Raw genomic sequence first — 57671 nt, 5'->3', positions numbered from 1 at the left:
TTTTACTAAAATTTTTAGATTTTTTAACAGTGATTTTGTTAAAGGTTATCAACTGTGTAGGCTAAGGAGAGAAAGCAAGGTATAGTAATAATTCGTAATCAGAACAATTGAGCCTCCCCTTCGGAACTCACTTGTCAAGAAGGGATAAGGACGGAAACGGTATGAACTCGATCGCGTCCTTGCTGTTTGGCTACATAAAGTGCCTTGTCTGCTGCATTAATCAAGTCTGGCGGCGAAATTTCAGCATTTGGCACAATGCTCACAACACCTAGACTAACGGTAACACGATCGCACACGCGAGACTGAGCATGGGGAATGGCTAAGTCGCGCACTGCTTGTCGAATAGTTTGAGCTACATAGATTGCTCCTTGAATCTCTGTATTAGGCAAAATGATAGCAAATTCTTCTCCACCGTAACGAGCGACTAAATCGGCTGGACGCTTAACAATATTTTTGAGGGCACTTGCTAATTGTCGCAAACAATCATCCCCTCCTAAATGACCATAAGTGTCATTGTAGAGTTTAAAAAAATCGACATCTAACAAAATTAAAGACAGTGAAAGTTGCTCGCGTTTGAGTCGTTGCCACTCAGATTCCAGATATTGATCGAATCGGCGGCGATTGGCTATTTGAGTCAAACCATCTAAAGTAGCTAATCTTTGTAATTCTTCATTGGCAGCTTGCACTTGCTGGTAAAGTACTGATTGATGAATAGCGATCGCTACTTGACTAGCCAATTGCTGCAACAAATTTACTTCAAACGCTTGCCAATAACGAGGTGCGATACACTGGTGAACAATGAGTAAACCCCACAGATGCTCTTCATTTAAAATCGGCACTATTATAGCCGCTTTAACTTGATAGAGTTGTAATAACTCAAAAACCTCGGCTGAAAAATTAGATTCCTGAATGTTATGGAAAACTTTAGGTAATCCTTGGTAATAGTCGCTAAAATCTTGTTTGAGGGAAAATGGATGCATTGTCAGTTCTAATCTCTGAGGATAGTCATCACCCACTGATTTTGCTGCAAAATTCCCACTTCCGTCAGATTGTAACTGATAGATAGCTACGGAATCTGAACCTAAACACTGGCGAATACTATTTACTGTTGTATTCAGAACCTCCTCCAAATTCAGTGATTGCCGAATCTGTTGAGTGACTTCAGTAATTAACCGTTCTCCCTCTGCTTGCTGTCGCAACATCACTTCAGCTTCTTTACGAGTGCTGATGTCTTCTACCGAGCCAAGAATCTGCGTTGGAGTGCCGTTAGCATCTCTGGCAAATACGACTTCTCGTGTATTTAGCCAACGCCACTCTCCATTTTTGTGTCGGAATCGGTATTCAGTGGAAAGTACTTCATTGTCGTTCAGGTTGACAAAGCGATTCGGTATGTCATAGCAGAGGTATCGATCGTCTGGATGAAAGCAATTTATTAGCCACTGCGGATCTGCGTTACAAAATTCCTCTGGAGAGTAGCCTAAAATAGCCACACTTTTCTGATTAAGATAAATACTTGTTCCTTGTAAGAGGTCAAACAAATACAAAATATGCGGTATAGTATTAGCAACCTTTTGCAGAAAGTCTTGACTGGAGCGCAATGCCTCTTCAGCTTTGTGGCGTTCCTGAAGCGCGACTTTATATTCAGTAATATCTCGTCCTTCTGAGAGCAGTAGGGTAATATGCCCGGTTCGATCGAGTATAGGACGCAGTGAGAAATCAATCGCGATCGCTTGACGATCTCGACCTAAAATCTCAACTTCATAACGGATAGATTCACCCTTAGCAGCAGCGGCGATCGCAGTTTTTAATTGCTCTTGAGTATTTAGAGAAATTGTCCACCACTTTGCTTCCCAAAAAGGCTTGCCAACTACTTCTTCTCGATTAATCCCAGCAAAGTCTAGTGCTGTTTGGTTGGCTTCTAATACAATTCCATTCGGCTGAAGCAATCCGATAAACTGAATGGTTTGATTGAAAATCGCCCGGAATTTTTGTTCATTTTCACTTAAAGCTTGTTCTACCAGTTTGCGATCGGTAATATCTCGTCCAACAGATTGAAGTTCTACAATCGCACCTTGGTCATCAAATATCCCTCGAACAATCCACTGCGTCCACCGCACTCCTTGGCAAGCTACAACGCGATTTTCAATTGTGATAACGGGATTTTCTAAGCTAATGGAATTTACCAGACTAAAAACACGTTCTTGGTCTTCCTCAAACACAACAGGTTTGTAGTGCTGACCGATAATTTTGTCTCGCTCTAGTCCAAAAAATCGACAGTAAGCTTCATTGATAAAGGTAAAAGTGCCATCTGGTAAGCCTCTAGCAATCAATTCTGTTTGGTCTTCGAGGATGGTACGATAAAGTTCTTCGCTCTCTTGTGCTTGTTTGCGTAAACAAAGTTCGTCATAGACATCGCTAATATCCAATACTAAACCCTGAAGTAGCTGAGTTTGTCCATCGGCACAAAAAACGAGATTGGCTTGGTTTCGTACCCAAATTGTTCTGCCATCGCGCCTAATCATCCGATACTCAATCCTCAAAGGCTCTCCGGTAGCGATTGTAGTGTTTACAGCTTGCCAAAGGCGATCGCGATCGTTTGGATGAGTGTAATCTAACCAACTATTGAATAAACCAGGATTCCAATCTTCGGGAGCAATGCCCAATAATTGTTGCAGTTGCGGACTAATATAAGCTTCATTTGCAGTGGTATTAATGGGTGAGATATATACAACGCCCGGAATTTGTTCTACGAGAGTGCGATATTTTCGCTCTGCCTCAGAGAGTTTTTCTTGGGCTTGCTTGCGACTCATGATATTTTGGGTAGTGGTATAAAAGTAGTGATTTTTATTTTCTCAGTCCTTATATAGCAAGGGTTTCAGTTTCTGCTATCACTATATATTTACCACTACCTTAGAAAATATACCAACAGCAAGTTACCACTATTTCTGAAAAGATGCTGGAATTTTTCACTTTCCTTGTGGTCTGGGGAATGGGTTTGCGGGTAAAGGATGTATTCAAAACCTTTCCCCTTTACCCTTTCCCCTTTAACCGAAGCGTATTGAGGGTATTTTTCTCCTGAATTCTGCTGTATGTTTTTTCCGGTTGAGATGTAGGCGCAAGTAGCCAATTGTTTTTGGATAAACACTCTTAAATTAGCTTTGATCCAAGCGCAGTACTGCCATAAAGGCTTCCTGGGGTACATCTACAGTACCTACAGATTTCATCCGCTTTTTACCTTTTGCTTGCTTCTGCAAAAGTTTTTTCTTGCGACTGATGTCACCACCGTAGCATTTGGCTAACACATCTTTACGCAAAGCAGGGATGTGTTCGCTGGCAATAACTTTACTGCCAATAGATGCCTGAATTGGCACTTTGAATTGATGGCGGGGAATTAGTTCCTTGAGTTTTTCGGCCATTGCCCGCCCGACGTTGTAAGCTTTATCTCGATGCACAATCATCGCCAAGGAATCGACGGGATCGCCGTTAATCATGATATCCAACTTCACCAGAGGATTTTCACGGTAGCCAATAATGTGATATTCCATACTAGCGTAACCGCGCGATCGCGATTTCATCTGGTCAAAAAAGTCAGTTACAACTTCCGCTAAGGGTAGTTCGTAAGTGAGTGTGGTTCGTCCTTGGGCAAGATATTTCATATCTTTGAAGATGCCCCGGCGATTTTGTGACAACTCCATCAAGGTGCCAACATAAGTTTCCGGGGTAATCATCTCTACTTGGACGTAGGGTTCTTCAATTCTTTCGCGATCGTTGGGAGAAGGTAAACGGCTAGGATTATCGATGTACAGTTCCTCACCCTTGATGGTAATCACCTTATAAACCACCGAGGGGGCTGTAATGATTAAATCCAGGTTATACTCCCGCTCTAGACGTTCTTGGACAATTTCCATGTGCAGCAAACCCAAGAACCCGCAACGGAAACCAAACCCCATCGCGCTCGAAGTTTCTGGTTCGTAATGCAGCGCTGCATCGTTGAGTTCCAGCTTTTCCAAGGCTTCCCGCAAATCTTCAAATTGATCGGCATCAATGGGGAACATCCCACAAAAAACCATCGGGTTCGCTTCTGCGTAACCTGGTAAGGGTGCTTCCGCTTTCGCTTTACTGAGGGTAATTGTGTCTCCTACCCGTGCATCAGCTACAGCTTTAATTGCCGCTCCCAAATAGCCTACTTCCCCAGCGTGCAGTTCATCAACTTGCTTTTGAGTCGGAGAAAGGACACCTAACTCATCAATTTCAAATTCTTTACCCGATGCCATTAAATGGATGCGATCGCCTTTTTTCACGGTGCCATCCATCACCCGGAAATACACAATTACTCCCCGGTAACTGTCATAATAGCTATCAAATATTAACGCTCGTAAGCGTTCATTTATCGTATTTGGCGGTGGCGGTATCCGCTCGACAACTGCTTCTAAAATCTCATCAATCCCAATTCCTTCTTTAGCAGAAGCTAGAATTGCCCCACTGCAATCTAAACCGATAATTTCTTCAATTTCGCCAATTACCCGTTCTGGTTCAGCCCCCGGCAAATCAATTTTATTCAAAACCGGGATAATTTCCAGGTTATTCTCTAACGCTAAATATACATTAGCCAAAGTTTGCGCCTCCACACCTTGGGACGCATCTACTACCAATAGCGCTCCTTCGCAAGCAACAAGAGAGCGGGAGACTTCATAAGAGAAATCCACGTGTCCCGGAGTGTCAATTAAGTTCAGCACATACTGCTGACCATCTTTAGCTGTGTAGTTCATTCGGGCAGCTTGCAGCTTAATCGTAATGCCGCGCTCCCGTTCCAAATCCATATTGTCGAGAAACTGTTCTTTCATCTGTCGGTCTTCAACAGTGCCAGTAGCTTGTAGCAAGCGATCGGCGAGGGTTGATTTCCCGTGGTCGATGTGAGCAATAATACAAAAATTGCGAATGCGAACTGCGGGAACGTCAGTCATATACTATCTTTGCCTTAGCAGCAACCAAAGTTAAAAGGGCAATTTACTTAATGTATTTTAATGCTTTCTTTGCCAAGACGCTGCTTTTACTGGGGACTGGGGACTGGGGACTGGGTATTGGGTATTGGGTATTGGGTTTTGGGTATTGAGTTTTGGGTTTTGGGGACTGGGGATTAGATAGTAGAAAAATTATTTCCCAGTTCCCAGTCCCCAGTTCCCAGTCCCCAATCCCCAGTCCCCTCTTCACCCCATCTTGAACTTTCGATCTAAATAGGTGGACATTTAAGAATATTATGAAGGTCTATTTGTCGCTGCTAGTATTCAACAGTTAGGAGCGTACAATAAATGTAAATAAGTACATCTAGGGATCGTGTCGGGAGCGTGGGCAATTGCGACTGCTAATTGCCCGTAATCGCCGATCGATCGGCAAAATTTCTAGAGCCATTGTCTAGTCAGTTATATGAAAAATGCGATTTAAAACTTAAAGCTGTTACTTTGGTGCTATTTCAGGGAATTATTGAACTGTGCCCTTGAAAATTTTTCAGCGAATTAGCCCAAATAATGAATATAACTACTTTACAAAGCTTTAGACAAAACCAATTCAAAGAATTCAGAGTATATAAACCTATGAATATGAGAGAGAAAACTACCAAAGCGGAAAATACACCAGCCGATAAGGTAGAAATTGCTGTCCGCCTAGACTCCGAGTTACTAGAGCAAATTCAGCATCTCACCAATGACCCAAGTAAAGTAATTGAGGTGGCGATTCGCCAGTGGTTACGGGGTGAACTCCTCAGAGATGACGAACTAACGCGCACGCCTGTGCGTACTCCTGTTCCTCCTCGCGGTGAATGGAACGATTAACGCCATTGCCATTATTTAACTGTCAATGCAAGTTAAAAAAAGTAAAGTTTGCCAATCTGGTTTTCAGAACAATAAAAAATACCCCATCAAACACAAAAAAGCTGTAAAAATTTATGTATAAATTTCAGCGGCTTTAGTAAAATTACGGTCGGATACCCTTTGTCTATCCAACTCAATTAATGACTATTACTGCCAATTCCCAATTGTCAAATGTATTTTCCCAAAATCTGGAATCTATTACCAGTAAGACTGATGGCTCATTACCCACTCTAGGAGCCGAGTTAGTTTATACACAAGATGGGGCAGGGCGCTATCTGACCTTTTGTTGGCAGTACAGCGAACTCCTGGGGTTAAATACTGAAAAAATAGTTGACGAGCTGAACCAGACTCAAACCTTTGCCCCAGTGGATAAGGTTAGTTATTTGGAACGATTGCACCGAATTTTGACAAGTTTGGTGCCAGAAAGGTTTCAATGTTGGTTTAGCTATCAGAAAGAATTATTTGAGTTGGACTTAGCGATCAGTCCGATTATGCCGAGTTTGGGAACCACTGCCACTACCGTTTTAGTGATGGGACGCTTAATACAAGCGACACTCAACAAAAAACAAGCGCGCGTGGCATCAAAAACGCCCACACAAATAGAGTTGGCTTTGCGATCGCAGCAACACCAAAAATTGGTAAATCGCATTACCAGAAATATTCGCCGGACATTAGATTTAGATATTATTTGGCAGCAAACAGTTGACAGTTTGGGGAAAGCACTGCGGCTAGAACGCTGCATTATTTGTCCTTATCAGCCCTCAAGCTCAAAAGTGCAGGTGAAGGCTGAATATCGCCAGCCAGAACTCAAATCAATGCTTGGCTTGGACATAGATATAGCTTCTGAGCCTGCCTTTGCTCAAGCCTTGGCAACCCTAGAACCAGTTACGATGGAAGTGCCTGGATACAAAGAGTCTGGGCGGCAGAAAACTTTAGTAGTTGCGACTTGCTATCAAGACCAAGCCAATGGATTGGTTGCCTTGAATTGGCAGGATGAATGCTATACATTAACAGAATCGGAATTAGAACTGGCAAAAGAAGCAGCAGATCAATTGGGAACTGCGATCGCTCATGCTACTTTATATGAAGAATTAGAAATAGCGCGTCAAAAAGCCGAAGAAGCTTCCCGCCTCAAAAGTGAGTTTCTAGCTAATGTATCCCATGAAATTCGTACCCCCCTTAACGGTATGATTGGCTTTTTGAAGCTGATTTTAGAAGGGATGGCAGACGATCCAGAAGAACAAAATCAGTTTTTAGCAGAAGCTCACCACTTATCGATACATCTGCTGAATATCATCAACGATATTTTGGACATTGCCAAAATCGAAGCTGGTAAAATGGAGCTAGCTTACGCTCCAGTCAAGCTAGATGAGCTATTCAGTCATGTAGAAGGTTTCATGCGTCCCCAAGCAGAAATGAGAAACCTCAGCTTTCAGATGCAAATGCCTGCTACCTCTGATGAAATCATTGTCCAAAGCAACTACCAACGGTTGCTACAAGTGATGCTCAATTTGGTAGGTAATGCCATTAAATTTACTCATGAGGGTGGCGTCACTGTCAGCGCTGATTTAGTACTCAAAAAGGCGAATTTTCAGGTGAACTTTCAAGAGCAGCAATTTCCTGGCATGGTGAGAGTACGTGTGGCAGACACTGGTATTGGTGTTTCTTTAGATAAACAAGATAAATTGTTTCAATTATTCTCTCAGGTGGATGGCTCCCGGACTCGCCAGTACGGCGGCACCGGTTTGGGACTGGCAATATCCCAAAAGCTAGTGGAGGCTATGGGCGGTGAAGTACATTTTTATAGTTTGGGCGAAGGACTTGGTTCAACAGTCACATTCACCGTGCCACTATATCAACAACCAGTCATGGTTTCGTCTAATGATAGCGACTCAACAAGTAGTGCTGAATGTTAGTCATTAGTCATTAGTCATTGGTCATTGGTCATTTGGAAGATTACCAGTACTGGGTTTTGAGTTTTAAACTTGAAAGTTTTTTAGTAATTATTATTTAATAACCATATTGGGCATGGGGATTGGGAAAAAACCTTCCTTATCCGTCACCTCCTGGCGTTCTCTTCAGGACTTTAACCGCTAAAGTAGAGTAGGAGGGCTTGCACGACAAATTGTTCAGCTAATCTAATATCAAGTTGCTAAAATCAGCAGTGGTTTAGTCAAAAGTTATTAAAAACTGACACCTGACAATCTAGCGGCAATTAGATTTAGGATCGATTTAACAAAGCTGAAAAATAAAATTTTGGATAATGGTTAATGAGTAACCGCGCATCTGGCACAGAGATCATTAATGCCCCATGCCCCATGCCCAATCCCCCATCCCCAATGTCCATCATTAACTTAGCAGGTCTAAACTATGGAACTCACAATTGACAACGTTGAAACAGTCTTAGATGAAATGCGCCCTTATCTCATGTCTGATGGCGGCAATGTGGAACTAGTAGAACTCGATGGGCCTGTTGTAAAACTGCGCCTGCAAGGTGCGTGTGGTTCTTGCCCCAGTTCTGCAATGACCCTGAGAATGGGTATTGAGCGCCGCCTCAAGGAAATGATTCCGGAAATTGCAGAAATTGAGCAAGTGGTGTAAAAGTTAGGAGTTAGAAGTTAGGAGTTATGAGTTTGAATCAACTCCTAACTCCTTATTCTTAACTCCTAACTATTTCTATGTCCCATCCTCTCTACATCGCTTTTATCTGGCATCAACATCAGCCGCTGTACAAATCTCCTGGCAGCGGCGTTTCGCTATCTTCGAGTCAGCAGTACCGTCTTCCCTGGGTACGTTTGCATGGAACTAAAGATTATCTGGATTTAGTATTGCTTTTAGAGCGGTATCCTAAGTTACACCAAACGGTAAATTTAGTTCCATCGCTGATATTGCAACTCGAAGATTATATTGCTGGTACTGCTTTTGACCCTTATCTCACAGCCAGTTTGACACCGGATGAGCAACTTACCCAGCAACAGCGCGAATTTATTATCCAACACTTTTTTGATGCTAATCACCATACCCTGATCGATCCGCATCCCCGCTATGCCGAGTTGTACCAGCAAAGGCAGGATAAGGGGCAAGCTTGGTGTTTAGCAAATTGGGAATTGCCAGATTATGGTGATTTGCTAGCTTGGCACAATTTGGCTTGGATCGATCCGCTGTTTTGGGATGACCCGGAAATTGCTGCTTGGTTAAAACAGGGACGGAATTTTACTTTAAGCGATCGCCAGCGCATTTATTCCAAACAGCGAGAAATCTTGAGCCGGATTATCCCCCAACATCGGAAAATGCAGGAAGCGGGGCAGCTAGAAGTTACCACCACGCCTTATACTCACCCGATTTTACCGTTGCTAGCTGATACTAACTCCGGTCGGGTAGCTGTGCCCAATATGACACTACCGAAGCAACGCTTTCAATGGGCAGAAGATATCCCCCGCCACTTGCGGAAAGCTTGGGACTTATATAAAGACCGCTTTGGGCAGATACCTCGTGGTTTGTGGCCTTCAGAACAATCAGTAAGTCCAGCAATACTTCCAGATATTATTAACCAAGGATATAAGTGGATATGCTCAGATGAAGCCGTCTTAGGGTGGACGCTGAAACACCTTTTTCATCGAGATGGGGCGGGGAATGTGGAGCAACCAGAATTGTTGTATCGACCCTATCGCCTGCAAACCGCCGAGGGTGACTTGTCAATTGTGTTTCGCGACCACAGATTATCAGACTTGATTGGTTTTACTTATGGTGCAATGCCAGCAAAAAAGGCAGCAGCCGATTTAGTAGGACATTTGCAAGCGATCGCTAAAAAGCAAAGAGATAGTCATAGCGAACAACCTTGGCTAGTTACCATCGCCTTAGATGGAGAAAATTGCTGGGAATTTTATTCCCAAGATGGCAAACCCTTCTTAGAAGCTTTATATCAAAGTTTGAGCGATGAACCCCACCTCAAACTCGTCACTGTCTCCGAATTTCTAGAAGAATTTCCAGCCACAGCCATCATCCCCGGAGGGCAATTACATAGCGGTTCTTGGGTAGATGGCAGTTTCACCACCTGGATCGGCGATCCCGCCAAAAATCGTGCTTGGGATTACTTGACAGAAGCAAGGAAAATGCTTGCAAGTCATCCCGAAGCGACGGAAGAAAACAATCCCGAAGCATGGGAAGCATTGTATGCCGCAGAGGGTTCCGACTGGTTTTGGTGGTTTGGTGCAGGACACTCCTCAAATCAGGATGCCATTTTTGATCGGTTGTTTCGAGAACATCTGTTTGGCATTTACAAGGCATTAAATGAACCTATACCGCCCTATCTCAAGCAACCAGTGGAAATCCATGCAGCACAAGCAAACCACACCCCACAAGGGTTTATTCACCCCGTCATTGATGGTAAGGGTGACGAACAAGATTGGGACAAAGCTGGACGCATAGAAATCGGCGGGGCGCGGGGGACGATGCATAACAGCAGTGTTATCCAGCGACTTTGGTATGGGGTAGATCACTTAAATTTCTATTTGCGGCTAGACTTTAAAAGTGGCGCTGCACCAGGACGGGATTTGCCAACAGAATTGAATTTGTTGTGGTTCTATCCAGAAAAAACAATGGTTAACAGCCCAATTCCGTTGGCAGATGTACCAGATGCAGCCCCACTTAATTACCATTTCCACCATCTTTTAGAAGTTAACTTGCTGACGCAATCGATTCAGTTTCGGGAAGCGGGAGACAATCATCAATGGCATCCCCGTTTCAGTCGCGCTCAAGTAGCAATAAATAGTTGTTTAGAGTTGGCAGTACCGTGGGCAGATTTGCAAGTTCCACCAGATTATCCTCTGCGTCTGATTTTGGTGCTTGCAGATGAAGGGCGTTTTTCCAACTATTTGCCAGAAAATGCTTTGATTCCCATTGAGGTGCCTTAACATTTAATATTTTTGGTGTTATACCATTTCACGAAATACCTATTAGGGGCGTACATCTGTATGCCTCTACAGATAATTCATTGATGTTGCAAAGATTTTTGCAAATCATATTTAATTTTTTTAGTTTTAAATATATTTGGCTATATTCAAACTATATATTTAGACTAAGCTTTGAGAACGGAGAGGGGGGGATTCGAACCCCCGTTAAGTTTCCCTAAACAGACTTTCCAGGTCTGCGCCTTAAACCGCTCGGCCACCTCTCCAGGTGTCACAAGTTACGATCATACTATAAAATCCCAGAAAATGCAAAGATAAGAAAGATATTCTAGATTGAATCTGATAGTCCTAATCCCAAAACGCAAATCCAGATGTCCCGTACATACACAATTAAAGTTCGCGATCGCGCCACTGGCAAAACACACACCCTACAAGTGCCAGAAGACCGCTACATCCTGCACACTGGCGAAAAACAAGGGGTAGAACTACCGTTTTCCTGTCGCAACGGGGCTTGCACTGCTTGTGCTGTGAGAGTGTTATCAGGAGAAATTTACCAACCAGAAGCGATCGGCTTGTCGCCAGATTTACGTCAGCAAGGTTATGCCTTGTTGTGTGTGAGTTACCCCCGTTCTGACTTGGAAGTGGAGACGCAAGATGAAGATGAAGTCTACGAACTTCAGTTTGGACGCTATTTTGCTAGGGGAAGAGTTAAAGCGGGTTTACCCTTAGATGAGGAATAAACAATTGAATAAGGCAGGGGGCAGGAGGCAGGGGGAAAGAGGTTCTGCTCGGTATATGCAGCGACCATAGGAGAATTTTTGATGGTTGTGCGTCTTGGTAAGTGGGTGCAAAAAATAGCTATTTTGGCTTGTTTATTGCTCTTGGTGAGTTGCCAAGGCAAGAACCAGCTGCCAAACAATGAAGCCCAAGTGAAAGTAGCGCGGGTAGTTAGTGGGCAAAGTTTGGAAGTTTTGGGCATGGCTGAACAACCAAATTTGATTTCCCAAGTGCGGTTAGTAGGAGTTGATGCACCAGATTTGCGACAGCGCCCTTGGGGGGAAGCAGCAAAAGAACAGTTAGAGAATCTAATTGGTGGTGTAGAAGAATCGGTAACGCTGGAGTTTGATTTAGAAGCAAAAGACAAAATCGGGCGAACTCTAGCTTATGTGTGGAAAAATAAGGTGTTATTGAATGAAGAATTAGTCAAACAAGGGAATGCAATGTTTGTAGGGCGATCGCCTAACCACAAATATGACCTGCGTTTAGAACGTGCCCAACAATGGGCTAGACTCATGGGGCAAGGAATCTGGAACCCAGAAAAACCCATGCGCCTCACTCCCGCCGAGTTTCGCCGCCAAAATCTTTGAGGACTGGGGACTGGGGACTAGGAACTAGGAACTAGAGGGAAATAAACCAATGCCCCATGCCCAATGACAAACGACCAATGACAAACGACCAATGACAAATGACAAATTTACAAATTTTTCTAGATATTGCTACAGAAGCGGCCTTGGCTGCTGGTGCTATTTTGCAAGGTTACTTGGGTAAGTTAGAAGATGCAATTATTGAAAAAGGACGCCCTGGTGATTTGGTCACGGCTGCTGATAAAGCTTCAGAAGAGTTGATTTTAGAAATTTTGCGTGGCCACTTTCCCCAGCACTCGATCCTCGCTGAAGAATCAGGAAAATTAGGTAATCAACAGAATGAGTACCTCTGGGCAATAGATCCTCTTGATGGCACAACCAACTACGCTCATCAATACCCATTCTTCGCCGTTTCCATCGGGCTGTTAATTAATGGCGTTCCCCAAGTTGGTGTAATTTATGACCCATTTCACAATGAGCTATTCCGGGCTGCTGCTGGCTTAGGGGCAACGCGTAACCGTCAGCCGATCGAGGTTTCAGTAACATCTGAACTGAATAAAAGCCTACTAGTAACAGGATTTGCCTACGATCGCCGCGAAACCTCTGATAACAACTACGCAGAATTTACTCATCTTACCCATCTTACCCAAGGAGTTAGACGTAGCGGTTCGGCATCGCTAGATTTGGCGTATGTTGCCTGTGGACGTGTCGATGGTTACTGGGAACGGGGACTTTCTCCTTGGGATATTGCTGCTGGGATAATTTTGGTACAAGAAGCCGGAGGCAAAATCACCGCCTACGATGGCACTACTGTCAAAATTGAGTCTGGTAGAATTCTTGCTACAAATAGTTATATTCACGACTCTCTCAGTAACGAACTTTTACGGGTTCCACCACTGTCAGCTTGGGTGTAGCAGATGGGGGCTTTCTCTACGACTTTGGGTACACTAAAAGCAATCTAACTGCTCCCTTAGTGCAAAAACTCTATATGTCTTTCAAAATAGATCGTGGACTATTTAAATATGATTTCATAGATCATCACGCAGTGCTGTGCGTTCCAGTTGATGCCGATGTCAAAGAGATTCGCAAACGCTATCTCCAAGTCGCCCGCCGTTTGCACCCAGACAGTAGTCTTACTGAAACTGCTGCTCAAAAACATCTCGGTAATGAATTGTTATCAAAGCTGGTTAATCCAGCTTATGAAAAACTCTCTGGCGATCGCACTCGCACTGAATATATTCTAATTTTGTCGCAAATTGGCAAGCGTCTGGTACAAGAGTCGACTTCGGTAACTCTAAATACCGACTTGGCTAAACAGTTAGTTGAGGCAGCTAATATCGATCATTTTTATAAAACTGCGATCGCAAAACTAGCCCAAACTCAATATGATTCTTTAGAACAAGCACTGCAAGTCATTGCCCAAGCTAGTGAGTTGAATTTAGTGTATTTAATGCGGAGTGCGGGTAAAGCATCCGCCGCGCCGCTACCTGCTCAACCCAAAGTCCAATCAAGTACACCTCAGCCAAACACACCAAAAAATACACCAGCAGCAGCAGCACCAGCGCCACCAAAAGAAGACTTGATTGTAGAACAGTATATTCGTCGCGCTCAATCTTTGATTGACAAAAACCAATTTGCCCCAGCCAAAGTAGAGTTGCAAGAGGCCCTGAAGCTAGAACCAAAGAATAGTCGCTGTCATAGCTTAATTGCAATGGTGTATTTGAAGCAAAATCAGCTAAAAATGGCCAAAATCCACTTTGACAACGCTCTAAAATTAGATCCCAGTGACGAAACGGCTCTGCAATGGAAACCTAAAATAGATAAGGCTTTAGGACAACAACCTAGCGATCAGAAGGTGACTTCATCCCCCAATAATGGAGATAAGCAACCAGATAAATCTGGTAGTGGTTTGTTCGGTGGTTTGTTTGGTGGGAAGAAAAAATAATGGTGTATCAACCAGCAGCGGGAGCCAGGGATTTATTGCCCTTGGATGTGGAGAAAAAACGCTGGATTGAAGATCGGTTACAGCAGGTGTTTCATCGCTGGGGATATCACAGGATTATCACCTCGACTTTGGAGCGGATGGATACCCTGATGGCGGGGGAAGCAATCCAGCGTCAAATGGTGATTCAACTACAACAAAACGGCGAAGATGATGAATTGGGGCTACGCCCAGAATTAACAGCATCTATTGCTCGTACTGTTGTGACTCGAATGGCTGGTGTGACTTATCCCCAACGGTTGTATTACAACGCCAATGTGTTTCGTCGCACTTGGGAAAGTAGGCATAATCGCCAGCAAGAGTTTTATCAAGCTGGGGTGGAGTTGTTAGGTACTGGTGGATTGCTGGCGAATGCGGAAGTGCTGCTGTTAGTCGCAGATTGTTTGGCAGCATTGGGTTTGCAGGGATGGCATTTAATTTTGGGTGAAGCGGGAATTACCCGATCGCTCCTGAGTGCCTTTCCTGCTAATTTACAGGATCGAGTTCGCAGTGCGATCGCTCATCTTGACCGCATCACCATAGATAATTTACCCCTAAGTGACAAACTGCGCGATCGCGCCCAAATCATCATGGATTTGCGCGGCCCAAGTGCAGACGTGTTGCAAAAAGTTAGTAGTCTGGATTTAGATGAAGAACAGCGAGAGGCAGTGAATAACCTCAAATCCCTAGTAGAATTACTAGAATCAGAGAAAAAATTTCCCTTAATCCTCGACCTCAGCCTGATCCAAACCATAGATTACTATACTGGTATCGTCTTTGAAGTTGTCAACGATACTGAATCCCAAACCAGAGTTTTAGGGCGTGGTGGTCGCTATGACCAGCTTTTGGGGCTATATCATCCTCAAGGAGAAAACATTCCCGGAATTGGTTTTGGACTAAGTATCGAAGATTTATACCAAGTTCTGTTGTCTACCCAGCAATTACCACAAGAAACTCCAGCGACTGACTGGTTGGTAGCACCAGAGACAGCTAGTGCTAACGCTGCCGCCTTTGTCTACGCACAAAAACTCCGAGATTCTACTGATTTGGTGCGAGTAGAAATTGACTTAGGGGGAAGAGATGCAGAGGCAATTCGCCAATATGCAAGCGATCGCCGCATTGCCCAAATTGCCTGGATCAAAGCTGATGGTTCACCAAAAATAGAACCATTGCATTAAGTGAGTGGGGGATTGGGCATGGGGCATTAGGAGTGCTGAGTGCTGAGTGCTGAGTGCTGAGTGCTGAGTGCTGAGTTAGGAGTTAGGAGTTAGGAGTTAGGAGTTAAAGAGTTAAGAGTTAGGAGTTAGGAGTTTTGTTTATCCCCTTGTCTCCTTGTCTCCTTGTCTCCCCTGCCCCCCTGCCCCCCTGCCCTCCCCTCCCCTGCTAGGCTAGAAATAGCCGATACAGAAAAGAGGGAATCGAGAACATGCCGCATACAATTGTTACAGAAGTCTGTGAAGGCGTAGCTGACTGCGTAGATGCTTGTCCAGTAGCTTGTATTCATGATGGCCCAGGCAAAAACACCAAGGGAACTGATTGGTACTGGATTGACTTTGCCACTTGCATCGACTGTGGCATCTGTCTCCAAGTTTGCCCTGTAGAAGGGGCGATTCTTCCAGAAGAACGACCAGAGTTGCAAAAAACCCCACAATAGTCCATAGTCAACAGTCAATAGTCAATAGTTATGTTTGACTTGACTGTTGACCAATGACCAATGACAAATGACCAATGACTAATGACTATTTATTAGAAGTTCAAAATGTTCGCGCCGGATACATCAAAGATGTAGATATCCTGCAAGGTGTGAATTTTCAGGTTGCACCAGGAGAATTGGTGACAGTGATTGGCCCCAACGGTGCAGGTAAATCTACTTTGGCAAAAGCAATTTTTGGGCTTTTGATCCCCCACACAGGCACAATTACTTTCAAAGGTGAAAATATCGTGGGGCTAAAGTCCAATCAAATTGTCCAACGAGGAATGTGCTACGTACCGCAAATCGCCAATGTTTTCCCTTCTCTAAGTGTTGAAGAGAATTTGGAGATGGGTGCTTTTGTGCTTAACACTCCCCTGAAACCAATTAAAGATAAAATATTTACTATGTTTCCGAGATTAAGCGATCGCCGTCGTCAACGCGCTGGTACTCTCTCTGGAGGAGAACGCCAGATGCTAGCGATGGGCAAAGCTTTGATGTTGGAACCTGGTTTGCTGATTTTAGATGAGCCATCTGCTGCTTTGTCGCCGATTTTGGTGACACAAGTGTTCGAGCAGATTAAACAAATTAATCAGGCAGGTACTGCAATCGTATTAGTTGAACAAAATGCCCGTAAAGCTTTAGAGATGGCTAATCGTGGATATGTATTAGAATCGGGACGTGATGCGATCTCCGGCCCTGGTGAAGAATTGTTGAATGACCCGAAAGTGGGTGAGCTATATCTGGGAGCAGGTAAGAGACATTAACCCTTTTTTATCACTCTTGCCCCATTCAACATAACACCAGCTTAATATCGGAGCTTCACCAGTCTATAGCGATGACTAGGTTGGGCTGCGCCGACGCTATCTATAACTAATACAAAAGCCATAACATTACCTGCCACTGCCGCGACCGTCGTTTTCGATGCTCAAAGAATTCTCCCTAATAATCCGTTTCTGATCACATCTACAGCTAGTCGAGAGGCAAAACAGGACATTCATTCAGGAAAAACTGACTAAAATCTAAATTACCCGGATTTACCAAAATCCCATTCGCAATGACGCTCTCTACGAGACGCTAAAAGCGTAGCTTGCAACTCTTACAGAGTACGCAGACTCGCTAACGCAATTCTGAATTATGTCATGGATGGGTATTTAGACCTCAACCATAAATTAACGTGAGTTCGATGAACCTCTCCCCAACCCCTCTCCGAGGCACAGAGGGGCAGAAATATTTTTAGTTGACAACGAAAAAATTAGGGTTTCAAAGCCTCTCTCCCTGTGGGGGAGAGGAATGGAAGTGGGGTTTTTAGAGCCGTCGAACTCACGTTATAGCACAAGCCTTCGTGGTTAGGACATTAACAGATGATAAAACTTAGACACAACAAGACTTTTCACCCAATCCCCAGTCACCAGTCCCCAGTCCCTTGCTATAAATTAAATGTATAGGTCTCCAAAAATATATCGGTGGAATTAAAGAATCTGGACGGACTATTCGCCGTCATAGCAGTTTTTATATTCGATTATATGGATAGATATAAAAGATTCCTACGAATTAGTTGCCTAATTATTTACACTAAGTCCTAACAAGCACCAGTACTACCTACAAGGACAAAGGGCGATGAGGCTTCTTTTATCTTGCATCCTAGCCCAAGTTGTAGCCCCGTAAGCTTGCACAGAGACGTAAAGGACAGAAAATAAACTTTCTAGATTCTCAGCGTCTCTGGGATTATTGTTATCTTGGGCGTCCCAATGTAGTGATATATAGAACAGCTTCATCAGCAGGAATGCCTAAAACTTCATTTACTTGGTCGTCAAAGAATCCACCGATACCACTGACGCCGACATTCAGGTGCATTGCTGCTAAATTCAGGCGTTGTCCCAAATGACCGGCATCCATGTGTAAGTAACGGTAAACGCGATCGCCATATTGTGCGATCGCAGCTTTCAAATCGGCTGTGTGAAATAATACCGCTGCCGCATCCCGTCCTAATTCTTGTCCCAAACAGAGAAAATGTAACTCTCGCCGAAAGTTTTTAAACCGGATTTGGCGTAATTCTTGGGCTTTGGGCGCGTAATAGTAACAACCCGCCTCCAGTCCTTTGACTCCGCAAACAGCAATGAATGTTTCGATTAAATTTAAATCGAAGTAGTCTGGAGAAATATCTAAGCTTTGGTCGATGTAATTTTGCGGTTGGTAAGTGAAATCGAGTAAACTTTTCAATTCATCGAAGCTTAAATCATCACCATTGTAAGCGCGGGTAGAGCGTCGCTTATACATAGTGGTTTCCAGTTCTGATAGTTTTTGTCCCCAGTTTATAGGTGCAGTGGTGGTGGGAATTTTTAAACAGAAAGGAAAATTGTATTTATCCTCTAAAGATTTTTCTTGTTTAATAGTTGGTAGATTAAGATTACCAGTTACACCTGATTGAATCTGGGTATGTTGATGGAAATATGTTAGTAGTTCGCCATCAGGGATTTGAGGATAACTGGTTTCAGTAGCCGAAGGTAAAGCAGTACATCCCAATGGTAAATTTTGATTAATATCTAATAAGTCTGCCAGAGGTAAGACAGCGATCGCACCTTCTTGTTGCGGATCGATATAAAGCAGATCGTTAACCGATTCATCGACAAAGCCGCCGATTAAATGGGGGCGATAATCAGTAACCGCACCAGCTAACTCGATATTACCCAACAGATGTCCCGTATCCAGAAAAATCCGACGGTAAGCCCGATCTTCATAGCGCCACGCAGAACGATAGAATACCGCGGTCACAATAATTGCCAATTGGGTATTTTCTAAAGAAGGATGCCAGAAACAAGCTGCTTGCAAAGTTTGCCAAACATCACTTTCCCAATAATGCATGAGAGAATGAGTTCGACACTGGTAGTTATATAGACCAGGCGGCAATAACGATGTACCACGCGAAACCACATACACCTCGGCAGGGTATAGTCCGCCTGCACTGGGAGCAGCGCGTAAATACACTGCACTACCCATAGAAGGCATTCTTGCTGTCAATCCATAACTACGAAACAATAGCCGTGAAAGTCTTTGCCACCACTGAGTATCTGGGTTATTAGCAAATGCCTCTGTTTTTTCTTGGATATAGGGTTTGAGATCAAAAGTAGAGCCAATTTTGTACTCTTTAAAGGGTACTGGCTGTTTAGTCCAGTCTAATCGCTGGTTTTTAGAGGCGAGAGTATCAGGGTTGTATTTAGTTCGTTCGTGATAATGCTGGGCAATTGATTGGTGTAATTCTGGCATAGTACTTTTAATATCCTTGGGGCATCCTTTTATTGATCTTGGCATTCATTAGCCTCATTATTTCGTGTCAATTGGTACAATCCTCAGAGTCATAAAGTGGTAAATGATAACAATTGAATTGGGCATTGGGTATTGGGCATTGGGCATTGGGCATTGGGCATGGGGCATGGGGCATGGGGCATGGGGAAGAGACAAGGTAGACAAGAAAAAAGGAAAAGACTTGTTCAATAATTCCCCCTTGTCCCCTTGTCCCCTTGTCTCCCCTGCTCCCCTGCTCCTCGGTCACTGAGCGTAGCCGAAGTGCTGCTCCCCATCTTTCGCAGTACCATATAAACGCAAAACTATCTAAGCCTGGATGTGCAATGATGGCTGTACGTCAAACTTTATCAAAGCCTGATATCCAACTTTCTTATTTAGAATGGAATCAAGGTCAAGAACCTTTACTGCTGTTACATGGCTTAGGCGATCATGCTCTGGTGTGGTCTAGTTTAGGAGATTACTTGGCGGCGGATTACCACATAGTTGCGCTAGATATGCGGGGACATGGCCAAAGTAGTAAACCAGAGATAGATTATAGCTTTGAGAGTGCGATCGCAGACCTTGAAGCACTCATGGATAGTCTTGGATGGACTTTTGCCCATATTGTAAGTCACTCGTGGACAGGTAAATTAGCCGTCATCTGGGCAAGACAAAACCCAAAGCGTGTACGGAGTATAATTCTCGTCGATCCGATTTTTATCTGGAAAATGCCCAGTTTTTTCAGGGTAACTTTCCCAATGTTATATCGCTTCTTGCCTTTTCTTAAAAGTATGGGGCCTTTTCCCAGCCACGAAGAAGCCGAACAACAAGCACGGCAATTAAAGCAATATCAAGGATGGAGTTCCTTACAACAGCAAGTCTTCCAAGCAGGAATAGAACAAAAACCCGATGGAAGTTGGGGCAGCAAATTTACCATAGCCGCCCGCGACGGAATTTTTGAGGCAGTCATGCAAGTGCCCGGTTTTACAATTCCCCTTAACATTCCTGCTTTATTCATCCAGCCACAACAAGGACTGAACCGCCAAAATTGGCAAATTCAACCTTACAAAACTTATCTTCAAAACTTACGTATCTGCCAAGTTCCCGGCAATCATTGGCCGTTTTTGACACAACCAGAAGCATTTAACCAAACTGTGGCAGCTTTCTTGGCTGAACACAAATAAAAAATCTCATGATTATTAGACGGGATTAGTCATACAGCAACAGAAGAATTAATAGGAGCGATGTTTAGGAGGATTGGGCATGGGGAATTGGGCATTGGGCATAAGAGGCAGAGGTGCAAAGGGGTGAAAAAACTTACTGCAATTTCTCCCCTGCTCCCCACTCCCCTGCCCCCCTGCCCCCCTGCTCCCCTGCTCCCCTGCTCCTCCACTCCCCACTCTCCTGTCATGAGCCTTTGTATCAATCCCGTTTGCCCTAAACCAAATCACCCGAATAATCATCAAAATCGCTTTTGTCAAAGTTGTGGTTCCCATCTAGAATTGCTAGGGCGTTATCGGGTGACGTGCCTGTTGAGTGACAAAACAGGTTTTAGTAAAGTTTATGAGGCATACGAGCAAGATACCCCCAAAATTATCAAAATACTTAAAGAGGATTTATCAGGCGACGCCAAAGCAGTAGAACTATTTCAGCAAGAAGTAACGGTGTTGGGACAATTCAAGCATCCCGGAATTCCCAAAGAAGATAGTTACTTTCAGTATCAAACCCGAAATGGTTTAGTGTTGCATTGCATTGCAATGGAAAAAATCAATGGCTACAACTTAGAACAGTGGCTACAGCAAAATAGCCCCATATCTCAAGAACAAGCCACAGACTGGTTAAGAGAGTTGATAGAAATTTTAGATGTAGTACATAGCAAACAGTACCTACATCGAGATATTAAGCCATCTAACATTATGATTAGATCCCCCCTTGAGGAGGGTTGGGGGAATCTAGTACTGATTGATTTTGGTACCGCCAATGAAATTAATAAAACCTACCAAGACCAACTAAGCAATGGCGACAAGATGACAGCACTTATGTCATCTGGCTACAGCGCCCCAGAACAAATGAATGGTCAAGCAGTACCGCAGTCAGATTTCTTTGCTTTGGGACGCACTTTTGTATTTTTGCTGACAGGATATCATCCTTTGGAGATGTATGATGTCCAGCAAAATTTGTTGCACTGGCAAAATCATGCGACCCATATTTCATCCTTACTATTGAATTTAATTGATTGGCTAACAGCATCAGATATAGAAAAACGTCCTGCCAGTACTCAAGAAATTTTGCATTCCTTAGAAGAAATAGAAACTCAATTAACAGACACGACTCTGACAAATAATAATATCTTAAAATCTTCTAAAATTGAGCATTTGACTGTAGATATTAATAGCAATTCATTACCTCAAAATCAGCAGTCGCAAAAAGTGCCGCTATTGACATTTTTTGCAGTTTTATTAGTAATATTAGGATTACTCAGTATAGTAACTTTAGCCACACGCAAATCAAATTTACCTGACACATCTTATTACAGACAATATCCAGAAAAAAAAGGTAATATCGATTACTTTTCTTATCAAGAAGGTAGGGATAGTCAGGGAAGGATAGCTGAATTTAATATAGCGGTTTTATCACTCAAATATAAATGGCTTTTAGGTAGCAACTTTCAAATTAAATCTAATGATGAAATTATTAGCGTTGACCTTTTAAAGTTGAATTTAGAACAAGAAGGTATAGAGAATATAATGGAAGCTCCCAATGAAATTATCTCTGTCGGCACGGCTTCTTGTAAAGGTGATAGATTAATTCAAGAACGTGTGGCTTTAGAACGTTCTAAACAAATACAACTTTTGGTTCAAAAATTATTTATTAATACACCAAGTGTGAAAATTTATCGCTTATTGAATTTGGGTCAATTCCAACGAAGTGATTGTCAGGCAAATCGGGATTTAACGACATATCAAACAAGTGTGATAATTATTGGTGTTAAAAGAGAATCATCAGGTGTCATTCTTGACGAGGCTCTACGGAATAGGTTAGAAAAGAAGCCTTTTGCTGATTTTAAATTAGAAGATTATTCCTTGGGATCTGCACAGAAGTTTAAGACTATACCGAGCAATTTATAAAATCTTTAATAAAGTAAAATCAGTATATAGGCATATCTCTTATGGCTAGAGCAGCAGATATCAGCACCAAATACTGTATTTGTCTTTGTTGACAGATTACTAGTAGCATCTTCCCAACTAACTAGGACGGTTATTCGCACCGTGAATTTTTAGAATAATTTGTCAAAATAAATGATAACTGGAGGTTCAAAATATGAAATTTTCAATCCAATCACTTTATACCTGGTATCGCAGCGTACTTCGTAACCCCAAATATCGTTGGTGGGTAATTTTAGGAACGTTGGTTTATTTGGTCAGCCCATTTGATGTTCTCCCAGATTTTATACCAGTTGCGGGACAGATTGATGATGTTTTCCTCTTGACTCTGCTAGTTGGTGAGGTGTCTGGGCTAGTAATTGAAGGCTGGAAAGCTCGTAAGGGTGAGGTGGGTACTGAAGTACCTAATACTCCAGAGGGTTCTACCTCTAGCTCTAGTGGAAGCACCATTGATGTTGATGCTGTTTCTGTTAAGTAGTTTTAACAACAAAATAAAGTTGAATAAACCCCTGCTTTCTCTGCTTTTGGCGTCTTAGGTAGGGGATATTTTTTTAACGCAAAGGAACGCGAAGGGAAGCGCAGAGGAACGCAAAGAGGGGGAGTTAGAGGTTGTTAGCTACGCGTTTAATACCTTCTTTGAGGTGGAGGACGTTAAAGTTGAGGAGAAGACCTAGTTTGCAGTTTGCTAGTTTGAGATAGGTTAGGAGTTGAACGGAGTGAATTGGGTGGAAGGATTCTACAGATTTAATCTCTACAATTACTTGGTTTTCGACAATCAAATCTAATCGATAAACACATTCCAATTGCACATCTTGATAAACTAAGGGCAATGGAATTTGCTTACCAACATTCAATCCGGCTTTTTTCAACTCATAATCCAAGCACTCCTCATAAGCCGACTCCAATAAACCAGGCCCCAAAGCAGTATGCACCCTCATCGCACACCCAATAATCACCCCACTCAACTCATTCTCTCTCATCCTCTGCGTACCTCTGCGCTTCCCTTTGCGATCCTTTGCGTTTAAAAATCTTTCACAAATTCCGTTAAGAAACGGAAAGCCTTCAAAATATAACTAGCGCAATCTCTAGGAGAGGTATTGTAAAACGATCGCCACGCACTCGCCTTATCCTCATCATAGCGATCGCTACGTTGACTATGATTCTCTAACCACGCTAACCGCACTGCATGGCCAATTAACACATCCAACACGATATATTCTTCAATTTGCAGCTTAGGATTATTGGCAGCGATCGCTCCTAATTCAATTAATGCTTCAATATTAACTTGGCGATATTCTGGGGCTTCGATTTTATTCAGCAAATGCTCAACCAAGAGAGCAAAATTTCTTTCCCCGGCTGTCATTTCCGACAACATTATCTCACTATCTAAACGATTGCGCCGCTCTAGTTTATCGCCAATTACTAGACCCTTGCAATGTTGCATTAATAGCCAAACTTGTTTAAAAAATTCTTTTGGTACGCGCCCCGTCGCACCCTCGGCTTGGCGAAACCGCCGCCAACCACCTGGCGGAACTTCTATCCCTTCGGCGATTCCTGGTAATACCACCCAAGCAATATCACTTTCTTTTTGTTTGACGTGCAGCGATTCTTGCTGGCGCAACAGGTTACTCATACCAGTATATCCAGTTAATACCTGACGCAAGCGTACTTTAACTTCAAAGGGTGAAAGTTGCATTAAGCAATCGTAAGCTTCATCTTGAGTGACATGCAATTCCCGCGCTAGTTCGCTGGTGATTAATAAGATCAGATAGCCGACTCTCAGCGTTAGTAGTCCCTGAAATAGTTCGGGTTCTGAGCGAATTAAAATGCCAACATAGATTAAAATCTCTTGAGTAAGGACGCGATCGCGGATATCCTCACGACAAAAATGATTAATTTTATCGGCAATTTCATCGTGAGACATGGGTACGCTAATCAAGGACGCTTCACTGTAAGCTTTACCCACAGCAATTTGCTTACCCCGCACCAAAATACTCGTGACTGCATCTGATAGGCTGATATCAACCATTTGGCGCAACCCCGCAGCCCGACGCACCACTGCCCAAATGCCTAAATCTCCAGCTTTGGTGTAAACTTCATCTAGTAAATCGCCTACGGTGACAGGATATCCTGGCCCGCCATACCCTGTATCAAATTTCATTCCCTGCAAGCGAGTTAATGTTTGCAATAACTCGATTTGCTCGTAAATATTCTCTGATGAACGCAAGTAAGAAAGCAATAACCCCAAGTTAGTTTCGTACTCCATTTGAAATTCTTGGGTATGTCCTAAGCGCCAGTTTTTCTCAGGATGATAAGCTAAATAATAGCAACGTGGGCTAGCATTTTTCACTGGCGATCGCGCGAATTCTGCATTTGGTAGAAAATCAATTCTTTGGATTCCGGCTGTTAACATTAGCTGATTTAGCCGCCCTAATTTCACCTGCACGCCGTTACAAACACCATCTTTGAGTTCTTGCATCAGTTCTAGTAATGCTTCAGAACCACTTTCTAACATGGTGTGCGTCAACATTAAAGTTAAGGTAGGACGACCTAAATCGCTCCAATATTTTTGAATGTAAGCTAGTTCGCTTCTAATTTGATCCAGTAAAAAATGGTAATCAAGGGTTAAGTAAAACTGTTGAGAGTCTGAAAATGAAGGCAAAAATACAATTGTTTCACCGCTAATTCGAAAGATTCTCGATGTTGTCAAACTCCGCAACCGTCGCACTGGCCGCCCAGTTAAACCAAGTTTATCGTTACGTCCAATTTGGGTATAAATAGCTGAAAATTCTCCAGCTTTTCTCACTTGAATCGGTTCTACTCGAGTAGGCGTTTGCGCTTCAATTCCGTGAACTTCTAGTTTTGTTTGTAAATCTTCATCTTCTGCTAACAAGGCAATTTGTACCAATGCATCGCGCTGTTTTCCTACACACAAATGTCTTCCCAAAGGGTCGATATCACCAACTGCGATTAAACCTTCACTCAACATTTGACTGAGGAAGTATAAACTCTGCGCCCATACTAAGGGAATATTTTCATTGGGCAAACGTGGTTGCGTTTGAGGTGCTAATTTTTCTGCCTCTATATTTTCTGCGGAAATATAATAAAGTTCTGGCAGTAAACGCAAACCATTTTGTTCTATAAGTAATGATTCTAAAAGATTTTGGTATTTTTTAACTTGTTCTCGATCGCCGCGAAATAATCCATCTAGAACTAAATAAGTGAAAAATAACGGCCATTCGCATTCAATATGCTCAAATTGCTTGAGTTCCCACGGTTCGTAGTGTAAACGTTGATTATCTTCTAAAACCGTTTGGTGTCCATCACGCAGAAAGCGTTTGCAGCCGTATTTACCTGCGAGTTTATTGATAATATCGTTTAAGGTGCGATCGCGTAACTCCAAATCTTCCACTGCAAAGGCAGGATAACTAATAATACTCAACAGCGCCGCATCAATTTCTTTAGAACCAGATTCTCTCGGTAATAAGGATTCTAGGGTAATTCGGGCGCGGGCAATTTCATCTGGTAACACATGAATTACCGATGCTTGACTACCACGCACACCAAACAAATCCAGTCCGTTGATAGCTTCTAAAGCAGCTTTTGCCATGCCTACGGAACTAGCATTTAATTCAGCATTTCCACGATTAATTTTATTACCGCGTTCCCAAATACCGTAATCTGGCGTGCGGTAAGCTCGTCCAATGTAGTAAACTAAATTTTGGACAAAATTAACTTCATCAATTGTATAAATTATTGGCAATCCCGCAGCCGTCATTTGCCCTAACATCAACAAAAATATAGATGTGGCATCAAGTTGCAAATGTCCCCATTCGTTATCCCCAACAACAATGTCACCAGTCGCGGTATTATATTTGGCGTGCAGTCCATCTAGTAGCGACTGAGTATGTTTAAATGTCTCTACTTTATGAGCCTGTCGCATCATCGCAAATAACAACCCACGCATCAGTTTGATGACACTGTGTTCTAGTTCATAAGTGCGTCCTTTGTCGTCGTCAATCTTGCGGTATGCAAGTCCTAAACCCCAAACTGCCAAAATGCTGTAAACGTTGTCTCGCACCCAGGCATCTGTATAATCGCCGTGGGCTGTAATCGCTGTGCTTGCAGGTAATAAACCAGTAATCGGATTTTGCCGAGTCAGGATAATAGTCTTGATTTGCTGGTAATAATAGTCCAGACGAGTTAGCAATTCGGTAGATGTTTTCATGGTTGGGTTTAAAATACTTGCAAAATTTCACCCCTTAAAGGAGTGGGTTTCTTGCACTTGGGCTATGGAGAATGGGACATTGAGATGGGATTATGTACCGTAGAGCATAGGGAAACGTAAATCTTCTTTAGAAATCTCGATCTCTGCGTGGGTGAAAAAATCCCTCCAAATAAGTCTTAGAAAGAGGAACTCTCAAGAGTTATTCAGTGCTGGGATGAGATTAAAAAATCAAGAGTGCCTAACTCCGAAGGATGAGCTTATGGTAGTCTAAACTAAATCACTACTTTGAGGTTATGCTTATGCCGATCTAAACTAAATCATTTTTGAACAAAAATCTTTATTAAATAAATATAATTTTAATGTAAATCTGTTTTAAGATTGATGTGTTTGTGTTAAATATTCATTCAGCAAATAATTGCAGTCAACACAGGGAGGCTATCCTCAACCCAATCAAGTTTGATAAAAATAGGGTTTATGCACTTTACAAATAAATCATTTTGTGCATTTACATCAAGACTTCAGTTTTTTACAAAGTATATTTTATTAGTTGCGTAGGCTAGCAAAAACCCAGACATCGCAAAAATCTACCTAGAAGCCTTGAAAAGCATAGTTGCTATTTTGCCTTTCCTGTTAATGCTTAAGTCATAAAAAATTAATCAGTTTGTTGACATAAATAAATATCCTAGTTTGCTTTATTAGACCTTAAGATATTTACTAAATAATAGTTTCAGGAAAACTTATTATTTCACTGACTAACATAAATAATTGAAGCCCTGATTTAGACTAGTATAGCTTGAAAAAACTAACAATTGTTATTGCTGTTCTGAATAAATCAGGTAATTACTATTTTATCCAAAATAGCAGCAGATAGAATCAATAGCGTAAATATATAAATAAATTAAAAGCTTTTTACTTAACATTTTGTTCGTTTTTGGGAAAAAGAAATATTAATCTTAAATAAATAGGAGTAACACAATGAAAACAGTTGGAATGTATCGTCGAGCTTATCCAAGAGTATCAGAAACTTTTATCGGAGAACAAGCCCATAATTTACAAACATACAAACCGTTATTTCTGACTTGTAAACTATTGGCAGAAATTCCTTTTGACAGTATTGCTATTAGTAATAACGATCGATGGAAGATTAAACAATTATTTCATATAATTTCTGCTTCACCAAATATGTTTGGAAAAGAAGCTGAACTAAAAAATCTAAAATTAATTCACGGACATTTTGGGCCAGATGGTATTTATGCAATGCGATTGGCAGAGAAATTAAATATTCCTTTCCTCGTTACATTTTACGGTTTTGATATCACAGTTTCACGTCAATCTATGTGGCTGTCAGGTAATCCAGCATTTTATCAATTTCTTTTGCATGAAGAAGAATTAAAACAAAAAGCATCTAAATTTATCGCCTTTTCTAGTTTTTTGTATAAAAAGATGATTGAATATGGTTATCCTGAAGATAAAATTATTAAACTAAATAGTGGTATAGATTTAGAGAAATTTGCCCCAGCCAGTGAATCAAAAGATGAAAGATATATTTTATGTGTAGGCAGACATACTGAAAAAAAAGGAATTGATACCCTATTAAAAGCCTTTGCCCGGATTGCCAATAAACATCCAGATGTGTCAGTTATCCAAATTGGAAATGGCACAATGACTGAAAACTTTAAAAGTCTAGCAAATGAGCTTGGTATTAGTAATAGAGTCAACTTTATGGGGGCAAAACCTTATGAAGTGATTCAAAAAACTATGAGAAATGCAGAAATATTTTCTCTACCCAGTCAAACAGCAAAAAACGGTGATAGCGAAGGTTTACCGCTTTCAATATTGGAAGCCGCCGCTTCTGGTTTACCAATAGCTTCTACCTGGCATAGCGCTATCCCTGATGCTATTTTAGATGGAGAAACTGGCTTTTTAGTTGATGAAAAAGACGATCGCTCTCTCGCGGAAAAATTAGATATTCTTTTATCAGATCGGGCTTTAGCTAAAAGTATGGGTAAAAAAGGACGAGAGTTTATTTGCGAAAATTTTGATATTCGCAAGCAAACTGCCAAGCTAGAAGCTATTTATGATTTAGTAATTAGTTAACGACACTCAAGTAAGAGTATCTCAATTTAGATTACTGAACCTCAAGCATTTGTTAATGAGCAGAAGTTTTCTAATGACTTGTTTAGAGACAACTCCCCTTTTTTTAGCCATCCGTATACTTATTTATTCGCGATCGCCAGTTTCCACAGATTATATCGGTGGAAAAACTTACTCTGATTAGAGAATAATTCCTCAAAAATCAGGGTAGTTAGCTCAAAAACGCACAAAAAGCTACTAAAGATATAAAATTTTCTCTGTATCTACCGGAGAGCGCTGTTCCGGGTTAGGATGATGACTAGCAATGCTTTAATTTAGCTATCGATATTGATTTGTTGAAATTTTATGGACCATAGTCCACAAGATGGCAGTATCAACCTCCTCTGAGCTGTGGTGAGGAAGTCTCCCAGCGCGGGGGAGACTTAGGAGATATATATCATGCTCACAGAAGATATTCGTGATTTGTTGACTGATACTACCGATTTAAACCAGTTGAAATGGGATTTAAATCGCTTGCAACCTGTGGATGTGGGAGACTACATTACACAATTGCCCGAACAACAACGGGCGATCGCATTCCGTTTACTCAACAAAGCTCAGGCAATTGATGTATTTGAATATCTGCCGACAGAGGTGCAGGAAGAACTAATTAATTCTCTGCATGATGTCCAGGTAGTACAACTTGTAGAAGCGATGAGTCCCGACGAACGGGCAGAATTGTTTGATGAACTACCGGCTGGAGTAATCAAACGGTTATTACAACAACTCAGTCTAGAAGAAAGGCAAGCAACAGCAACGATTCTCGGCTATCCAGAAGGTACGGCTGGGCGGGTGATGACAACCGAATATGTCCGCTTGCGCCAAGGATTAACTGTAGGTGAAGCTCTGAGTAAAATCCGCCGTCAGGATGAAGACAAGGAGACGATTTACTACGCCTACGTCACAGATGACAACCGGACGCTGGTGAGAGTAGTTTCACTGCGGCAGTTGCTGTTTACCTTTCCCGATGTTTTCATTAAAGATATTGCTAGCGATCGCGTCATTAAAGTTAAAACTGAAACCCCTCAAGAAGAAGTAGCGCGAATTATGCAGCGCTACGACTTAATCGCGATCCCCGTAGTTGACCGAGAAGACCGATTGGTGGGCATTGTCACCATTGATGATGTCATGGATATTTTGGAAGAGGAAGCCACAGAAGATATCCAAAAACTGGGGGGTGTCAGTGGTGATGAAGCAGCTTTATCCTCTCCCTTACTCACCATTCGCAATCGCTTACCTTGGCTATTGGGGATCATGGCCATGTATATTGGTGCAGCCAGTGCGATCGCGCCTTTTCAATCTGTAATTGCCGCAGTGCCAGTTCTAGCAGTGATCATGCCGATTTTTTCTAACACTGGTGGTACTGTCGGTATTCAATCATTAACGGTAACAATTCGTGGCTTGGGAGTGGGAGAGGTAACACCCAAAGATACCTTAAAAATTCTTCGCAAGGAACTTCTAGCTGGTTTAGGTACAGCTCTTGCTTTAGCCACAACGATGATCCTGCTTTCCTTGATTTGGGCGCGACCTCAAGAGCGATGGGTGGCTTTAATTGCCGGAATGGTAATGGCAACTAATACAATTGTGGCTGTTACACTCGGCACTTTACTACCAATGGCTTTGAAACGACTGAAGCTCGACCCTGCCTTGGTTAGTGGCCCGTTAGTGACTACAATGCTAGATACAATTGGATTTTTAACATTCCTCAGCCTAATTTCTCTAGCTTTAAACGTTTTCCATTTACCAACTTGAAGGGATTGGGGATTGGGGACTGGGGATTGGGCATGGGGCATGGAGAAGAGACAAGGTAGACAAGGAAGAGGGGGGAGACTTGTTCAATAATTCCCCCTTGTCCCCTTGTCCCCTTGTCCTCTTGTCCTCCTTGTCCCCCTTGTCCCCTTGTCTCCATCATCTCCCCCAGTCCCCAGTCCCCAGCCCCCAGTCCCCAAATATGCCTACTACTACCTGGAATCGTCATCACATTCTTTCCCTGGCTGACTTTACTACTACCGAATACGATACAGTTTTGCAAACTGCTGCCAGTTTTCAAGAGGTGCTATCACGGCGGACAAAAAAAGTGCCAACTTTGCAGGGACAAGTGGTAGCGAATTTATTTTTTGAATCGTCTACCCGAACTCGCAGCAGTTTTGAACTAGCAGCCAAACGTTTAAGTGCGGATACGCTGAACTTCGCCGCCGCCACATCTTCTATGACTAAGGGAGAAACAATTCTCGACACGGCGAAAACCTATTTGGCGATGGGAACTGATATTATGGTAGTCCGCCATCGAGAGGCAGGAGTACCAAATGCGATCGCATCTGAAATGGATCGCCTCGGTGTACGAGTTAGCGTCCTCAATGCTGGTGATGGTCAACATGAACATCCTTCCCAAGCACTGCTAGATTTATTTACCATAACTACTCTAATTGACCCAGATCATCCGCGACTGGAACTTTTAAAGGGGAAAAAGATTGCCATTATTGGCGATATTCTCCATTCTCGTGTGGCGCGATCGAATATTTGGAGTTTAATTGCTAGTGGTGCCGAAGTGCATCTGGCAGCACCGCCAACCCTCTTACCTAAATTCTTTGCCGAGTTTATCTCGGAGGAAGTAGAAGGCAGAAATTATTCTCCCAATCCCCAACTATTTCTACATTGGCAGCTAGAACCAGCTTTGCAGAATGCAGATTTTGTCATGACTTTACGTCTGCAAAAGGAACGGATGACGGCTCATTTGCTGCCAAGTTTGCGAGAATATCACCAACTGTTTGGCATTACACGCACAAAACTGCAACTTTGTAAACCGAATGTCAAAGTTTTGCATCCAGGCCCAGTCAACCGTGGTGTTGAAATTAGTTCTGAATTGATGGATGACCCAGAATTTAGTCTCATTCAATCACAAGTTACCAGCGGTGTCGCTGTTCGGATGGCACTGTTGTACCTATTAGGTAGCGGCAAAGCTTAATATAATTTCAGTTGGAAATTTCCTCCCATCGGACTACCTAACGGAAGAATACCTAGTCTCATCGAAATTATATATTCCTCCGATCGCATGAGGACAGAATTCTCTAATCTTGGCACACTGGTGTCGTAGAAGTTCAGAATTCAATGACTTCTAGAAGTGTCCGAGGTAAATTATGAAACGAATTTTTTTGACGGCAGCAGCCTTACTCAGCACGCTATCCTTAGCTGCTCCCATTCCCGTCAAAGCAGAAAATTCCGCCCCTGTCCGCCGCTTGTTAGAAACTAGAGAATGTTCGGGATGCAATCTAGTAGGAGCTAACCTCAAAGGCGCTCATCTAATCGGTGTTGACTTGAGAAATGCAAATTTAAAAGGAGCTAATCTCGAAGGTGCTAACTTAGAAGGTGCCGATTTAACTGGAGCTAATTTAAAGTCTGCTAATCTCACACAAGCATTTGTTAGCGATACGATGTTAAATAATGCCAATCTTACCAACGTGAATTTGAGTAATTCCCGTTTATATAATAGTGACGTAGATGGCGCTGTTTTAGCTGGTGTTGACTTAAGTGGTGCTGATGTATTTAATACTGCCATTAGCATTGGTGGTGAATACTAATGGTTAGTCATGATTTCCAAGTTAAGAGTTAAGAGTTTAACTCTTAACTCTGCACTTACTAAGTTTTATTCGCCGGTAATCGATAGTTCATTAACCCAGATTTTCGGGCAAACCCCACCTGGCGTTAACTCTGGCTCTTTTTCTACATAAATAATTGACTTTAAGAGTTCCAAGAAATCGCCAGCAACAGTTGCTGACTCAATACTCGTCCTCACACCCTTATTAACTAGCCAACCATCAAACGGCAAAGAAAAGGAACCTTGCAAGGATTTAACTCCAGCATGGAGAGCTTGTAAATCATCGATAAAAATCACATTTTCAGCAGTTTCTAAGCTCAATTCTTGCTCAGGAGTTGCTGTTGAAAATACGTGATAAAAATTGGGGCTGACGCTGACTTTTGCACCAATACTAGCATTACCCGTTGGCTGGGCATTTAACCTTTTAGCGGTGCCTGCACTATGGAGAAATCCTGTTAAAACGCCATTTTCAATCAGCGAAATTTGACGAGTAGGAGTTCCTTCGCCATCAAAACTTTCCGCACCTACGTTAGCTGGGTGCAGTGCATCATCATAAACTGAAAGTAGAGGAGAAGCAATTTCCTTACCTAAATCATCAGGTGTAGATAGACTTTGATTGTCTAAAATACTTTGGGCATTGAATAAGTTAGAAAAAGCACCCAACAGACTTAAGAAAGCTTCCGGTGAGAAAACAACTCGATATTTACCAGTTTTGATTTTTTCATAATTCAAGTGACTGATAGTTTTATCGGCGGTTTCTTTGATGCAACCATGAATATCTAGATTATCTAAACTCTGGTTGATTCTATAAGCGCCTGCACTGCGAGGTTTCTTCCCATCTTCCTCAGTTTTACTGTAAAGATAAACTGATGACAAAGAGTGAGATTCAGTTCTTACTGCACCGTCGCTATTGAGATAAAATCTGTCAATATCTCTTTGAGACAAACCATTATAAGGTACACCTTTAATTGCTGGGTGAGCTGCCAATAATTCTTTTTCAGCTACCAACAATTTTTCTATAAGTTCAGCAACAGGTGCTTGAGGTGCTTTATGCAGAGGTTTACTTGGAATCGGAACAGTAGCCTCTGGACTAAAATCAGGAACATTCTCTTTAACACCAAAGAAACTGGCTTCGTAAGCAGTTTTCAAAGCTAATTCCAGTCCCTTGGGGTCTACATCTGTGGTGCTGGTGACACCCATCGTATTATCTTCATTCCACACACGAACAGTAACACCAGAGCGGTTTGAAGCTTTGACTTGTTTTGGCTCACCTTGGTCTACTTGCACGTTAGTGTCATCTACTGTTGAGCCGTAAATGTCGAATTTCTTAATGCCAAGCTTATCAGCATTATCCTTAGCAGAATTTGCAATTTCATTGATATTCGGCATAGTCAATTTTGGATTTTGGATTTTAGATTTTGGATTGGAAGCGATTCTATTTTGAATAATTAGATTTTGGATGTTATTGCTTGTACTTCTCTCATAGAGTTCTGACTGAAGGAAGACCCAAGCAATTTTGGATTTTAGATTTTAGATTGAACTAACGGAACAATCAGGTAACTTGAGCATTTTGGATTTTGAATTACAATATTCAAAATCCAAAATCTAAATCTAAAATTCTTATCTTCCACCAACGGTAATAGAATCAACCTTGATGTGGGGTTGTCCGACTGTGGTGTAAATACTGCCACTGACAGAGCCACAAAAGCCTGGTGCAATTTCCAAATCTTGGGAACACATGGAAATTTTATTCATAATTTCCTTAGCTTCACCGATGAGAATTGCTCCCTTCAGTGGTTTGGTGATTTTGCCATTTTCAATTAAATAAGCTTCATCAACACTAAAGTTAAATTGACCTGTAGCACCAACGCTACCACCACCCATCTTTTTACAGTAAATACCTTTATCAACAGAGGCAAATAATTCATCATTGCTATATTCGCCAGAATCAATATAAGTATTACGCATCCGGCTAGCAGCGGCATAGGTATAATTTTGGCGGCGTCCACTTCCAGTTCTGGGGTGTCCGGTGCGTGAGGAACCTGTTCTATCTGCTAAAAAGTTTTTCAGAACGCCTTTTTCAATTAAAAGGGTTCTTTGAGCAGGCATACCTTCGTCATCCATATCAATTGTTCCGAAGGCATTTTCAGAGCGCCCTTCATCCCAGGCTGTCAAACTTTCGTGGGCAATTTTTTCGCCTTTTTTGTCAGCAAAGGGTGTGGTATTACGTTCAATTTGAGTGGTTTCTAGCAGGTGTCCGCAAGCTTCGTGGAAAATTACGCCGCCAAAGTGATTGGCCATAATGATGGGATAAGTACCCGACTCCACGTAATCTGCGTAGAGCATTTTTCCAGCCGATTCTGCTATTTTCTCGGCGGCTTGTTGAGAATCCCAAGTTCTCAAGAAGTTGGCATCACTAGTATTACCCGCGCGATCGCCAATTGAGGTACGATTAGCACCATCAGCACACAACAGGTTAAATCCGACTGATTGGGTGAGGCGAATATCACGGGCAAAAGTCCCGTCACTAGCAGCGATTAAAACTTCTTGCCAATCCCGGAAATAGCTAGCACGGCGCGATTGGACGTGGCTAGCTTTTTGCTTCAGGTGGGCTGTACCATCTAGGAGGATTTCTCCCATTTCTCGGATGGAGCTACACACTGGTAGCCATGCATCTTTACCTCTTTTGGTAGCGTAATCTCTAAGTAATTCTAGGTTGATTTCGGGGATGAAAGCTTTAGCAGTGGGTAGTTGTAATCCTAAGATAGAAAGACCTTTTTCTAAGGCTGCTTTCAAACCGGAAAACGAAAGGTCATTAGTGCTAACGTAGCAGTCAGCTTTGCCACGAAATACCCTAACTCCTGCGCCTGTAGACAGACTGGGTGAAATACTCGTGATAGCGTCATCTTCTGCAAGAGAACTAATATAGTTGCGACGCTCTAAAAATAATTCAATGAAGTCAGCACCAGCGGCGCGTCCTAGTCCCAGAAGGGTAGCCAGGGGGGCTTCCCAGGTTTCATCGAAACGCTCTGGTGTGGAGGAATATTGAAGAGTAGGAAGTTGATTCGAGAGAAGTAGCGTACTTGTAAGCATGGGTAGCCTCGTCTGCTGGCGTAGTTCAGAGATTTGACTGAAAAATCCTAGTGTGTTCAGTCTAACAAATGAGTAAAAGCCACAGTTGCTAGAAAAACGTGTGGATTTCCCTCCCCTTTAACAACGCCTTGGCAAATCCGCCCACAGACTAGAAATTTAGAGCTATTTGACGAAAAATTCAGAAGTCAGAATACAAAAGCGGAGCAAGCAAAGCTCCGCTTTTGTATCAGTGTAGAATAAAATACAATTCTATTTATATATTTACTGACACTCTTCTCAAGTAAAGAATCCAGACTTTTCTTCTCAGGTTTATTTACGGTTTGCCATTCTTAGTGGAATTCTAACTGTTTCTTGCTGTTTGAAAGTCTGACCTAAATTAGAAGTTGGCTGTGTTGAGGCTAGATTCTTAAACAAGAGTTTTAGTGTTCGAGTAATAGTTTTAAGAATTTTCATTTTGCTAGCAGTCGGTTTTTCATCGTATCTCAAAACCATTGGAATTTCTACAATTTTTGGTTTGAGGGCTTTGGCTTTCAGCAGTAAATCTATCATGCAAGCAAATCCACTTTCAGTGAATAGATTGTCCCCATAATACATATCCAGTTTACTGAGGAAAGTACGGTTATACAGTCTGTAACCACAAGTGTAGTCTTTTACGCCTGGTACACGAGCGGCAATTCTGAAAAGCCAGCTGGCTCCGTAACTCAGCAGCTCTCTAAATTTTGATAAGCCTATGACTTTAGAACCTTTGCGATATCTAGACGCGATCGCAATATCATAGCTACCAGCTATCATAGTGTCATACATTTTTATTAGTAGCTCTGGTGGTTGAGTATTATCACAATCCATCGCAGCTAAAAAATCACCTTCATTGGAAATTTCCAAGAAAGTCGTAAAACCTGTTTTAATTGCTTGACCTAAACCAGCATTTTTGGGATGTTGGACTAATTTTAGTAATATACCTAGTGATTGAGATTCATCTATTGCAGTCTGAGCAGTTCTATCGCTACTGCCATCATCGACAAGAATCAGTTCTATCTCTATATTAAAGATTTGCTGCAATGTTTGAAACTTTTTGAACAAGGGTCGAATTGATTCTTGCTCGTTATATGCGGGTAAAAGAACAAAAAGACTCATAAAGACCTCGTGTGATTTTTAAAATAAGGTGTGATTACTCAAATTTCAAGAATTCAGTAATGCTGATTTTTTGAGAAATTCATCGACTTGTCGAACTACTGCGTTGTTGTTGACGCTATCATTGACCAACTGTGAGGTATTGACAACGAAAAAATCATCGTTTTCAGTACTCACTTTTGGAACAAGGCTGGAATAATTTAAAACTTGTAGTGGCTGTACTTTAATCGCTCGATTAATATGTGCTGCCACAATGTCATCGGCTTTGAGTTCGGGGAACATTAAACGTATACCTTGGAAAAATATTGGGCGTAATTCGTCATCTGGTTGTTTTAACAACGGGTCAGTGGAAAGGATATATTTTGGTAGGAATGTAATGTGATACCCTGCTGTCTCTTGTAAAGAAACTAAGTTACTCATACCGATAACTCCGGTAAAAGGAATATTTTTATCGGCAATATTCACTACGTAATAAGGAACTAGAGGCTTACGAGTAATCAGTACCATGCAGATTACACCCAGGTATTCTACTGTTTGAATAGTGTCTGCAACTTTCACCAGTTCCCTCGCAGCAACCTGTTGCAAAATATTAACTGGCCCAGTAAAGATGACTTTATCAAAATGCTCTTTTTTACCCTGAGATTCTACCCACATTCCACCCCCTGGATGAGGTGCGATATATTCAACTGCAACACCTTTGTGGATATTACCTCCAGCTGCGTAAATTAATTTTTCTATATGGTCAAAAACAGTTTTATAACCGCCTGAGACATAACCGAGTTGTTCTTTATTTAATGAAGAATCGCGCGCTGAAAATAGTCGTTTGATATAAGCCCAAATAAAAACTGCTGATATTCGCTTATAGTTTTCTCCTAATTTTGATAAAAGCAAAGGTTTCCAGAGTTTTTCGTATGTGTTTTTACCACCGAGTTTCAATAGCCAATCTTCAACTAAAATTTTCTCTAAGCGCCGCCAGTTATTAAGGCGCGAACCATATAAAAGAGTAAAGGCTAATCTGATTTTACCTAGAAGTCCAAATAGAGGAAAACGCAGGAATTCTATACTATTACTAATAGAATAAAACTTTTTATTGTCATAAAAGCCTGTTAAACTTCGATGCCAACGTAGTTTATCTCCAAGACCAATATCTCTAAGAAAATTTATTAAGTGAGTATCAGAAGGTAGGATAACGTGATAAAAGCGATCCCAGGTAAATAATCCGTAATCATGATAGGTAGTAAGTCCACCAAGCTGCTTATTACTATCAAAGACAGTGACTTGATGTCCTTGATGTGAAAGACGTTGAGCTAATACTAGGCCAGTGATGCCTCCGCCAACGATACCTATATTCATAAATTAAATTTAGATTTTGTGAAAATGTTTTAGAGGATGATGTTCGGAAACTGTTAATATTAATAATCTGAATCATAAAAGATTAATGTACAACTAGAATTACGCCAGTTATAATAACGGAAATCCCTAACCATTGGCTAAACATAACCTCTTCTTTTAAAAGATAGTGAGAAGCAATGGGTACAAATGCATACATTAATCCTAAAACTGGAAAGGCTTGACTTAAAGGAATTGTCCGCAATACATAAAGCCACAATATAGTCATAAATGTATAGCAGATAAACCAAATTAAAAAATAACGAGATAATAAGAGATTTTTGAGAGAGCCGCTTTCTCCTTTATTAGAGTTAGAGATGTAAAGTCCATACTTGAGTGAGAGTTGAGCAGTTGTTCCAAATAAAACAACAAGCATTAAATTTAGCCAAGTAAAAATACTCATTTTTAACTTTTCAAGTAATTATCTAAATTTGAGCTTTTTTATGGGGTTAACTACTAAAAGAACACCCAAGAATATAGTGATGACTCCTACTATTCGAGTTAACGTAATCACCTCATTAAAAAAGTAGTATGAGCCGAAAAGTATCCCGACATAATTTAAACTTGTCAGTGGATAAGCAATACTCAATTTTACAGATCGCAGAGCCAATATCCAATTTACTATACCTAAACAATAGACAGTAATAGCTAATGATAATTTTTGAAGAAAATCCCAAGTAAATACTCCTTCATTTGTATAAATCATGGCATTTTTCATTAGCAGTTGTCCACAGATACTAAGTAAAATACTTACAAATAAAATAATATAAGGGATTATTTTAAAGTTTGAACCTTGCGACATGGATTTCATAGTACTTTGCCTTAATCAAGATAGTAGGTATGAACCGGATAGTAAACAACCAGTTGTTTTAAACGTTTCATATCTCGGCAACACTTCAGTAAAGACAACAAAATTAAAAGGCTATGTTGAAGTGATTGATATCAAAATGATCTTTGAAGCTCATGCCTTAGAGTTAAAAACTAAATACTATGCAATATTCCAGGATGGTTGCTGTATCATGGCGGCGTTCGATATGATTGCTAGTAAAACACGCTTAATTGCTTGACTGGATTATACTCCCAACCAAACCAGTTTATTGCTTGGCAATTAGCACAATCAATTTAGAGTTTGCCTAACTGTGAATTACAGATATTTTCTGTGCTACCCAGGTTTGCTTAACACTATTTTCAGCGCGATCGCGATAATCTAATAGTGGATGCAGACATAGAGAAATTTGAGAAGTTTGTCACAAATTCTCTATACATAACATACACAAAGTTTGCAGTGTGCGTAGATGTAGCCAGTCGTAGACATCGCTGATGTTGAACTCTGATTCCACCCACATATTTAACAGATGCACCTAAATCAAAATGGATTACCAGAATTTTTGATTAATCCATTCATTAACTTTCTATCAGTGGTATCCTGCTGTAGAAATCTTTTGAAGATACTATTGATATTCTCAAGCTATAAAACCTAGCTGGATTGAGAAATATTCTCTATTTGCTCCAAAAAAGTGGATTAATGTACTGACATATGATAAAATTTATCCCGGCTCACAGACATATCTGTAATCTTGGCTGGCAATTAAGCCGATTTATAAAAGTAATGGTTTTTACTCAAATGGAGTATGTATACGTGCTCTTTTTGGGCATGGGAACACAAGAATTAATACAAGTCTGACTAGCTGCGTAAATAATAGAGAGATAAATCAACCTACACTACAGTAATACGCTTTACAGATTTATCGGGAATTTTACTGGATGTCCAAACGGAGCTTTTTTACAAAACAACTAATGCAAACTGAAGTTGGCTAATCAACTTTCAATTGAGATTGCATTGAATTTGAGATATTTCTACACCATCTAATATTAGGTTGGCTTGACTTTTCCACGTGATTTTATTTAAATAGGCTTTTTCCTCCAAATTTATTGTTACATGTAATTACTTACTAGAATACCATGAGAAAAGCATGTTGCAAATTTATCGCTGTACTTTATCAAAAATTTATCTACTGACAAATACACTTAAACAAAAACTTCATAAAATAAAAATCTTCCTCTATTAGGAATTATTGCCTGGGAAATTTGTACATTTATGAAGTAATTTATGGTATTAAAGTTCTATAACTAAAGAGTTAGTATTAGACTCGATAAATGCAAAGCTAAAAAGCCAAAAGTTGACCCAAGGAAAATTCAAACTTGAACAAGACTACTTGCGGTGACCGGATCGCACAACGTTATACTAAATTACAACCTGAATTTTTAGATGACAATTGAGGTTGGAATTATTTTTTATCTATTTACAAAATATTCATCTAAATTCACATATTTCAGATAGAGTTAGTAGTCTGCCAATTTTCCTTCGCTGGGTAGAGGTTTTTTTTATTATTTGGACTGACTATTTTCATCAAAGTCTGTTGGTAATAATGATTAACAATCCAAACTGGTGCCAAGATATTAATCCTTGAGGTAAAATCAAGCTAATAGCTCCAAAGTAGGCAATTTCATTGGTACTCTTTTTGAACAAGTAGGCAGTAGCTCAAACAGTACATAATGGTATAAAGAGAAACAACGCTAAGTTTCCTTGGTTGGATAGAGGTTTCTCTAGGTTGTTTTCCTATTGTTTGGACTCATTATTTTCCAAAAGTCTGTTGGTAATGACGAAGACAATGATTAATAGTCCAAACTGAATCTGCCAAGGTGCTAATATTAAACTTAAGATCAAGCTAATCGCTGCGAATACACCTGCAAGATATGCTATTTCATCAGTACTCTTTTTGAACAAGTAGCCTGTAGCTAAAGCAGTACATAGTGGTATCAAGAAAAACAAAAGCATTTTACTAACCTCTGAACTAAAGGTTGTAGTGTTTTTAGAACAAATTTTTTGGAAGTGTGGTTAATCTTACATCCAATAAGGTTTTGGCTACAACAGTCGAGCGAAATAAATATTATAGAAAATCAAGATTATGCAAGGTTGTATTTTATGCCAATTGGAATAATTATTGCAATAGATGAAGCGCCAAAAGCTTGACAACTCTTATTCTGTGTTCGAGTGTGCGTAGCAATATTTAAAATTTGGTACGAGATGCTACGCGAGATTGCGTGGTGTTTAGTAACAGACAATTCCTGTGGGTGATGCTACTTTTGTCCTTCTCGTGACTTAGCCAAGCTGGGTTGTGCTAGACAAATTCTCATTCATCTACGCAAATTGGAAGGGTTATAAAACTTGCGTAGCTGGGTTTTGTCTATTTGGCCAATTACACTCTTGCGAACAATCATCTGGTAAATTAGCTTAAAACTTTGGACTTGCGCCAGGATAAGGATCTAGCATATTACCTTTAGAAGTAGCATTTTCATTTTAGACACCTAATGCTGAACATTCCTCAAATACTGGCAACTGAAATCAACCTCAAATCCCATCAGGTGCAAAACGCGCTGGAACTTTTGGCGGAGGGTGCAACAATTCCCTTTATTGCACGTTACCGCAAAGAACGCACCGATGAGATGAATGAAGTGCAACTACGCGAACTGGCCGATCGCTATACTTATTTAACAGAACTAGAAGAACGAAAATCGGTTATTTTAAGTGCGATCGCCCAACAAGGTAAACTTACAGATGAACTCAAAGCCAAAATCTCATCCTGCTTACAAAAAACCGAACTTGAGGATTTATATCTACCCTATCGCCCAAAACGCCGCACCCGCGCCACTATCGCCAGAGAAAAAGGACTCGAACCACTGGCGGAATTCATCAAGTCGCTAAATATCAAAAATGCTGCAATTGCATCCTTGGAGTCAGAAGCAGCTAAGTATATTTCACAAACGCAGGGAGTAAAAACAGCAGAAGAAGCACTCAAAGGTGCTGCTGATATTTTGGCGGAAGAAGTAGCTGAAAAAGCTGAGTTACGCGCATATATCCGCGATTATCTTTTAGAGGAAGGGGTATTTGTCTCCCGCATCAAAGATGATTATCCCGAAGGTACAACCAAATTTGAGATGTACCGTAACTATAAAATTAAGGTAAAAAATATTGCACCACACAATATGCTGGCGTTGTGTCGGGGTGAAACTGAAAAAATATTAAGCTTTGAAATTGCTTTCGATGAGGATGCGGTACTTTACTATCTTGAGTCGAAAGAGATCAAAACCAAAGTACGGACAATTCGAGATTTTTATCAGGCGATGCTGAAGGATGCATTCAATCGTTTGATGAAAGTCTCTCTTATGGGAGAGGTTATTGCTGAGAAAAAAGTTTACGCAGACATAGAATCAATTAAGACATTTGAAACTAATCTGCGGGAGTTACTGCTATCTGCACCAGCAGGGATGAAACCAACCCTGGCGATAGACCCTGGATTTAGAACTGGGTGTAAAGTTGCTGTCCTCGACCAAACGGGAAAATTTTTGGAATACCAAGCGGTTTTTCCCCATCAAGCGGCTGAACAGCGACTCAAAGCTGCACAAACTGTCAAAAATTTAATTGAAAAATACAAGATTGAGTTAATCGCCATTGGTAACGGTACAGCGTCCCGCGAGACAGAGGAGTTTGTCACGCAAGTATTGCAAAATATAGAACGCAAACCAGTTAAGGTGATGGTGAATGAATCTGGCGCATCTATATATTCTGCAAGTACTGTAGCGCTAGAAGAGTTTCCCGATTTAGATGTTACCGTGCGCGGTGCAATTAGTATCGGTCGCCGTTTGCAAGACCCCTTAGCAGAACTGGTGAAAATCGATCCCAAATCTATTGGTGTGGGACAATATCAGCACGATGTCGATCAGAAATTGTTGAAAAAGAAATTGGATGACACTGTAGAAAGCTGCGTTAACTACGTCGGCGTAGACTTAAACACCGCATCCAAAGAACTTTTAACTTCCGTCTCTGGGATTACGGCAACAGTTGCTAATAATATTGTCGCTCATCGCAACCAGAATGGAGCCTTTAAAAATCGCCGACAATTGTTGAAAATTCCGAAGTTAGGGCCAAAAGCATTTGAACAAGCGGCGGGTTTTCTGCGGATTCGCGGCGGTGATAACCCTTTGGATAATACAGCAGTGCATCCAGAGAGTTATTCTGTAGTAGAAGCGATCGCATCCGATCTAAATGTGCCATTAAATCAGGTAACACAAATTGCCGAAAAACTCAAAAAGACCAACCTGAAAAAATACGTTACCGATAGCGTCGGCGAACCCACACTGCGCGACATCCTCAGCGAACTTGAAAAACCAGGTAGAGATCCTCGGGCTGAGTTTAAGTATGCCACCTTCAAAGAAGGAATTAACGAAATCAGGGATTTAAAGGTGGGAATGGAACTAGAGGGAATCGTGACGAACGTCGCCAACTTCGGTGCTTTTGTCGATATCGGCGTACATCAAGATGGCTTGGTGCATATATCCCAACTTGCTGATAGATTTGTAGACGATCCCAATAAAATTGTCAAAGTTGGACAAGTAGTGAAAGTGCAGGTGTTAGAAATCAACGAGAAACTCAAACGGATTAGTTTGTCGATGAAAGCAGTTAAACAATAATTAGAAACAGCAGATGGCAGTTTATCAAGTTCGATTTATCAATCCTACACTTGGATTAGATCGCACCATTCCAGTACCAGACGATCAATATATTCTAGATATGGCGGAAGAAGCTGGTATCCGCTTACCATCTGGGTGTAAACAAGGCGAATGTTCTGCGTGTATTGCTAAACTTATTAGTGGTGAAATCGATCAAAGCGAGCAAAAATTTCTGCGTCCAAGTGAAATACAGGCTGGTTATGTTGTTACTTGTGTAACTTACCCTTTGTCTGATTGCACTTTAGAAACCCATCAAGAACAAGTCTTATATAAATCAGCCCTTTACTATAAGCCTGAGTCGGGAAAACCTGAGTGATTTTTGCCTTGTGACATTAAATTAATCTTAAATTTCTAGGGTGTGTTAAGTTTGTTTAACGCACCCTTTAAAACATTGCAATATGTTAGACATCTTCAGAAATTAATATGTGTTATCCACAATCCTTATAGAGAGGTAGTACTGCTATGTCTTTACTCCTATGTCTAATGTATAGGCGTACAGATGCGCCCATTAAAACCCATTAAATATATTTAAAACCGCTATATTTTTCTCAACGATAGGCCTAATGGTAGAAAGAAATTCTATCTTGCAAGGGAGGTGAAACCCTAGTAAATAGTTAAAGATGATATAAGAAGTCGCAAAAAAAATCTCTAGTTATTAGGTAAAAACAATGTTGACTCCATTTTTAACCGCGCTAGCTACAGCTTTGAGCTTGTTGATTGTTGATATCGTTGTTCCAGGCGTTAATATTGCTAATTTCCCCGCCGCTATAATTGCTGCTTTAGTAATTGGTCTAATTAACGGTTCAGTTAAACCAGTTCTGTCTGCCCTTTCTCTACCACTTAACTTTCTCTCATTTGGAGCATTTTCGCTCGTTGTCAACGGTTTATGTTTCTGGTTAGCAGCAGTGCTAGTTCCTGGGTTCGCAGTTCGCGGAATTATTGGTTTCTTGCTTGGGCCAGTAATTTTAACTTTTGCGAACACTTTTATTAACAACTACTTTGTTGAAAGAAACCTTTTAACCAGCAGTGGTGATGTAAAGAATCAAGCTGAATTACCTTCTTCTAGATAAGTTTAGAACGAATAGAAACGCCAGTTAAATCACGTTTCTCACCTACATAAAATCTCCGAAGGTGGATTTCCTAATTCGGCATCATCAAATGAATGTAATTAAACAAAATCACAAAGTTGTAAAATCATGAAATTAGTTCGTTTTCTTCTAGGTTTGTTAGTTCCTCCTTTAGGTGTTTTCTTGACAGTTGGAGTTGGCCCGACGCTGATTATTAATATTTTGCTCACAGTTTTAGGTTGGCTTCCTGGTAGTATTCATGCAATTTGGGTTATAGCCAAGCATGACGAACAACTTAATCAAGAAGGGCGTATTTACTAATACGCAATCAATATTAAAGGGAGCATCCCTTAACACCTTCTCCCAAATTGGGAGAAGGGGGAGTCAATTTTAAAGTCCCTCTTCCAAGCTTGGGAGAGGGACTTTAATTCATGTGATAAGTCTAATGAAAAATGCTATTTCAACAAAAAAATAGGGTGAGAATTTCCCACCCTATTTTTTCTAAGTCAATTAAATACCAAAGCAGTCTATTTATGAATAGTCTCGCGTTCTTTATCAGCAGGTTGCTTATCTTTGAACAAGTCAGCCGCCGTTAAGAGTAACTGCCTCAACGTTTGTTTTATTTGGCGCTCTTTTCTTGCTAAAGATGTACCAGCTTCACCTAATTGCTCTTCTAACTGCGATCGCTTCTGTTCTACCTGTACAGCCATCGATTCTGCTTGGGGACGAGCTTTATCATACCAGTGTTTCGCCTCGTCTAGATAATCTTGAACTTCCATATTCCGCCCACCATAGCGTGCAGCCATATTAGCTCGGACAATGGCTAGCTGCGCTTGCAGTTGCGCGTAACGTTTCTTTAACAATCCGACTTCTTCACTATCTTTAATAGCATTGACAGCAGAATCAATCGCAGTTTTGGTACTTGCAGGTTTTTCCTTACCCGTCTCTTCAATTTCTGCCAGAATTACATCAACCTCTTGTTGGAGTTGTTCTTCTTCACCGTCAAGTTGAGCCTGTAGGCGCTTGATATCTGTCTGAGTTTGAGCAATACTTTCGTGTCTTTTGCTATTAATCCCTTCCAACGCTCCTTCAATGGAAGCTGTCACTTCATCTTTGAGTTCGCTACCTTTTTCTTGGAAGTTTTCAATTACAGCAGAAACAGCATCTTTCACAATGCTACGAACTTCAGTAGAACCTTGTTTAAACTCAGAAGCTACTTGAGAAACTGCGGATTTTACTATTTCTCGAATCCGCTCAGTTCTCAATTGTCCAGTTTCTTTTGCTTGTTGCAAGTCGGCTTGAATTTGTTGTTTGATATTGTTAGGCATTTTCAACTCGGAGAATTTAACTAGTTGGGATAATATTTTCTCTTAATGTTCCTACATCCATATTATGGCGTAGCCCAAACTGACTTGGTACTTCCTTTAGATATAAAATTGCAGTCCCAAAGAGGTGATGTGTAAGATGTTGCCCATTTGTGAGATGATGAATATTTAGTGGTAGTAATTGGAAGTGAAATATGTGGCAAGTAAATATTACTTGTTCGGATGATGCCTGGAAAATCTATGGTGTTGATTTTAAAGCAATCGCAGCGAAATATCAAGGTGAATTAATTAGTTCCAAAAAAATGCCAAATGGTACGCGCATCATGTCTTATAAAATTGAAGATGTGAGCGATGCAGAAGCCTTTCAAGAAGATTGTGCAAATTTTGCTGGATTTACAACTGACTTTGAATCCCTCTAATATTGGTTTTAATACTTATGCCTACAACTAGTATGTTCAAATCTGGAGAAATTAATTGAAGAAACTACTTACATTAGTATTAGTAACGTTTTTGTTATTAATCAGTACTTTTCCTTTGCCTGTTAGGGCAGCAGACACAGTTAACGGCGAACAAATATTTAGCGTTCATTGTGCTGGTTGTCATATCAACGGTAGCAATATTATCAGGCGAGGTAAAAATCTCAAAAAGTCAGCCCTGAAAAAGTATGGTATGGATTCAATAGAGGCAATTACATCTATAGTTACCAATGGTAAAAATAATATGTCAGCCTACAAAGAGCGTCTCACCGAACAGCAAATTCAAGACGTTGCTGCTTACGTTCTCGAACAAGCTGAAAAAGGCTGGCGTTAAAAAGTTAGGAGTTGGGAGTTGGAAGTTAGAAGTTAAGACTTTAGCTGTTATTAGCTCTGGCAGTCTTAAATCATTCATAATAAAGTAGAACAGTTAAAAAGGCTGTAAAACCCCCTTGTCAACTCACTAATTATTAACTCTTCTCACTCCTAACTCTTAACTCCTAACTTATAACTCCTCACTCATAAATTGAAAATGAACTTACCCGCAGCTAGTCGTCTCCAATTTACCCCCGATTTGAACATCTGCCGCATATTAAATGGGATGTGGCAAGTCTCCGGCGCACACGGGCAGATCAATCCCCAAGCCGCTATTGAGACTATGTTCAAATATTTAGATGCAGGTTTTACTACTTGGGATTTAGCAGATCATTATGGCCCTGCGGAAGACTTTATTGGTGAGTTTCGTTGCCAACTAATTGATACTCGTGGGAAAGATGCTTTATCTCAAGTACAAGCTTTTACGAAATGGGTACCTCGTCCAGGCAAAATGACCAAGAAACTGGTCGAGGAAAATATTGATATTTCCTTGAGAAGGATGAATGTGAAATCGTTAGATTTGATGCAATTCCACTGGTGGGAATATCAGGATAAAAATTACCTGGATGCCCTCAAATATATGGCAGAACTTCAGACTGAGGGTAAAATTAAGCATTTAGGTTTAACTAATTTTGACACGGAAAACTTGAAGATTATTACTGAAGCAGGTATCAAAATTGTTTCTAACCAAGTGCAATTTTCCCTGGTTGACCGCCGTCCTGAAGTTAATATGGTAGAGTTTTGTCAACAGCATGACATAAAGCTTTTTACTTATGGTACGCTGTGCGGCGGTTTGTTATCAGAAAACTATTTGGGTAAACCAGAACCGCGAGGATTTGATTTGTCCACTGCTAGTTTGAAAAAATATAAAAATATGATCGATGCTTGGGGTGGTTGGCGATTATTTCAAGAGTTGCTGGCTATCCTGAAGGAAATTGCTAATAAGCATGGAGTCAGCATTTCAAATGTGGCAGTGCGTTACATTTTAGATCGGCCAACTGTGGGCGGTGTGATAGTTGGTGCCAGACTTGGAGTATCTGAACATATAGAAGATAACGCCAAAGTATTTAGTTTTAGTTTAGATGAAGACGATCGCGATCGCATCAATGCAGTATCTCGCCAATCACGCGATTTGTACCAGCTAATCGGCGATTGCGGCGACGAATATCGGCGATAACCATTAACGCCTTGGCTTTGTTGACGATTGAATTTACTGATAATACGGTGAAGGTTATTGTGCAATCTACCCTTGCAAACCATGCCGCTAAACTTTGCCTTCGCCCTCAGTCAACAGCAAGCTTTTGAACTGCGCTGTGATTATGGTTCACGCCGCTTGGATAAAACGGAGTTGGCAGCACTCATTGATTTGTGTGAGCAAAATTACTATGCTCAACAAAGAGATCGCCTACCCTATCTCACCCAGTTGGGACGGCAACTCTATCAATGGCTGGATGGTAAAGAAGGATGGCTGAGAAAGTCGCTGGATGAGGCGGATGAGCAAACGATTTATCTCGATTTGATTCAAACCAGCGAAGCGCAGGGGTTGAACCCGGAAACAGAACGGGTAGCGTTGGGATTGGCACATTTGCCTTGGGAATTGCTACATGATGGTGCAGGGTTTTTAATCGAACGCCAGAATCTTTCCGTTTTGCCCGTGCGTTCTGTGCAGCAGCGTCAAACCCAAGTTATCGGCGTGCAAAATCGCCCGTTGCGGTTGCTGTTTATGGCAACTTCTCCTGAAGATCCCAGAGTTCCACCATTAGGGTTTGAGCAGGAAGAAGCGAACATTTTGCAAGCAACTAAAGATCAGCCTTTGGCGTTGATTGTTGAGGAAAGTGGCTCGGTTGCAGAGTTAGCCAATTTGGTGAAATCCTACCCAGAAGACTATTTTGATGTCTTTCACCTCACGGGACACGGGATAATTTATACCCAACAAGGCTACGGCTCTTTGCTGCCAACAGGTGTAACGCTGGCAGACAATACCCCCTGCTTCATCACTGAAGATGAGGTGGGAAATATGCAACTGACTACCGTCAACGACTTAGCTAGAGCCTTTCGGGGACGTTGGCCGCGTGTAACTTTTCTCTCTGGTTGTCATACGGGACAGGTTCCTAACAAGGGGACAGTACCCTCGATGGCGCAGGCATTGGTGAAGGCGGGAGCAGGTATAGTTTTAGGCTGGGCGCGTCCAGTGTATGACCGCACGGGTATTGTAGCGGCACAGGCACTTTATCAAGCTTTGGCGACGGGGGCAACTGTTGAAGAAGCAGTCAAAGCAGCGCAGCAGGAGATGATTGACAAAGAATGCACCGACTGGCATCTGTTGCGGATGTATAGGGATACGCGCCCCATTGCAGAACTGGTGACACCTCTGAGAACAAGAAATCGTGAAAAGCTGAAGTTTACAGCGCCAGAGCAAGAATTTCTCGATGAGAATAATCTAGTTAAAGTTGCCAGTCGGTTTGAGTTTGTCGGACGCAGACGACCTTTGCAACGGTGTCTCAGGGCATTGCGGGAAACCAGCGACCAAATCGGGGTGTTTATTGCTGGGATGGGCGGACTGGGGAAAAGTACCCTGGCGGCGCGGTTATGTACGCGGGTGCAGACGCAGCGTGATAATTTTGCGCGAGTTGTGTTGATTGGCCCTCTGGATGAGATAGGTTTGCTGAATAAGCTTTCTAATAAGTATGAGCGGTTTGCCGATGTGCCAGCACTTTTGAATGAACCAAAAGTGTCTCTTAAAGGGCGGTTGCAAAACTTTTTTGCAGCGATTGAAAATGAACACAACCAACCTTTGCTGCTGGTGCTGGATGACTTTGAGCAGAATATCCCCACAGCTAATATTGAAGATGGTTCGCTGCGGATGACGGCAGAGGCTTATGAAATTTTAGGGGCGATTTGTGCGGCATTGGCGGAGAACGGGGTAGAAAGTCGGCTGATTGTCACCTGTCGCTATTTGAAAGAAAACACTTTGCCACCTCATCGCCTGCATTTGGAATCTTTGGCAGGGATGAGCAGCAGTGATATTGATAAAATCTGCTTTCCCTTAGATAAAGAAGTTAGACAGCAGTTAAGAACTCAGCGGATTATTCACATTGCTGATGGTAATCCCCGGTTGCTGAAGTGGTTGTTAGAGGTGATTCAGCAGCCGGGATTAGCGGCGGATGAATTATTGAATCGGCTGGAGGCGACTGAGCAGAAATTCCGCGAAGATATTTTGGCACGAACTCTGCTGGATGCTTTGGAACCGGAAGAACAAAAGTTTCTCGCGCGGTTGAGTGTGTTTCATCTGCCAGTGATGGAGGATATTATCAGGGCAATTTCTACCGCCGACGAATTGGCAGTTTTGGGCAAGTTAACCAGCCTTAGCCTAATCGAGTCCGCCACCACTCACCCCAACCAGCCAGCTAATTATCGGGTGACGACAATTTTAGAACCGTTGTTAGAACCAGTGTTGAGTGAGGAAGAATGGCAAGCAACGCGACAGCAAGCGGTGAGGAAAATCCATCAAGCTTGGTGGGAGGAGACTGGCAAATGCACGGAAGCAGAAGCACTGGAAATTGTGCGCTTGGGATTGCTGGCAAGAGAACAGGAAATTGCTGTCAGCATCGGGCATACAATTGCAACCCTTTGGGTGAACAATTCCCGGTTTGTGGAAGCTTTTGATTTATATGAGCAAATTCTGGCAGTTTTTCAAGACTACCGCATCTTAGGAGCCATTACTTATGTGGAAGGGGTTTTGGGGTTTTTTGAAGAGGCGCTTGCTCATTCTCTGCAAGCCTTAAACCTTTGCCCTGAAAAAGACGACATTTGCAAAGCCGGAATTCTACATGAAAGAGGATGGCTAATTTACCGACAAGGAGATATTGAAAGAGCGCTTGATTTGTGGCAGCAATCTTTGAAAATTAAAAAATGTATTGGCGATATTAATGGCAAAGCCCCAATTCTCAATGATATAGCAAGGGTAATTGCCCAACAAGGAGATATTGAAAGAGCGCTTGACTTGTTGCAGGAATCTTTGGACATACATGAACGTATCAACTATGTGGCTGGCAAAGCCGCTACCCTCCACGAAATAGCATGGCTAACTTACCGACAAGGAGATATTGAAAGAGCGCTTGATTTGTGGCAGCAATCTTTGGAAATTAAAGAAAGTATTGGCAATCTTAAAGGCAAAGTGGCAAGTATTCAAGACATGGTGTGGGTCATTGCCCAAAAAGGAGATATTGAAAGAGCACTTGAGTTGTTACAACAAAGTTTGGAAATATGTGAGCGGATTGGCGATGTCGCTGGTAAAGCCATCACCCTCAACAACATGGCTCAAATAATTGCCAACCAAGGGTACATTCCAAAAGCGATCGCACTCTGGGAGCAATCTTTGGAAATATGTGAGCGAATTGGTGATGTCCAAGGTAAAGCCACTATCCTCAGCAACATGGCTCAGGTAATCGCTCAAAAAGGGGACATCCCAAAAGCGATCGCACTTTGGGAGCAATCCTTAGAAATAAAGGAGCAGATTGGCGATGCCAAAGGCAAAGCTACTACCCTCAACAACATAGCAGGAGTAATTGCCCAACAAGGGGACATCTCAAAAGCGATCGCACTTTGGGAGCAAGTTGCTTCCACACTTGCACAAATAAGTGCCTATAGTGATTTGGTAAAACTTCTGAGCAATTTAGCTGTAGCAGATGAAAGCAGTGGTTTGGTTTACCTAGCTCAAGCAGTCTGGCTGACGCTAAAAATTCAAGCCCCTTTAGCAAATACCATTCAGTTAATCTGTGTTTTATACAATGCAGTCTCTGAAGGTGATGAATTAGGAGCTTTGCTAGGAACAACGGCAATGTTCTTTTGCCTGCTCCGAGGTGAAGGTCATCCGCAGTTAGAGGAACTCCAAGAGCGCAGTTGGAAGATTGTATTAGGGGCTGCGGGTGGACAAGGAATTAAAACAAAGGAAGCGTTTAAAGCTTGGTATATCCAGCAACGACTACATGATCCAAAATATTTCCTCCCCCGACTCAATCAACACCTAAACGATATAGTCGGCGATGGGTGGTTGTTTGACCCCAGTCAAGTTTCAATCGGTGAATAAGGGGAAATGCGATCGCGTTAATCTTAATGATTTTTGTTGGCTTGCCCAGAGAGGAGATGCAATGAAGATAAGGGAGATGCGATCGCGTTAATCTTAAATTAATTGCTCACAATCTAACCAGCTTATGCAGTCCTTCAATATCACTTTGCCAGATGCGATATGGAATCTCAACTAATACAAACTTCTCCCGACATCCTTTCTGGTACACCCGTTTTCTATGGAACTCGTGTACCAGTACAAACATTGATTGATTATTTGGAAGCAGGCGATCGCCTCGACGACTTTCTAGAAGATTTTCCCACTGTGAGCCGCGCACAGGCAACAGCGTTTCTCAAATCACTCTGCCGTAAAAACGAATACTGCCTTTAGTGCTTCTGAGGTAAGAGTAGGATAGTTTTCTAGCACTTGTTGTTCTGTCCATCCCGCCGCAAACAAACCCAACAAGAACTCTACAGATAAACGAGTTCCTTTCACAGTCGGCTTACCCAGCAGAATTTTGGGGTCTGAATGAATGTACTGTCGCCAGTCCATAAGTTTTTACTCCGACTTAGCTACAGCTATTGTTGCACAGTATGATTTTTGTTGGTTTGGTGAAGGGGAGATGCGATCGCGTTAATCTTAAATTAATCGCTCACAATGTAACCAGCTTATGCAGTCCTTCAATATTACTCTACCTGATGCGATCGCTTAGGCAACTATGATTATTGTTGAATTGCTGAGTGGGGAAATGCGATCGCGTTACTCTTAATTAATCACCGACAATGTAAAAAGTTTCTGAAATCAGTCCTCTAGATTCGTTCACGAGTATAAAAGACTCGTCAGCGAGTATCAAAGACTCGTTCACGAGTATAAAAGACTCGTCGGCGAGTATAAAATACTCATTCACGAGTATAAAAGACTCGTCAGCGAGTATAAAATACTCATTCACGAGTATAAAAGACTCGTCAGCGAGTATCAAAGACTCGTCGGCGAGTATAAAATACTCATTCACGAGCATAAAAGACTCGTCAGCGAGTATAAAAGACTCGTTCACGAGTATAAAAGACTCATTAGCTGTTTGGTAAGGTGCGTTAGCTGTTGCTAACGTACCAAAAATATCTTGGAGGGTGCGTTAGCAAGGTAACGCACCCTACGAAAGTTACTAATCTACTTCATACATCTGTTTATGTTTGGCTAAAAGCTCTTGATATTTCTCGTTTGTCTTTGCTTCTACCCACTTAGCTTTAAATATTGCTGCTGATTCCGCTTTAACTGGGTCTACTTCATAAGGAAGAATCTCTTTTTTGGAACCTGAATCTTCCGAATTCTGTTTATACTTCCTGCCGCTTTTATGATTAGCATAACGGCGAGAGCGAGTATAGCCCATTTGGATAAATTTCCGTGCCATATCTGCGCCGACAAAATCATCTTTCTCTAAATAATCAAGAAAAAGGTCGTAAATTTTCTCACTCGACTCTTTAGCAATCTCAGGAGTTTTGAACCGCCAGTAAGGAAGAATTTCTGATTTGTATGGTTCTACTAAAAGTACACCCTGCTCACCCTTCCCAACACGATAGAGTTCAGGATGTTGGCGAAAATCAATATTTTTAAAGTCTAAAGAATAATCAAAAGCCATGATAAATTTTTATTAGCAATAGTAAACTTTAAAAAAAAGTTCAACTTCTATCTAAATATTGAGATTTTGTTGATTATGCTATCTAGCACCCAATCTCTGAACAGTGTGATTGCGCCAGGAAGTCTGCGTAGAGTACATCACATTGCCCTCAACGTCAAAGATATGCAAGCCTCGCGCTATTTTTATGGCACAATCCTGGGTTTACACGAACTCACAGGCGACGAAGTACCCGCAACTCTGGTGGAACTAGTCGCATCTGGGAAAGTAGCCAACTTCATCACTCCCGATGGTACAATTCTAGATTTATTTGGGGAACCAGAATTATCACCACCAGATCCCAATCCAGAAAAGACCTTCACTAGAGCTTACCATCTAGCCTTTGACATCGATCCGCAGTTATTCGATCGCGCGGTGACAGTAATCGGGGAAAATAAAATAGCGATCGCACATGGCCCAGTCACTCGTCCTACTGGTAGAGGAGTATATTTTTACGATCCAGATGGCTTTATGATTGAAATTCGTTGCGATCCAGAAGCTAGTTAACTTAAGGGTAATAACAAAAGTATCTACTATGACCGCGAAACTCACGCAACTATTTAAAGTCATTGAAGACACAATCACAAAACCACCAATACCCCACGAACCATACAAGCAATCATTGAAAGCCTGGGCGATGTATTGTTTGCGAGACAAAGGTTTTATAGTCGCTTATGCTCAAAATGCCGACTTTGCCATTGAAAGAAAACGTGAAGAAAAGCTATATTTCAAAGTTTCAAACAGCCCCGATGATTTAGATAATTCTTTTAACTGGATTGTTTGGGATAGTGTCACCAAAAGCGCTAGTCTCATTCCCCAAAAAATAGACTGATACCAAAATAGTCATCAAATATTTCTCTGGTTTTTTAACTATTTTGATTCCTGAATTATGACTCCTGAATTCTGACTAGACAACTGCTGCACAAATATTTGAGGTTAACCATGATTTTCCTAGATAGCAAGAAGTTTTACTTTATTATGACTTGACATTTTAATTACGAATTACGAATTACGAATTACGAATTACGAATTAGTGTTAGGTTTCTCAAACACCATTAAATGCTGTTGAGGTAACAAATTTTTAGTTTCCCGCCAAACCAAACCAACAGCTTGCATTTCTTTGCGGACTTGTTTTTGAGTCATTTTGTGCAGACGTTTAATCATAATAAAAGGATTTTCACCCCGATACTCAACCAGCACTACCCGGCCACCAGGTTTCAGCGCTTTCACAATTCCTTGCATCACTTCTTGAGGATACTCAAGTTCATGATAAGCATCCACCATCAATGCCAAATCGATACTTTCAGGTGGTAAGTTGGGGTTACTAAGAGTTGCCAAAACAGGCTCAACATTAGTGATATTTTTCTCTTTTTTGAATAACTCAATAATTTCCAACATTTCTGGCTGAACATCTACAGCTAACACTTTACCTGTTGTTAATAACGGCGCGATGCGAAAGCTTAAGTAACCTGTACCAGCGCCGATATCCGCTACTACATCGTTAGGTTTCAGATAGAGGAGGCTGACTACCTTACTTGGCTGTTCTTCCCCCTCTCGACTTGGACGTTCTAGCCAGCCAGCGCCAGTGTACCCCATAACTTTGGCAATTTCGCGCCCCATGTAGTATTTGCCGATACCATCTGGACTGTGGATTATCCGTTGTTCGTAAACAGTGGTGGATGAAGACGCGGCTTGTACTGTTAGGGTTGGGTTCAGCAACGAACAACTCAAGATCGCAACAAGAGGTACTATAAAGTGGAGAAAATTTGACATTTGGTTATCACCGATATGGATATTTATAAGCAGCAACTAAAAGAATTTTATGGTAGTAGAACGACTTATGACTATGAAAAAGATACTCGCCATCCTTTAGAAGCCAAGCTTTTAGTTGAATTTGTTGGGCTACATTCGGGGCAGAAAATCCTTGATGTGGCGACTGGAACAGGTTTAGTTGCGATACCCGCAGCTGAAAAAGTTGGTTCAGAGGGCCATGTGATTGGAATTGACATGACCCCTGGAATGTTGCAGCAAGCAAGACTTAAGATTGCCGCAGCAAAATTACAAAATATCGAGTTGATTGAGGCAGATGCAGAATATTTCAACTTTAGTGACAGTAGTTTTGATGTCGTCTTTTGCTGTGAGGCAATTGTACTTTTTCCTGATATCCTTGCTACTTTGCAAAAGTGGTACGGCTACTTGAAAATAGGAGGGTATGTGGCATTTACCTGTCCTCCCGAAACTGCTATTATGGCATCTCTTCAGCAGAGGGTCTGCGCTAGAGTTTTGGGTGTATCGCTACCACACATTCTTGAACCACTGGGAACTCCAGAAAAATGTCGTAAATTGCTTGAGCGGGCAGGTTTTAGAGATATCGAAATTAAGATTGAACCATCAGGACGTTATCACTCTCTTAGTGATAACAGATTATCGATGACAGTAATTAATATAAATTTTAAAAGCAATCCTCTGTTGTCAAAATTATCACCAGAACAATTAAATCAATTGCAAGTTGAGTACAAAGCAGAAATTGAGAAATTAGCAACCGATCGAGGTCTTTGGATAGACACTACAAAGTTCTTTGTTCGCGCTCGAAAAGAAGTTGATGAGCTTTGTTCCTGAACTGACAGCTTCGGGCGATCGCACATGATAATCTTGCCGTTAATAATCACAATCACAGTTTAATCTCATAGGCCGATGTGGAAGTAAACATTTTCACGATTTACTTGAACAGCCCCTTTAAAAATTTGTAATCCACCCTTTCGACGTTATGCAAAACCTGTCCCTAATATTAGTGCCTGTACTCGCTGTCCAGAAAGCAGCAGGTGACGGTTTAATTAAACCTCTCGGTCATCACGAGCTGCTGTTGGTGCTAGTGCAACTGTCACTATTGCTTTTGGTAGCGCGGGGATTAGGTGAGTTGATGCGCCGGATTAACCTACCGCCTGTTGTTGGAGAATTACTGGCGGGTGTGCTGCTTGGCCCTTCTTTATTTGGTTTGCTTCTTCCAGATTTACAGGCGCACATCTTTCCCAAAAGTCAAGAACAGTCTAATTTACTTTCGGTGATTTCTTGGTTAGGCGTGTTATTTTTGCTGATTGTGACTGGGTTAGAGACGGATCTCAAGCTGATTCTTCGTAAGGGTAAAACGGCTCTTTTGATTTCACTGGGCGGAATTATTATCCCGTTTATCACTGGATTTGGACTGGGCTGGCTATTGCCAGATAGTTTTTTAGCCGACCCAGAAAAGCGATTGGTATTTAGTCTATTTATCGCCACAGCAATGAGTATTTCGGCAGTCCCAGTGATTGCGAAGGTGCTGATGGACTTAAACCTGATTCGCCGTGACATTGGTCAAGTTACCTTAGCTGCTGGGATGACTGACGACACCATCGGCTGGATTTTACTTTCTGTGGTTTCAGGTTTAGCTAGTAGCGGCAAATTTGACTTTGGGACAATTTTCCATTCTGTGAGCGCGGCGATATTGTTTTTAGCGATCGCCTTTACAATTGGGCGTACCATCGTAGACCAGATATTACGGTGGGTTGATGACTATGTTGGTGGAATCGCCGCGAGTATGTCGGTTGTGCTAATTCTTTCGCTCTCGGCAGCAGCACTTACCCACGCATTAGGTCTAGAAGCAGCATTAGGTGCTTTTGTGCTAGGGATTCTAGCAGGCCAATCCCGCCGCTTTAGCAATGAAGCTGGGCACATGTTAGAAGTTTTTACAGCAAGCTTTCTAGCGCCAATTTTCTTTGCTTCAGCAGGCTTGAAAGTTAATTTACTCGCTCTGTTAGTCCCTCAAACATTGATATTTGGCTTGATTGTTCTGGCTGTCGCCTGTGTTGGCAAATTTACAGGTGCTTACCTTGGTTCTCGTGCGGGCGGCTTGAGTCATTGGGAAGGTTTGGCAATGGGTTCCGGGATGAATGCTCGCGGGGCGATGGAAATTGTCGTTGCCACCATTGGTTTATCTTTGGGAGTGCTGAATCCCCAGATGTACTCGATTATTGTCATGGTAGCGATCGTCACTTCCCTAATGGCTCCACCCCTGCTGCGCTGGTGTTTGTCGAAGGTGGTTATGGGTGAAGAGGAAGCTCGACGTTTGGAACAAGAAGAACAGGATAGCCGTAGCTTTATCAAGCAGATTCACCGTATCTTAATACCTACTAGTGGTGGCCCCAACATCCAACTGGCGGCGCAACTAGTCGGTTACATGGCTCACCAAAACTCGATAGAAGTTACATCTTTATATGCTCTGAGTGATAAGCAACCTCAAAGCAAAGCCCGCCG

At 41.7% G+C, this 57671-nt stretch carries 48 protein-coding genes and 1 tRNA gene (1 of these 49 only partly in view); 32 read left to right on the top strand and 17 right to left on the bottom strand.

Going from position 1 to position 57671, the window contains the following annotated elements; genetic code table 11:
* Nucleotides 1-134: 134 nt before the first annotated feature.
* Complete coding sequence (locus tag RMX89_RS05565) at nt 135-2810, bottom strand: PAS domain S-box protein (protein WP_322688206.1); 2676 nt, start codon at nt 2808-2810, stop codon at nt 135-137.
* Nucleotides 2811-3152: 342 nt separating this feature from the next.
* Entirely contained in the window at nt 3153-4964 is a 1812-nt protein-coding gene (gene lepA, locus RMX89_RS05560; RefSeq protein WP_322669522.1) for a translation elongation factor 4, read from the bottom strand.
* 627 nt (nt 4965-5591) lie between these two features.
* Here lepA and RMX89_RS05555 point away from each other — a divergent pair.
* From RMX89_RS05555 to RMX89_RS05540, 4 genes are all read left to right on the top strand, one after another.
* Nucleotides 5592-5828: a hypothetical protein gene (locus RMX89_RS05555; protein WP_094353260.1), complete on the top strand. Its 237-nt coding sequence runs from the start codon at nt 5592-5594 to the stop codon at nt 5826-5828.
* Nucleotides 5829-6007: 179 nt separating this feature from the next.
* Nucleotides 6008-7783 carry a sensor histidine kinase gene (locus tag RMX89_RS05550; RefSeq protein ID WP_322682542.1) on the top strand — a complete coding sequence of 592 codons (1776 nt, stop codon included), beginning with the start codon at nt 6008-6010 and terminating at the stop codon, nt 7781-7783.
* A gap of 454 nt (nt 7784-8237) precedes the next feature.
* Nucleotides 8238-8468 (top strand): NifU family protein, encoded by a 231-nt coding sequence (locus tag RMX89_RS05545; protein WP_012408256.1) that lies wholly within the window; start codon nt 8238-8240, stop codon nt 8466-8468.
* A gap of 77 nt (nt 8469-8545) precedes the next feature.
* A complete protein-coding gene (locus RMX89_RS05540) occupies nt 8546-10780 on the top strand; it encodes a glycoside hydrolase (RefSeq protein ID WP_322688205.1) in 2235 nt (744 codons plus the stop codon).
* Between the two features lie 178 nt (nt 10781-10958).
* On the opposite strand, the gene RMX89_RS05535 is transcribed toward RMX89_RS05540, so the two are convergent.
* Nucleotides 10959-11043: transfer RNA gene (locus RMX89_RS05535), tRNA-Ser, on the bottom strand.
* A 105-nt stretch (nt 11044-11148) separates the two neighbouring features.
* On the opposite strand from RMX89_RS05535, the gene RMX89_RS05530 reads away from it, so the two are divergent.
* From RMX89_RS05530 to RMX89_RS05500, 7 genes are all read left to right on the top strand, one after another.
* Nucleotides 11149-11517: a 2Fe-2S iron-sulfur cluster-binding protein gene (locus RMX89_RS05530; RefSeq protein ID WP_322682544.1), complete on the top strand. Its 369-nt coding sequence runs from the start codon at nt 11149-11151 to the stop codon at nt 11515-11517.
* Nucleotides 11518-11598: 81 nt separating this feature from the next.
* The gene (locus tag RMX89_RS05525) at nt 11599-12144 is read left to right on the top strand and encodes a thermonuclease family protein (RefSeq protein ID WP_322688204.1); all 546 of its coding nucleotides are present in this window, start codon (nt 11599-11601) and stop codon (nt 12142-12144) included.
* Nucleotides 12145-12242: 98 nt separating this feature from the next.
* Nucleotides 12243-13055 carry an inositol monophosphatase family protein gene (locus RMX89_RS05520; RefSeq protein ID WP_322688203.1) on the top strand — a complete coding sequence of 271 codons (813 nt, stop codon included), beginning with the start codon at nt 12243-12245 and terminating at the stop codon, nt 13053-13055.
* Nucleotides 13056-13129: 74 nt separating this feature from the next.
* Nucleotides 13130-14086 carry a J domain-containing protein gene (locus RMX89_RS05515; protein WP_322688202.1) on the top strand — a complete coding sequence of 319 codons (957 nt, stop codon included), beginning with the start codon at nt 13130-13132 and terminating at the stop codon, nt 14084-14086.
* Complete coding sequence (locus RMX89_RS05510; protein WP_322688201.1) at nt 14086-15300, top strand: ATP phosphoribosyltransferase regulatory subunit; 1215 nt, start codon at nt 14086-14088, stop codon at nt 15298-15300. The genes RMX89_RS05515 and RMX89_RS05510 overlap by 1 nt, the downstream gene beginning before the upstream one ends.
* A gap of 248 nt (nt 15301-15548) precedes the next feature.
* The gene (locus RMX89_RS05505; RefSeq protein WP_322660386.1) at nt 15549-15776 is read left to right on the top strand and encodes a ferredoxin family protein; all 228 of its coding nucleotides are present in this window, start codon (nt 15549-15551) and stop codon (nt 15774-15776) included.
* A 74-nt stretch (nt 15777-15850) separates the two neighbouring features.
* On the top strand, nt 15851-16579 hold the full coding sequence (locus RMX89_RS05500; protein ID WP_322669515.1) for an ABC transporter ATP-binding protein: 729 nt from the start codon (nt 15851-15853) through the stop codon (nt 16577-16579).
* Between the two features lie 967 nt (nt 16580-17546).
* Here the strand turns inward: RMX89_RS05500 and RMX89_RS05490 are convergent.
* Complete coding sequence (locus tag RMX89_RS05490; protein ID WP_322688200.1) at nt 17547-19079, bottom strand: SagB/ThcOx family dehydrogenase; 1533 nt, start codon at nt 19077-19079, stop codon at nt 17547-17549.
* 365 nt (nt 19080-19444) lie between these two features.
* Between RMX89_RS05490 and RMX89_RS05485 the strand changes: the two genes are divergently transcribed.
* The 3 genes from RMX89_RS05485 to RMX89_RS05475 all read left to right on the top strand — a co-directional run bounded on the left by RMX89_RS05485 (nt 19445) and on the right by RMX89_RS05475 (nt 22739).
* A complete protein-coding gene (locus RMX89_RS05485; protein WP_322688255.1) occupies nt 19445-20281 on the top strand; it encodes an alpha/beta hydrolase in 837 nt (278 codons plus the stop codon).
* A 225-nt stretch (nt 20282-20506) separates the two neighbouring features.
* Nucleotides 20507-22225, top strand: a complete 1719-nt coding sequence (locus RMX89_RS05480; protein ID WP_322688199.1) for a serine/threonine-protein kinase — start codon at nt 20507-20509, stop codon at nt 22223-22225.
* A 193-nt stretch (nt 22226-22418) separates the two neighbouring features.
* Complete coding sequence (locus RMX89_RS05475; RefSeq protein WP_322669513.1) at nt 22419-22739, top strand: YkvA family protein; 321 nt, start codon at nt 22419-22421, stop codon at nt 22737-22739.
* Between the two features lie 124 nt (nt 22740-22863).
* Here RMX89_RS05475 and RMX89_RS05470 read toward each other — a convergent pair whose 3' ends face one another.
* Nucleotides 22864-23241: a GxxExxY protein gene (locus RMX89_RS05470; protein WP_194047259.1), complete on the bottom strand. Its 378-nt coding sequence runs from the start codon at nt 23239-23241 to the stop codon at nt 22864-22866.
* A gap of 41 nt (nt 23242-23282) precedes the next feature.
* Nucleotides 23283-26489: a glycoside hydrolase family 15 protein gene (locus RMX89_RS05465; protein WP_322688198.1), complete on the bottom strand. Its 3207-nt coding sequence runs from the start codon at nt 26487-26489 to the stop codon at nt 23283-23285.
* Nucleotides 26490-27464: 975 nt separating this feature from the next.
* On the opposite strand from RMX89_RS05465, the gene RMX89_RS05460 reads away from it, so the two are divergent.
* The 4 genes from RMX89_RS05460 to RMX89_RS05445 all read left to right on the top strand — a co-directional run bounded on the left by RMX89_RS05460 (nt 27465) and on the right by RMX89_RS05445 (nt 32200).
* Nucleotides 27465-28586, top strand: a complete 1122-nt coding sequence (locus RMX89_RS05460) for a glycosyltransferase (RefSeq protein ID WP_322688197.1) — start codon at nt 27465-27467, stop codon at nt 28584-28586.
* Nucleotides 28587-29021: 435 nt separating this feature from the next.
* The gene (gene mgtE, locus RMX89_RS05455; protein WP_322669510.1) at nt 29022-30374 is read left to right on the top strand and encodes a magnesium transporter; all 1353 of its coding nucleotides are present in this window, start codon (nt 29022-29024) and stop codon (nt 30372-30374) included.
* A gap of 199 nt (nt 30375-30573) precedes the next feature.
* Nucleotides 30574-31587, top strand: a complete 1014-nt coding sequence (locus tag RMX89_RS05450; protein ID WP_322669509.1) for an aspartate carbamoyltransferase catalytic subunit — start codon at nt 30574-30576, stop codon at nt 31585-31587.
* A gap of 172 nt (nt 31588-31759) precedes the next feature.
* Nucleotides 31760-32200 (top strand): pentapeptide repeat-containing protein, encoded by a 441-nt coding sequence (locus RMX89_RS05445; protein ID WP_322669508.1) that lies wholly within the window; start codon nt 31760-31762, stop codon nt 32198-32200.
* Between the two features lie 65 nt (nt 32201-32265).
* Here RMX89_RS05445 and RMX89_RS05440 read toward each other — a convergent pair whose 3' ends face one another.
* The 6 genes from RMX89_RS05440 to RMX89_RS05415 form a co-directional block, all read right to left on the bottom strand.
* A complete protein-coding gene (locus RMX89_RS05440) occupies nt 32266-33606 on the bottom strand; it encodes a TldD/PmbA family protein (RefSeq protein ID WP_322688196.1) in 1341 nt (446 codons plus the stop codon).
* 231 nt (nt 33607-33837) lie between these two features.
* Nucleotides 33838-35310: a TldD/PmbA family protein gene (locus RMX89_RS05435; protein ID WP_322688195.1), complete on the bottom strand. Its 1473-nt coding sequence runs from the start codon at nt 35308-35310 to the stop codon at nt 33838-33840.
* 309 nt (nt 35311-35619) lie between these two features.
* A complete protein-coding gene (locus tag RMX89_RS05430) occupies nt 35620-36444 on the bottom strand; it encodes a glycosyltransferase family 2 protein (RefSeq protein WP_322669505.1) in 825 nt (274 codons plus the stop codon).
* A gap of 45 nt (nt 36445-36489) precedes the next feature.
* Nucleotides 36490-37794 carry an NAD(P)/FAD-dependent oxidoreductase gene (locus RMX89_RS05425; protein WP_322688194.1) on the bottom strand — a complete coding sequence of 435 codons (1305 nt, stop codon included), beginning with the start codon at nt 37792-37794 and terminating at the stop codon, nt 36490-36492.
* Nucleotides 37795-37876: 82 nt separating this feature from the next.
* Nucleotides 37877-38233, bottom strand: coding sequence for an EamA family transporter (locus RMX89_RS05420; RefSeq protein WP_292784161.1), 357 nt, complete (start codon nt 38231-38233; stop codon nt 37877-37879).
* An 18-nt stretch (nt 38234-38251) separates the two neighbouring features.
* Nucleotides 38252-38632, bottom strand: a complete 381-nt coding sequence (locus RMX89_RS05415) for an EamA family transporter (RefSeq protein ID WP_322669850.1) — start codon at nt 38630-38632, stop codon at nt 38252-38254.
* On the opposite strand from RMX89_RS05415, the gene RMX89_RS05410 reads away from it, so the two are divergent.
* Nucleotides 38631-38897: a hypothetical protein gene (locus RMX89_RS05410; protein WP_322682561.1), complete on the top strand. Its 267-nt coding sequence runs from the start codon at nt 38631-38633 to the stop codon at nt 38895-38897. The genes RMX89_RS05415 and RMX89_RS05410 overlap by 2 nt on opposite strands.
* A gap of 1553 nt (nt 38898-40450) precedes the next feature.
* Here the strand turns inward: RMX89_RS05410 and RMX89_RS05405 are convergent.
* On the bottom strand, nt 40451-40669 hold the full coding sequence (locus RMX89_RS05405; RefSeq protein ID WP_322682562.1) for a hypothetical protein: 219 nt from the start codon (nt 40667-40669) through the stop codon (nt 40451-40453).
* Nucleotides 40670-41202: 533 nt separating this feature from the next.
* On the opposite strand from RMX89_RS05405, the gene RMX89_RS05400 reads away from it, so the two are divergent.
* The 4 genes from RMX89_RS05400 (at nt 41203) to RMX89_RS05385 (ending at nt 44789) form a co-directional block, all read left to right on the top strand.
* On the top strand, nt 41203-43362 hold the full coding sequence (locus tag RMX89_RS05400) for a Tex family protein (RefSeq protein WP_322688193.1): 2160 nt from the start codon (nt 41203-41205) through the stop codon (nt 43360-43362).
* Nucleotides 43363-43375: 13 nt separating this feature from the next.
* Nucleotides 43376-43717: a 2Fe-2S iron-sulfur cluster-binding protein gene (locus RMX89_RS05395; protein ID WP_322669500.1), complete on the top strand. Its 342-nt coding sequence runs from the start codon at nt 43376-43378 to the stop codon at nt 43715-43717.
* A gap of 352 nt (nt 43718-44069) precedes the next feature.
* A complete protein-coding gene (locus RMX89_RS05390; protein WP_322669499.1) occupies nt 44070-44471 on the top strand; it encodes a phage holin family protein in 402 nt (133 codons plus the stop codon).
* 126 nt (nt 44472-44597) lie between these two features.
* Nucleotides 44598-44789, top strand: coding sequence for a YqaE/Pmp3 family membrane protein (locus tag RMX89_RS05385; protein WP_322669498.1), 192 nt, complete (start codon nt 44598-44600; stop codon nt 44787-44789).
* A 206-nt stretch (nt 44790-44995) separates the two neighbouring features.
* Here the strand turns inward: RMX89_RS05385 and RMX89_RS05380 are convergent, their stop codons facing one another.
* Entirely contained in the window at nt 44996-45796 is an 801-nt protein-coding gene (locus RMX89_RS05380) for a histidine kinase (RefSeq protein WP_322669497.1), read from the bottom strand.
* Between the two features lie 191 nt (nt 45797-45987).
* Between RMX89_RS05380 and RMX89_RS05375 the strand changes: the two genes are divergently transcribed.
* The 5 genes from RMX89_RS05375 (at nt 45988) to RMX89_RS05355 (ending at nt 52099) form a co-directional block, all read left to right on the top strand.
* A complete protein-coding gene (locus RMX89_RS05375; RefSeq protein ID WP_322669496.1) occupies nt 45988-46212 on the top strand; it encodes a hypothetical protein in 225 nt (74 codons plus the stop codon).
* Nucleotides 46213-46267: 55 nt separating this feature from the next.
* Nucleotides 46268-46603: a cytochrome c6 PetJ gene (gene petJ / locus RMX89_RS05370; RefSeq protein WP_322688192.1), complete on the top strand. Its 336-nt coding sequence runs from the start codon at nt 46268-46270 to the stop codon at nt 46601-46603.
* 195 nt (nt 46604-46798) lie between these two features.
* Nucleotides 46799-47818 carry an aldo/keto reductase gene (locus RMX89_RS05365; RefSeq protein ID WP_322688191.1) on the top strand — a complete coding sequence of 340 codons (1020 nt, stop codon included), beginning with the start codon at nt 46799-46801 and terminating at the stop codon, nt 47816-47818.
* A gap of 81 nt (nt 47819-47899) precedes the next feature.
* Nucleotides 47900-51730, top strand: a complete 3831-nt coding sequence (locus RMX89_RS05360; protein WP_322688190.1) for a tetratricopeptide repeat protein — start codon at nt 47900-47902, stop codon at nt 51728-51730.
* Nucleotides 51731-51889: 159 nt separating this feature from the next.
* Nucleotides 51890-52099, top strand: coding sequence for a DUF433 domain-containing protein (locus RMX89_RS05355; RefSeq protein ID WP_322688189.1), 210 nt, complete (start codon nt 51890-51892; stop codon nt 52097-52099).
* On the opposite strand, the gene RMX89_RS05350 is transcribed toward RMX89_RS05355, so the two are convergent.
* Both RMX89_RS05350 and RMX89_RS05345 read right to left on the bottom strand, forming a co-directional pair.
* Complete coding sequence (locus RMX89_RS05350) at nt 52067-52261, bottom strand: DUF433 domain-containing protein (RefSeq protein WP_322682569.1); 195 nt, start codon at nt 52259-52261, stop codon at nt 52067-52069. The genes RMX89_RS05355 and RMX89_RS05350 overlap by 33 nt on opposite strands.
* Before the next feature lie 610 nt (nt 52262-52871).
* Nucleotides 52872-53345, bottom strand: coding sequence for a DUF4385 domain-containing protein (locus RMX89_RS05345; RefSeq protein WP_322688188.1), 474 nt, complete (start codon nt 53343-53345; stop codon nt 52872-52874).
* Nucleotides 53346-53420: 75 nt separating this feature from the next.
* Here RMX89_RS05345 and RMX89_RS05340 point away from each other — a divergent pair, with 75 nt between their 5' ends.
* Nucleotides 53421-53888, top strand: coding sequence for a VOC family protein (locus RMX89_RS05340; protein WP_322688187.1), 468 nt, complete (start codon nt 53421-53423; stop codon nt 53886-53888).
* Between the two features lie 28 nt (nt 53889-53916).
* The gene (locus tag RMX89_RS05335; RefSeq protein ID WP_292820573.1) at nt 53917-54213 is read left to right on the top strand and encodes a hypothetical protein; all 297 of its coding nucleotides are present in this window, start codon (nt 53917-53919) and stop codon (nt 54211-54213) included.
* Nucleotides 54214-54404: 191 nt separating this feature from the next.
* On the opposite strand, the gene RMX89_RS05330 is transcribed toward RMX89_RS05335, so the two are convergent.
* Nucleotides 54405-55154 (bottom strand): class I SAM-dependent methyltransferase, encoded by a 750-nt coding sequence (locus RMX89_RS05330; protein WP_322682574.1) that lies wholly within the window; start codon nt 55152-55154, stop codon nt 54405-54407.
* Between the two features lie 15 nt (nt 55155-55169).
* On the opposite strand from RMX89_RS05330, the gene RMX89_RS05325 reads away from it, so the two are divergent.
* Together RMX89_RS05325 and RMX89_RS05320 are read left to right on the top strand one after the other, a co-directional pair.
* Nucleotides 55170-56000 (top strand): class I SAM-dependent methyltransferase, encoded by an 831-nt coding sequence (locus RMX89_RS05325; RefSeq protein ID WP_322688186.1) that lies wholly within the window; start codon nt 55170-55172, stop codon nt 55998-56000.
* A gap of 148 nt (nt 56001-56148) precedes the next feature.
* Nucleotides 56149-57671, top strand: the 5' portion of a protein-coding gene (locus RMX89_RS05320) for a cation:proton antiporter (RefSeq protein WP_322688185.1). 742 nt of this gene lie beyond the right edge of the window; the window shows 1523 of its 2265 coding nt (coding positions 1-1523); the start codon lies at nt 56149-56151; the stop codon falls past the right edge of the window.

Source organism: Nostoc sp. DedSLP04 (assembly GCF_034530775.1).
In the GTDB taxonomy this organism is placed as follows: domain Bacteria; phylum Cyanobacteriota; class Cyanobacteriia; order Cyanobacteriales; family Nostocaceae; genus Nostoc.
The sequence above is the reverse complement of the archived record's forward strand: the minus strand, read 5'-3'. Positions and strand labels throughout refer to the sequence as shown.

Excerpts from the sequence above, each read along its gene's own strand:
- RMX89_RS05565 (WP_322688206.1), bottom strand. The coding sequence starts at position 2,810 with ATGAGTCGCAAGCAAGCCCAAGAAAAACTCTCTGAGGCAGAGCGAAAA.
- lepA (WP_322669522.1), bottom strand. The coding sequence starts at position 4,964 with ATGACTGACGTTCCCGCAGTTCGCATTCGCAATTTTTGTATTATTGCT.
- RMX89_RS05555 (WP_094353260.1), top strand. The coding sequence starts at position 5,592 with ATGAATATGAGAGAGAAAACTACCAAAGCGGAAAATACACCAGCCGAT.
- RMX89_RS05550 (WP_322682542.1), top strand. The coding sequence starts at position 6,008 with ATGACTATTACTGCCAATTCCCAATTGTCAAATGTATTTTCCCAAAAT.
- RMX89_RS05545 (WP_012408256.1), top strand. The coding sequence starts at position 8,238 with ATGGAACTCACAATTGACAACGTTGAAACAGTCTTAGATGAAATGCGC.
- RMX89_RS05540 (WP_322688205.1), top strand. The coding sequence starts at position 8,546 with ATGTCCCATCCTCTCTACATCGCTTTTATCTGGCATCAACATCAGCCG.
- RMX89_RS05530 (WP_322682544.1), top strand. The coding sequence starts at position 11,149 with ATGTCCCGTACATACACAATTAAAGTTCGCGATCGCGCCACTGGCAAA.
- RMX89_RS05525 (WP_322688204.1), top strand. The coding sequence starts at position 11,599 with ATGGTTGTGCGTCTTGGTAAGTGGGTGCAAAAAATAGCTATTTTGGCT.
- RMX89_RS05520 (WP_322688203.1), top strand. The coding sequence starts at position 12,243 with ATGACAAATTTACAAATTTTTCTAGATATTGCTACAGAAGCGGCCTTG.
- RMX89_RS05515 (WP_322688202.1), top strand. The coding sequence starts at position 13,130 with ATGTCTTTCAAAATAGATCGTGGACTATTTAAATATGATTTCATAGAT.
- RMX89_RS05510 (WP_322688201.1), top strand. The coding sequence starts at position 14,086 with ATGGTGTATCAACCAGCAGCGGGAGCCAGGGATTTATTGCCCTTGGAT.
- RMX89_RS05505 (WP_322660386.1), top strand. The coding sequence starts at position 15,549 with ATGCCGCATACAATTGTTACAGAAGTCTGTGAAGGCGTAGCTGACTGC.
- RMX89_RS05500 (WP_322669515.1), top strand. The coding sequence starts at position 15,851 with ATGACTAATGACTATTTATTAGAAGTTCAAAATGTTCGCGCCGGATAC.
- RMX89_RS05490 (WP_322688200.1), bottom strand. The coding sequence starts at position 19,079 with ATGCCAGAATTACACCAATCAATTGCCCAGCATTATCACGAACGAACT.
- RMX89_RS05485 (WP_322688255.1), top strand. The coding sequence starts at position 19,445 with ATGGCTGTACGTCAAACTTTATCAAAGCCTGATATCCAACTTTCTTAT.
- RMX89_RS05480 (WP_322688199.1), top strand. The coding sequence starts at position 20,507 with ATGAGCCTTTGTATCAATCCCGTTTGCCCTAAACCAAATCACCCGAAT.
- RMX89_RS05475 (WP_322669513.1), top strand. The coding sequence starts at position 22,419 with ATGAAATTTTCAATCCAATCACTTTATACCTGGTATCGCAGCGTACTT.
- RMX89_RS05470 (WP_194047259.1), bottom strand. The coding sequence starts at position 23,241 with ATGAGAGAGAATGAGTTGAGTGGGGTGATTATTGGGTGTGCGATGAGG.
- RMX89_RS05465 (WP_322688198.1), bottom strand. The coding sequence starts at position 26,489 with ATGAAAACATCTACCGAATTGCTAACTCGTCTGGACTATTATTACCAG.
- RMX89_RS05460 (WP_322688197.1), top strand. The coding sequence starts at position 27,465 with ATGAAAACAGTTGGAATGTATCGTCGAGCTTATCCAAGAGTATCAGAA.
- mgtE (WP_322669510.1), top strand. The coding sequence starts at position 29,022 with ATGCTCACAGAAGATATTCGTGATTTGTTGACTGATACTACCGATTTA.
- RMX89_RS05450 (WP_322669509.1), top strand. The coding sequence starts at position 30,574 with ATGCCTACTACTACCTGGAATCGTCATCACATTCTTTCCCTGGCTGAC.
- RMX89_RS05445 (WP_322669508.1), top strand. The coding sequence starts at position 31,760 with ATGAAACGAATTTTTTTGACGGCAGCAGCCTTACTCAGCACGCTATCC.
- RMX89_RS05440 (WP_322688196.1), bottom strand. The coding sequence starts at position 33,606 with ATGCCGAATATCAATGAAATTGCAAATTCTGCTAAGGATAATGCTGAT.
- RMX89_RS05435 (WP_322688195.1), bottom strand. The coding sequence starts at position 35,310 with ATGCTTACAAGTACGCTACTTCTCTCGAATCAACTTCCTACTCTTCAA.
- RMX89_RS05430 (WP_322669505.1), bottom strand. The coding sequence starts at position 36,444 with ATGAGTCTTTTTGTTCTTTTACCCGCATATAACGAGCAAGAATCAATT.
- RMX89_RS05425 (WP_322688194.1), bottom strand. The coding sequence starts at position 37,794 with ATGAATATAGGTATCGTTGGCGGAGGCATCACTGGCCTAGTATTAGCT.
- RMX89_RS05420 (WP_292784161.1), bottom strand. The coding sequence starts at position 38,233 with ATGAGTATTTTTACTTGGCTAAATTTAATGCTTGTTGTTTTATTTGGA.
- RMX89_RS05410 (WP_322682561.1), top strand. The coding sequence starts at position 38,631 with ATGGATTTCATAGTACTTTGCCTTAATCAAGATAGTAGGTATGAACCG.
- RMX89_RS05415 (WP_322669850.1), bottom strand. The coding sequence starts at position 38,632 with ATGTCGCAAGGTTCAAACTTTAAAATAATCCCTTATATTATTTTATTT.
- RMX89_RS05405 (WP_322682562.1), bottom strand. The coding sequence starts at position 40,669 with ATGCTTTTGTTTTTCTTGATACCACTATGTACTGCTTTAGCTACAGGC.
- RMX89_RS05400 (WP_322688193.1), top strand. The coding sequence starts at position 41,203 with ATGCTGAACATTCCTCAAATACTGGCAACTGAAATCAACCTCAAATCC.
- RMX89_RS05395 (WP_322669500.1), top strand. The coding sequence starts at position 43,376 with ATGGCAGTTTATCAAGTTCGATTTATCAATCCTACACTTGGATTAGAT.
- RMX89_RS05390 (WP_322669499.1), top strand. The coding sequence starts at position 44,070 with ATGTTGACTCCATTTTTAACCGCGCTAGCTACAGCTTTGAGCTTGTTG.
- RMX89_RS05385 (WP_322669498.1), top strand. The coding sequence starts at position 44,598 with ATGAAATTAGTTCGTTTTCTTCTAGGTTTGTTAGTTCCTCCTTTAGGT.
- RMX89_RS05380 (WP_322669497.1), bottom strand. The coding sequence starts at position 45,796 with ATGCCTAACAATATCAAACAACAAATTCAAGCCGACTTGCAACAAGCA.
- RMX89_RS05375 (WP_322669496.1), top strand. The coding sequence starts at position 45,988 with ATGTGGCAAGTAAATATTACTTGTTCGGATGATGCCTGGAAAATCTAT.
- RMX89_RS05365 (WP_322688191.1), top strand. The coding sequence starts at position 46,799 with ATGAACTTACCCGCAGCTAGTCGTCTCCAATTTACCCCCGATTTGAAC.
- RMX89_RS05360 (WP_322688190.1), top strand. The coding sequence starts at position 47,900 with ATGCCGCTAAACTTTGCCTTCGCCCTCAGTCAACAGCAAGCTTTTGAA.
- RMX89_RS05355 (WP_322688189.1), top strand. The coding sequence starts at position 51,890 with ATGGAATCTCAACTAATACAAACTTCTCCCGACATCCTTTCTGGTACA.
- RMX89_RS05350 (WP_322682569.1), bottom strand. The coding sequence starts at position 52,261 with ATGGACTGGCGACAGTACATTCATTCAGACCCCAAAATTCTGCTGGGT.
- RMX89_RS05345 (WP_322688188.1), bottom strand. The coding sequence starts at position 53,345 with ATGGCTTTTGATTATTCTTTAGACTTTAAAAATATTGATTTTCGCCAA.
- RMX89_RS05340 (WP_322688187.1), top strand. The coding sequence starts at position 53,421 with ATGCTATCTAGCACCCAATCTCTGAACAGTGTGATTGCGCCAGGAAGT.
- RMX89_RS05335 (WP_292820573.1), top strand. The coding sequence starts at position 53,917 with ATGACCGCGAAACTCACGCAACTATTTAAAGTCATTGAAGACACAATC.
- RMX89_RS05330 (WP_322682574.1), bottom strand. The coding sequence starts at position 55,154 with ATGTCAAATTTTCTCCACTTTATAGTACCTCTTGTTGCGATCTTGAGT.
- RMX89_RS05325 (WP_322688186.1), top strand. The coding sequence starts at position 55,170 with ATGGATATTTATAAGCAGCAACTAAAAGAATTTTATGGTAGTAGAACG.